The 51,617-nt window shown below is 61.9% G+C and carries 48 protein-coding genes; 18 read left to right on the top strand and 30 right to left on the bottom strand.

Features of this window, described 5'->3' with window-relative positions; all coding sequences use genetic code 11:
• Positions 1 to 275: 275 nt before the first annotated feature.
• Positions 276 to 1,220, top strand: a complete 945-nt coding sequence (locus tag Mhypo_RS07090; RefSeq protein ID WP_119340599.1) for a ribose-phosphate diphosphokinase — start codon at positions 276 to 278, stop codon at positions 1,218 to 1,220.
• Here Mhypo_RS07090 and Mhypo_RS07095 read toward each other — a convergent pair.
• Both Mhypo_RS07095 and Mhypo_RS07100 read right to left on the bottom strand, forming a co-directional pair.
• Positions 1,217 to 2,803, bottom strand: a complete 1,587-nt coding sequence (locus Mhypo_RS07095; RefSeq protein WP_119340600.1) for a S8 family peptidase — start codon at positions 2,801 to 2,803, stop codon at positions 1,217 to 1,219. The genes Mhypo_RS07090 and Mhypo_RS07095 overlap by 4 nt on opposite strands.
• Positions 2,804 to 2,873: 70 nt before the next feature.
• The gene (locus tag Mhypo_RS07100) at positions 2,874 to 5,246 is read right to left on the bottom strand and encodes a tetratricopeptide repeat protein (protein WP_119340601.1); all 2,373 of its coding nucleotides are present in this window, start codon (positions 5,244 to 5,246) and stop codon (positions 2,874 to 2,876) included.
• A gap of 115 nt (positions 5,247 to 5,361) precedes the next feature.
• Between Mhypo_RS07100 and Mhypo_RS07105 the strand changes: the two genes are divergently transcribed.
• The 5 genes from Mhypo_RS07105 (at position 5,362) to Mhypo_RS18080 (ending at position 11,835) form a co-directional block, all read left to right on the top strand.
• Positions 5,362 to 6,687: a Vgb family protein gene (locus tag Mhypo_RS07105; RefSeq protein ID WP_119340602.1), complete on the top strand. Its 1,326-nt coding sequence runs from the start codon at positions 5,362 to 5,364 to the stop codon at positions 6,685 to 6,687.
• A 112-nt stretch (positions 6,688 to 6,799) separates the two neighbouring features.
• Positions 6,800 to 8,575: an Ig-like domain-containing protein gene (locus Mhypo_RS07110; RefSeq protein ID WP_119340603.1), complete on the top strand. Its 1,776-nt coding sequence runs from the start codon at positions 6,800 to 6,802 to the stop codon at positions 8,573 to 8,575.
• Positions 8,576 to 8,722: 147 nt separating this feature from the next.
• On the top strand, positions 8,723 to 11,239 hold the full coding sequence (locus Mhypo_RS18735; RefSeq protein ID WP_119340604.1) for a S8/S53 family peptidase: 2,517 nt from the start codon (positions 8,723 to 8,725) through the stop codon (positions 11,237 to 11,239).
• Positions 11,240 to 11,366: 127 nt separating this feature from the next.
• The gene (locus Mhypo_RS07120) at positions 11,367 to 11,675 is read left to right on the top strand and encodes a hypothetical protein (protein WP_147075369.1); all 309 of its coding nucleotides are present in this window, start codon (positions 11,367 to 11,369) and stop codon (positions 11,673 to 11,675) included.
• On the top strand, positions 11,662 to 11,835 hold the full coding sequence (locus Mhypo_RS18080; protein ID WP_170148239.1) for a hypothetical protein: 174 nt from the start codon (positions 11,662 to 11,664) through the stop codon (positions 11,833 to 11,835). The genes Mhypo_RS07120 and Mhypo_RS18080 overlap by 14 nt, the downstream gene beginning before the upstream one ends.
• A 71-nt stretch (positions 11,836 to 11,906) precedes the next feature.
• Here Mhypo_RS18080 and Mhypo_RS07125 read toward each other — a convergent pair whose 3' ends face one another.
• A complete protein-coding gene (locus tag Mhypo_RS07125) occupies positions 11,907 to 13,187 on the bottom strand; it encodes a CaiB/BaiF CoA transferase family protein (RefSeq protein ID WP_119340606.1) in 1,281 nt (426 codons plus the stop codon).
• Between the two features lie 39 nt (positions 13,188 to 13,226).
• On the opposite strand from Mhypo_RS07125, the gene galE reads away from it, so the two are divergent.
• Positions 13,227 to 14,231, top strand: coding sequence for a UDP-glucose 4-epimerase GalE (gene galE / locus Mhypo_RS07130; RefSeq protein WP_119340607.1), 1,005 nt, complete (start codon positions 13,227 to 13,229; stop codon positions 14,229 to 14,231).
• A gap of 16 nt (positions 14,232 to 14,247) precedes the next feature.
• Positions 14,248 to 15,060, top strand: a complete 813-nt coding sequence (locus tag Mhypo_RS07135) for a hypothetical protein (RefSeq protein ID WP_119340608.1) — start codon at positions 14,248 to 14,250, stop codon at positions 15,058 to 15,060.
• A gap of 41 nt (positions 15,061 to 15,101) precedes the next feature.
• Here the strand turns inward: Mhypo_RS07135 and Mhypo_RS07140 are convergent, their stop codons facing one another.
• Positions 15,102 to 16,133: a pectin acetylesterase-family hydrolase gene (locus Mhypo_RS07140; protein ID WP_119340609.1), complete on the bottom strand. Its 1,032-nt coding sequence runs from the start codon at positions 16,131 to 16,133 to the stop codon at positions 15,102 to 15,104.
• 95 nt (positions 16,134 to 16,228) lie between these two features.
• Between Mhypo_RS07140 and Mhypo_RS07145 the strand changes: the two genes are divergently transcribed.
• Positions 16,229 to 16,687, top strand: a complete 459-nt coding sequence (locus Mhypo_RS07145; protein WP_119340610.1) for a hypothetical protein — start codon at positions 16,229 to 16,231, stop codon at positions 16,685 to 16,687.
• Positions 16,688 to 16,930: 243 nt separating this feature from the next.
• Here the strand turns inward: Mhypo_RS07145 and Mhypo_RS07150 are convergent, their stop codons facing one another.
• From Mhypo_RS07150 to Mhypo_RS07190, 10 genes are all read right to left on the bottom strand, one after another.
• Positions 16,931 to 18,193 carry an ABC transporter permease gene (locus Mhypo_RS07150; RefSeq protein WP_119340611.1) on the bottom strand — a complete coding sequence of 421 codons (1,263 nt, stop codon included), beginning with the start codon at positions 18,191 to 18,193 and terminating at the stop codon, positions 16,931 to 16,933.
• Complete coding sequence (locus Mhypo_RS07155; protein WP_119340612.1) at positions 18,190 to 18,885, bottom strand: ABC transporter ATP-binding protein; 696 nt, start codon at positions 18,883 to 18,885, stop codon at positions 18,190 to 18,192. The genes Mhypo_RS07150 and Mhypo_RS07155 overlap by 4 nt, the downstream gene beginning before the upstream one ends.
• Entirely contained in the window at positions 18,882 to 20,111 is a 1,230-nt protein-coding gene (locus Mhypo_RS07160) for an efflux RND transporter periplasmic adaptor subunit (RefSeq protein WP_119340613.1), read from the bottom strand. Before Mhypo_RS07160 ends, Mhypo_RS07155 begins: the two co-directional genes overlap by 4 nt.
• Positions 20,112 to 20,168: 57 nt before the next feature.
• Positions 20,169 to 20,783 carry a YIP1 family protein gene (locus Mhypo_RS07165; RefSeq protein WP_119340614.1) on the bottom strand — a complete coding sequence of 205 codons (615 nt, stop codon included), beginning with the start codon at positions 20,781 to 20,783 and terminating at the stop codon, positions 20,169 to 20,171.
• Between the two features lie 50 nt (positions 20,784 to 20,833).
• A complete protein-coding gene (locus tag Mhypo_RS18085; protein ID WP_170148238.1) occupies positions 20,834 to 21,010 on the bottom strand; it encodes a hypothetical protein in 177 nt (58 codons plus the stop codon).
• Position 21,011: 1 nt separating this feature from the next.
• Complete coding sequence (locus Mhypo_RS07170; protein ID WP_119340615.1) at positions 21,012 to 21,770, bottom strand: hypothetical protein; 759 nt, start codon at positions 21,768 to 21,770, stop codon at positions 21,012 to 21,014.
• A 17-nt stretch (positions 21,771 to 21,787) separates the two neighbouring features.
• On the bottom strand, positions 21,788 to 22,468 hold the full coding sequence (locus tag Mhypo_RS07175; RefSeq protein WP_119340616.1) for an ABC transporter ATP-binding protein: 681 nt from the start codon (positions 22,466 to 22,468) through the stop codon (positions 21,788 to 21,790).
• A complete protein-coding gene (locus Mhypo_RS07180; RefSeq protein ID WP_240637154.1) occupies positions 22,468 to 22,854 on the bottom strand; it encodes a GntR family transcriptional regulator in 387 nt (128 codons plus the stop codon). The genes Mhypo_RS07175 and Mhypo_RS07180 overlap by 1 nt, the downstream gene beginning before the upstream one ends.
• Before the next feature lie 75 nt (positions 22,855 to 22,929).
• The gene (locus Mhypo_RS07185; protein ID WP_119340618.1) at positions 22,930 to 25,269 is read right to left on the bottom strand and encodes a penicillin acylase family protein; all 2,340 of its coding nucleotides are present in this window, start codon (positions 25,267 to 25,269) and stop codon (positions 22,930 to 22,932) included.
• Between the two features lie 66 nt (positions 25,270 to 25,335).
• The gene (locus Mhypo_RS07190) at positions 25,336 to 25,734 is read right to left on the bottom strand and encodes a VOC family protein (protein ID WP_119340639.1); all 399 of its coding nucleotides are present in this window, start codon (positions 25,732 to 25,734) and stop codon (positions 25,336 to 25,338) included.
• Positions 25,735 to 25,856: 122 nt separating this feature from the next.
• On the opposite strand from Mhypo_RS07190, the gene Mhypo_RS07195 reads away from it, so the two are divergent.
• Both Mhypo_RS07195 and Mhypo_RS07200 read left to right on the top strand, forming a co-directional pair.
• On the top strand, positions 25,857 to 26,072 hold the full coding sequence (locus Mhypo_RS07195) for a CDGSH iron-sulfur domain-containing protein (RefSeq protein ID WP_119340619.1): 216 nt from the start codon (positions 25,857 to 25,859) through the stop codon (positions 26,070 to 26,072).
• Between the two features lie 105 nt (positions 26,073 to 26,177).
• Entirely contained in the window at positions 26,178 to 27,134 is a 957-nt protein-coding gene (locus Mhypo_RS07200; protein ID WP_119340640.1) for an aldo/keto reductase family protein, read from the top strand.
• A gap of 335 nt (positions 27,135 to 27,469) precedes the next feature.
• Here Mhypo_RS07200 and Mhypo_RS07205 read toward each other — a convergent pair whose 3' ends face one another.
• From Mhypo_RS07205 to Mhypo_RS07220, 4 genes are all read right to left on the bottom strand, one after another.
• Positions 27,470 to 28,567, bottom strand: coding sequence for a glycosyltransferase (locus Mhypo_RS07205; RefSeq protein WP_119340641.1), 1,098 nt, complete (start codon positions 28,565 to 28,567; stop codon positions 27,470 to 27,472).
• A 68-nt stretch (positions 28,568 to 28,635) separates the two neighbouring features.
• Positions 28,636 to 29,085: a hypothetical protein gene (locus Mhypo_RS07210; protein WP_147075395.1), complete on the bottom strand. Its 450-nt coding sequence runs from the start codon at positions 29,083 to 29,085 to the stop codon at positions 28,636 to 28,638.
• A 262-nt stretch (positions 29,086 to 29,347) separates the two neighbouring features.
• Positions 29,348 to 29,734 carry a hypothetical protein gene (locus Mhypo_RS07215; RefSeq protein WP_240637155.1) on the bottom strand — a complete coding sequence of 129 codons (387 nt, stop codon included), beginning with the start codon at positions 29,732 to 29,734 and terminating at the stop codon, positions 29,348 to 29,350.
• Positions 29,735 to 29,866: 132 nt separating this feature from the next.
• Positions 29,867 to 30,298, bottom strand: coding sequence for a hypothetical protein (locus Mhypo_RS07220; protein WP_119340622.1), 432 nt, complete (start codon positions 30,296 to 30,298; stop codon positions 29,867 to 29,869).
• Positions 30,299 to 30,450: 152 nt separating this feature from the next.
• On the opposite strand from Mhypo_RS07220, the gene Mhypo_RS07225 reads away from it, so the two are divergent.
• Positions 30,451 to 31,800: an FAD-binding oxidoreductase gene (locus Mhypo_RS07225; protein WP_186814637.1), complete on the top strand. Its 1,350-nt coding sequence runs from the start codon at positions 30,451 to 30,453 to the stop codon at positions 31,798 to 31,800.
• A 232-nt stretch (positions 31,801 to 32,032) separates the two neighbouring features.
• The gene (locus tag Mhypo_RS07230; protein ID WP_119340623.1) at positions 32,033 to 32,704 is read left to right on the top strand and encodes an HAD hydrolase-like protein; all 672 of its coding nucleotides are present in this window, start codon (positions 32,033 to 32,035) and stop codon (positions 32,702 to 32,704) included.
• On the opposite strand, the gene Mhypo_RS07235 is transcribed toward Mhypo_RS07230, so the two are convergent.
• The 11 genes from Mhypo_RS07235 to Mhypo_RS07285 form a co-directional block, all read right to left on the bottom strand.
• The gene (locus Mhypo_RS07235; RefSeq protein WP_119340624.1) at positions 32,664 to 33,683 is read right to left on the bottom strand and encodes a hypothetical protein; all 1,020 of its coding nucleotides are present in this window, start codon (positions 33,681 to 33,683) and stop codon (positions 32,664 to 32,666) included. The genes Mhypo_RS07230 and Mhypo_RS07235 overlap by 41 nt on opposite strands.
• A gap of 72 nt (positions 33,684 to 33,755) precedes the next feature.
• Complete coding sequence (locus tag Mhypo_RS07240) at positions 33,756 to 34,295, bottom strand: YceI family protein (protein WP_119340625.1); 540 nt, start codon at positions 34,293 to 34,295, stop codon at positions 33,756 to 33,758.
• Between the two features lie 27 nt (positions 34,296 to 34,322).
• On the bottom strand, positions 34,323 to 34,955 hold the full coding sequence (locus Mhypo_RS07245) for an SDR family NAD(P)-dependent oxidoreductase (RefSeq protein WP_119340626.1): 633 nt from the start codon (positions 34,953 to 34,955) through the stop codon (positions 34,323 to 34,325).
• A gap of 66 nt (positions 34,956 to 35,021) precedes the next feature.
• On the bottom strand, positions 35,022 to 37,520 hold the full coding sequence (locus Mhypo_RS07250; protein WP_119340627.1) for a putative bifunctional diguanylate cyclase/phosphodiesterase: 2,499 nt from the start codon (positions 37,518 to 37,520) through the stop codon (positions 35,022 to 35,024).
• Positions 37,521 to 38,000: 480 nt separating this feature from the next.
• On the bottom strand, positions 38,001 to 39,497 hold the full coding sequence (locus Mhypo_RS07255; RefSeq protein ID WP_119340628.1) for a cryptochrome/photolyase family protein: 1,497 nt from the start codon (positions 39,495 to 39,497) through the stop codon (positions 38,001 to 38,003).
• A gap of 42 nt (positions 39,498 to 39,539) precedes the next feature.
• Positions 39,540 to 40,829, bottom strand: coding sequence for an alpha/beta hydrolase (locus Mhypo_RS07260; RefSeq protein ID WP_119340629.1), 1,290 nt, complete (start codon positions 40,827 to 40,829; stop codon positions 39,540 to 39,542).
• A gap of 90 nt (positions 40,830 to 40,919) precedes the next feature.
• On the bottom strand, positions 40,920 to 41,573 hold the full coding sequence (locus Mhypo_RS07265; RefSeq protein ID WP_119340630.1) for a DUF4397 domain-containing protein: 654 nt from the start codon (positions 41,571 to 41,573) through the stop codon (positions 40,920 to 40,922).
• A gap of 295 nt (positions 41,574 to 41,868) precedes the next feature.
• On the bottom strand, positions 41,869 to 42,363 hold the full coding sequence (locus Mhypo_RS07270; RefSeq protein ID WP_119340631.1) for a fasciclin domain-containing protein: 495 nt from the start codon (positions 42,361 to 42,363) through the stop codon (positions 41,869 to 41,871).
• 161 nt (positions 42,364 to 42,524) lie between these two features.
• Positions 42,525 to 42,893 (bottom strand): DUF6992 family protein, encoded by a 369-nt coding sequence (locus Mhypo_RS18530; protein ID WP_240637156.1) that lies wholly within the window; start codon positions 42,891 to 42,893, stop codon positions 42,525 to 42,527.
• The gene (locus Mhypo_RS18890; RefSeq protein ID WP_119340632.1) at positions 42,890 to 43,045 is read right to left on the bottom strand and encodes a DUF2256 domain-containing protein; all 156 of its coding nucleotides are present in this window, start codon (positions 43,043 to 43,045) and stop codon (positions 42,890 to 42,892) included. Before Mhypo_RS18890 ends, Mhypo_RS18530 begins: the two co-directional genes overlap by 4 nt.
• A gap of 194 nt (positions 43,046 to 43,239) precedes the next feature.
• Positions 43,240 to 44,562, bottom strand: a complete 1,323-nt coding sequence (locus tag Mhypo_RS07285; protein WP_119340644.1) for a cryptochrome/photolyase family protein — start codon at positions 44,560 to 44,562, stop codon at positions 43,240 to 43,242.
• Between the two features lie 110 nt (positions 44,563 to 44,672).
• Between Mhypo_RS07285 and Mhypo_RS07290 the strand changes: the two genes are divergently transcribed.
• The 5 genes from Mhypo_RS07290 (at position 44,673) to Mhypo_RS07310 (ending at position 49,810) form a co-directional block, all read left to right on the top strand.
• Complete coding sequence (locus Mhypo_RS07290) at positions 44,673 to 45,680, top strand: dipeptidase (RefSeq protein ID WP_240637157.1); 1,008 nt, start codon at positions 44,673 to 44,675, stop codon at positions 45,678 to 45,680.
• A gap of 36 nt (positions 45,681 to 45,716) precedes the next feature.
• Positions 45,717 to 46,478, top strand: coding sequence for a sulfite exporter TauE/SafE family protein (locus Mhypo_RS07295; RefSeq protein ID WP_119340634.1), 762 nt, complete (start codon positions 45,717 to 45,719; stop codon positions 46,476 to 46,478).
• 152 nt (positions 46,479 to 46,630) lie between these two features.
• Positions 46,631 to 47,422 carry a rod shape-determining protein MreC gene (gene mreC, locus Mhypo_RS07300; RefSeq protein WP_119340635.1) on the top strand — a complete coding sequence of 264 codons (792 nt, stop codon included), beginning with the start codon at positions 46,631 to 46,633 and terminating at the stop codon, positions 47,420 to 47,422.
• Between the two features lie 147 nt (positions 47,423 to 47,569).
• Positions 47,570 to 48,043, top strand: coding sequence for a rod shape-determining protein MreD (mreD, locus tag Mhypo_RS07305; protein WP_119340636.1), 474 nt, complete (start codon positions 47,570 to 47,572; stop codon positions 48,041 to 48,043).
• Positions 48,044 to 48,052: 9 nt separating this feature from the next.
• Positions 48,053 to 49,810 (top strand): penicillin-binding transpeptidase domain-containing protein, encoded by a 1,758-nt coding sequence (locus tag Mhypo_RS07310; RefSeq protein WP_119340637.1) that lies wholly within the window; start codon positions 48,053 to 48,055, stop codon positions 49,808 to 49,810.
• On the opposite strand, the gene Mhypo_RS07315 is transcribed toward Mhypo_RS07310, so the two are convergent.
• A complete protein-coding gene (locus Mhypo_RS07315) occupies positions 49,764 to 51,272 on the bottom strand; it encodes a phytoene desaturase family protein (RefSeq protein WP_119340638.1) in 1,509 nt (502 codons plus the stop codon). The two genes, Mhypo_RS07310 and Mhypo_RS07315, sit on opposite strands and share 47 nt — an antisense overlap.
• Positions 51,273 to 51,617: the final 345 nt, after the last annotated feature.

The raw sequence follows: 51,617 nt of genomic DNA on the forward strand, positions 1-51,617 counted from the left end.
CCGGAGCGAGCGCTAAGGCCCTGGTCCGTTCGCGGTTCTTCTCCTACAGCCCCGTCACACCTTTCCACGCCGTCCGACACGGCGCTTTCCCTACTGCAGCCTAGTTGCCTAAATCCAGGACACACCCCGTCCTGGCTGCCCCACTGATGCTAGGAAAGATCCACAGGTATACTGAGGTATCTGGATAGTACATGGTTGGGCGTGCGGGAATTGAGGGAGGGAGTATGGGGGGCGCATCCGTAACTGAGCGGCTGGGTTCAACACCACAAGAGGAAATGCAGCACAGCAATGGCGGCCACGTCAAACTTTTTAGCGGCAACGCCAACCGCCCCCTGGCCGAGGCCGTCGCCAGGGCTCTGGGCATCCAGCTCGGGCAAGCCACCGTCGAGCGCTTCCCCGACGGCGAGGTGCGGGTGCGCCTTCTGGAGAGCATCCGCGGCGACGATGTGTACCTGATCCAGCCCACCGCCCCCCCGGTCAACGACAACCTCATGGAGCTGCTGGTGCTGGCCGACGCAGTGCGCCGTAGCAGCGCAGGGCGCATCAACGCGGTGATCCCCTATTTTGGCTATGCCCGCCAGGACAAACAAACCCAGGGCCGTGAGCCCATTACCGCCCGGCTGGTGGCCGGCTTGCTGGAACACGTGGGCATCCACCGGATCATTACCGTAGACCTGCACGCCCCCCAGATCCAGGGGTTTTTTTATCAACCCGTAGACGAACTCTCGGCGGTGCGCCTGTTTGCCGAGTACCTGGAAGAGCGGAATCTGACCGAGAATGCGGTAGTGGTCTCGCCCGACTCGGGGCGGGCCGAACAGGCCCGCCGGCTTTCCGAGCGGCTCGGCCTGCCCCTGGCCATCCTGGCCAAGCGCCGCACCGGCCCCCGCGAAACCCAGGTCAGCTATGTGATTGGGGACGTGGCCGGCAAACGCCCCCTGATTATTGATGACATTATCTCCACCGGCGGCACCATCCGGCGCGGGGTGGAGGCCCTGGTGGCCGCAGGTGCTGCTCCTGAAGTCGTGGTGATGGCCTCGCACGCAGTGCTGGTGGGCAACGCCCGCGAGAACCTGGCCCACCCGGCCATCCTCGAGGTCATCTTTACCGATACCATCGCCCTCAGCCCGGCGCTGGGCTATACCATCCTGCCCACCGCACCCCTCCTGGCCCAGGCCATCCGACGGGTGCATACCAACCAGTCGGTGAGTGTGCTCATTTAGGGGCCCCGGGTCATATCCAGCAGGCCCTGGCCCCTGGCCTCCACCGGCGCATCCCCCAACCCGCTGGACTCGGTCAAGTTGGCTAGCAGGGTGAGCTCGAGGGCCTCCGGGGTCAGGGGGGTGAACACGCTGGCCTGCCGCACGATGGCCGCCGCGCCCGCCACCAGAGGGGCCGCAAACGAAGTGCCGGTGAACTCGGCCTGGGTGTTGTTGGGGCGCAGGCTTCGTACCCGCTCGCCGGGGGCCACCAGGTCAATAAAGTCGCCGTTGTTGCTAAAGCTGCTGACTCGATAATCAGAACCAAACAGGCCCACCGCCCCCACGCTCAGCAGGCCCTTTAGCGGGGTCATGCGGCGCGCGGGGTCGCGGCTCACCGATAGCCCACGGTTCCCCCCAAAGGAGGCCGGGAAGTGGTGCAGCGTACCTTTTTTGCTGGTGCGAATAGCCCACTGGTTGCCGGCGGCCACCACCACCGGAATCCCGTTTACTCCGCGCTTCATCAGGGCATCCTTGAGCAGGATGTAGACGATCTCGCTGGGGGTGTCGCTGCCTAAGCTCAGGTTGAGGATGAGCTTCTGGTTCTTGTTCTGTTCGGCATAGGCCACCGCATAGCAGACGCCCCGGATGACCGCGGCCAGCGCACATTTGCCGTTTTTATCGCAGCTCTTGATGGGCAGGATCCCGGCAGCGGGGGCCACTCCGTAGGCAGCGTCGGCGGCCAGCACGGCCGCAGCCGTGCCGTGGCCCAGGCCATCCTGGTACTCGTCCTGGTTGGGGTTGGGGGTCTCGAGGTTGGTGAAGTCGGCCCCGGGGCGCAGGTTAAGGCTAGCCAGGCTGGCCACCCCGGTGTCCACTATGGCGATGGTGGTGCCGGCTCCGGTGAAGTTGCTGGACGGGTTGCGCCGGATGGCCTGCCGTGCATCGATGGGGCTGGTGCCCGGAGACGGGCTCTGGTCGGTGTCGTAGCCGGTGAGGGGGTCTATGCCCACAATGCCGTCCAGATCCACCACCAATCCCGCTGTGGCCGCCTCGAGACGCTCCAGCAAAGCCCCGATGGCCAGGGGTGCACCGGAGGCCTGGGCCACCTGGGCCAGCCGTCCGGCGCAGGGCCCGCTGGCCCCGCCCAGCGGCACCGAGGACTCCCCCTTGGCGCTGGGCACCAGGCGCAGACCAGCGCTGGCCATCTTCTGGCTCAGGCTGTCGTCGCTTACTTCAGGCCGAACAACCAGGAGGGCCTCGGTACCCACCCCCTCACCCAGTACCGTCAGGCTGCCGGTGGCGCGGTTTTCACCCTCGGTGACCTCGAGGGCCTGGGGGCCGCCCCAAAAGTCGCTGGGAACCCGAAAAACCACCGCGCTACCGGTCCCGAGGGCCTCGGTGCGGACCTCAGAAATGGTCTCCCCCGCCAGGCTCAGGCGCAGGCTCGAGCCGGCCCGCCAGGGCAGGTTCAATCGCACCTCCTCGCCCCAGGTAGCCCGCCGCGGGGTCGGGTAAACCGTGGCCGAGACCGGCTCCCCACCACTGCGCGAAAAGTCGCAAGCCGCCAGCGCCACCAACACAGCCCACACCACTATCCATCGCATCCTGAACCTCCAACCACAGGGTTTCCTCGAGCAAGTACGCGCTCTTAGGCATAAACTCATCGTGCACGACCTACCCTGAACGCTCCATGAACACCCTTAGCTGCTCGCGTTGTTGCTGGGCCAGATCGGAGTAACCCGCATTCTCCGAGACCGCAATGGCCTCCTGCCAGACCTCGAGGTCGCCCTCCAGTTCGGCCAGGTTGGAAAGAGCCAGGGCCAGCACATACGCCTCGCCGGCCTCCCGCGCGGCGGCCACGGCCCGCTGGTAGAAGGTTCGGGCCGCGTCGGTCTGCCCCAGGGTGTGCTGCACGGCCCCGGCGTTGTTGAGCGCCAGGGCCAGCTGCTTGAGGTTGCCCGATGCCAGGGCCACCTGCTCCGCCTGGAGAAAGCTTTGCAGGGCCTGCGCAAGGTTGCGCTTGCGCTCGTGCTCCTTGCCCAGGTTGATGAGGGCCTGGGCTTGCACCTGGGGGTTGTCTTGCGCGGCCTCCAGCACCTCGGCGAAGGCTTCGGCGGCATCCTGGCCCTGCCGGGCCCGCACGATGGCCAGGTTGCCCAAGGCACCCAGCCGGCGGCTTTCGTCCCCCAGCCCCAGCCACAGCGCCGCCGCCCGCCGGAAAGCCGCCGAGGCCTCGGCCAGCTGGCCCCGGGCCAGATAGATAAGGCCCAGGGTGTTGTGGGCCTCGGCGCGGGCTTCTATGCCGCCCGAGAGGGCTTTTTCGGCTGCCTGCTGCGCCTCGTCGGCACGGCCCGAGCGGTGAAACAGGGTGGCCTTCAAGGCCAGGTGCTCGGGCGTATCGGGCAAAAAGCGCATGACCTCGAGGGCCTCTCTGTAGAGCCCGGCCCGCTCCAGCGCCCGGGCCCGCAGCAGGCTCAGTTCGGGGTGCTGGGGCGCTTCGGCCAGTTCCTCGGCGGCCCGTCTGGGAAAGCCCCGCCGGATGAGCTCGGTGGCCCAGGCGGCATAGGCCTGCAGCAGGTGGGGCAGGTCGGCTTCTTCGATGAGGGCGCGGGCCCGCCGGAAAAACGGCAGGGCCTGCTGGGGCCTGAGCTGGCGGGCCAGCCCCAGGCTCAGGCGGGCCTCCTGGGCCGGGCGTTCGGCCACGAAGCGCAAGGCCGCCTCGCGCCCGTACACGGCTCCGTTCAGGTCAATCAGGCCCGCCGAGAGCAGTTCGTCGACTGCCTGGGCCATGGCAGTAGCACTCAGTCCCGCGGCGTTGCGGGCCAGGAGCAGGTCGGGGTTCTCCAGCAGGGCCAGGGCCATGTAGACCTGCCGGGCCTCCTCGCCCAGGGCCAGCAGGCGGGTCTCGAGGGCGGCCTCGAGCGGCTCACCCCGCAGCCAGGCCGCTACCAGGGCCGGAAGTCCTCCGGTGGCCTCGTAGGCCCCCGGAAAAGCGCTCAGCTCTCCCGGGCCCAGCGGTTTCAATTCCAGTAGCACCTCTACCCCAAAGGGGGGCTCGCCCTGGCCTGCCAGCAGCACCCGCCCGGGTGGGCGCAGGTTGCGCAGCCGAGTGAGCAGGCGCTGGCTTTCGGGGTCTATCTGCTCCCATCCGTCTACCATCAGGTTTTCGCCCAACGAAGCCAGTCGGCGCAAAAGGGTTTCTTCACCCCCTTGCACGGACTCCAGCAGGGGCTCGAGGGTGGCATAGGGCAGCCCCGAGCGGGCCGGCAGGTACAGCCAACCGGTACGAACCTCGAGCTCCCGCAACAAAGCGCTTTTGCCCAATCCAGCCCCACCCTTCACCCAGACCCAAGCACCCTCCGGGGTATTTAGCAGGCTTTGCAGTTCCTGCTCGCGCCCCACCAGGCCCGGCTGGGCCGGGTTGCGCGAAGGCGTGCTGCGCGAAAGGCTCAGGCCCAGCTCCCGCGCCTCCCGCTCGAGGGTTTCGGCCAGGGGGTGTGCCGCTGCTAACAACAGCCGGTGCAGCTTGGGCAGACCTTCGGGCTCGAGGGGCGGTGCACCCGCCACCCGGTAGGCCTGCTCGGCCTGGGCCGCAGCCTCGGCAAAGTCGGCTTGGGCGGCTGCCCGCTCGGCCAGCACCAGGTGGGCCAGGCGCACCTCCAGGGCCAGTCGCTCGCACACCTCCAAAACCCACTCCTCCAGCTCGGCCCCCAGGGCCTCCTTGAGCCCCTCGGCAAAAGGCCCCCGGTAAAGCCGCAAACCTTCCTCCCAGCGCCCGGAGCGCAGGGCATCCTGCAAGTCCAGGGCGTCGCAGTCCAGGTCTACCCAGGCCCGGCTCTCGTCGCCGTAGATGGCCCCCAGCTTGCGCAGTTTGCTCAAGGCTACCGCCAGCGAGTTCATGGGGTCGGCGGCCTCGGGCCAGAATAGCTCGGCCAGAAAGCGCCTCGGTTTGGGGCCTTCCAGGGCCAGGTAGGCCAGCAGCAACAAGGGCTTTTCCCGGCCAAAGTTGCTGCCCTCGAGCCGCAAGCCGCCCAGCGTGTACAGCATGACCTCAGTCTACCGGGGTTGCCCTGCGTTCATGGAGCGTTAAGGGGCGTTTCGTTAATCTTCGGGGGTGCTCGAGTATGGCACACTACAAGCAAGGCGCAAAGGGAGGTTACGAATGAAACAGGTATGGTTTGGTCTTTTGGGGTTGCTTTCGATGTTGCTCACAGCTTGTCCTGGTGGTGGCGGAGTTACCTGCGATCCCACCGGCACCGGCAACCTGGTGGTGAACGTGGCCGGCTTGCCTGGCGGGGTCGATGCTGCTGTTACGGTGAGTGGGCCGGGCGGCACCCAGGCCCTCACCGGCAGCCAGACTTTTACCGGAACAGCAGCAGGCCTCTACACCATTACGGCAGCCAAGGTGGCTCAGAGCGATCCGTTGATCCGCACTGCCTTCAGCGCCACCGTTAGCAGTAGCCCGGCTTGTGTCCGCAACGGCCAGAACGAGACCGTGACCGTCACCTACAGCCCCATTCCCACCAGCAACAAGCTCTGGATGGACAATGGCAACCCCCCCAGCGGGGCCTCGCCCGTGTTGGCCTTTGCCGCCTCGCTCTTGGGCAGCACCGCCACCCAGAGCCCCAGCGTGAGCGCCGGCACCATCAACATACGCGACCTGACCTTTGACAAAGACGGCAACCTCTGGGGCATCGGGGGCACCACCGCAGACCCCAACCTGGCCCGCTACCCTGCCGATGTGCTGGGCACTTCGGGCAGCAAAACCCTTGACCGCGGCATCAACATCACTGGCATTGGCTGCTTGCCCGGGCCTGCCCGGCTGGCCTTTGACGCAAACGGCAATCTCTGGGTGAGCGTGCCCTGCGCCAACAAGGTCGTGCGCATTAGCGCGGCCCAGCTTGGTGCTTCGGGTTCGGTCACGCCGGGGGTTGAAATCACCGGACTCAGTGGGCCTGAGGGCCTGGCCTTTGACAGTGCAGGCAACTTGTGGATTGCCAATGCAGGAGCAGACCGGGTAGTCAAGTTCAATGCCAGTCGCCTGAATGCCAGCACCAGCGGCGCCGACCTGACCATCCAGTCCCAGACCCCGAGCCCGGTCATCAACACCCTGGACACCAACCTCCTGGCTTTCGATGCTTCGGGGAACCTGTGGGTCATGGCTTTTGGCGGCAATGTGCTGTACCGCCTGACCAGCAGTGACCAGGGCGGCAGCGGCACCAAGACCCTCACCCCGGCCATTCAGGTCAGTGTGCCGGCATCGGCGGTGCTCGAGGGCATGGCTTTTGACGAGGGCGGCGGTCTATGGATCACCTACTCCGCTGGCAAGTTTGCCCGGCTTTCCTCCACGCAGCTCGGCACCAGCAGCACCTCGGGTAGCCCCACCACCCCCGAGCGGATCATTACCAGCAGCAGCATCGGCAGTGCGGGGGGCCTGGCCCTCTACCCTGCCCCGGCGGGCCTACCGCTTTACCACAAGCTACCCTAGCCCCTCGGTCAGTCCCTCAATCCCACCCCGGGGTGGGATTTTGCATTAAAGCGTTCATGGGTCGTTCAGGGGGGCCCACCTACCCTGGGGGCATCTAGGAGGGAGGTAAGCGATGAAACACACCTGGAAGCTGGCACTCCTCGGACTGGCCGTCGGACTTCTGGCTGCTTGCTCGCAGCCCAAGCCTCAAGAGGAAGAACCCGCGGTGGTGGTTCCCGATACCACCAAAGTACTGGACGCCGGGAGCCGGAATGCCCTGAGCGAGGTAAGCCCCGACGGTACGCTGCGCTTTGACCCGCGCAGCGGCGTGGAAAACCGGCTCAAGGCTGGCGATGTTGTGGTGAGCGAACCTGCACAGGCCATTCCCGATGGTCTTTTGCGCAAGGTGCGAGCCGTGCGGGTAGAAGGCGGCGCGGTGCTGGTGGAGACCGAACCGGCCAAAATTCAGGAGGCCATCCACCGGGGCAGCCTGAGTGTACGGCGCGAGCTCAAGCTCGAGGATCTGCGCAGCTCGGTCTCGCTACAGCAGGGGGTCTCGGTGCAGGGTTTTAGGCACACCCTGAATACCGACTTTGGCACCGGTGGCCGTATCCGCGCTACGGGCACCCTTGAGATCAACCCGGTTCTGGACTTCGACCTGGGCCTGCGTTGCGACGAGACCGTCCGGGTACCGTTGTTGGGTCGGATCTGTGCGGAATGGCCCGACCTCGAGGTGCTGGCCCGTGTGGGGGTGGAGCAAAGCGCCAACCTTCGCCTAACAGGCGAGTTGGCCTATACCTTCGAGCGGGAGTGGCCCATTGCAACCCACAACTTTGCCCCCCTGACTTTTTTCATCGGCCCGGTACCGGTGGTGCTCACACCTAAACTGACCATATTCCTCCGGGCCGACGGTGAGGTAACGGCGCGTTTTAACTTCGAAGTGCAGCAGTCGCTTACGCTCATAGCCGGCTTCGAGTACAACTCCGACCGGGGCTTCCGCGACCTTAGCGAACATCGAGCTACGCTCGAGCTGCAACCGCCCACCCTGGAAGGCCGCGTTCTTGCGCAGGCTACCGCTGGCGTGCGCTTCCAGGTTCTGCTCTATGGCGTGGTGGGGCCTTACGGCGAGCTGAGGGGTGGCCCTAAGTTCGAGGCCAGCTTGCAGGGGCTTAGTGGAGGCGTGCTGTGGCACCTCAGGGCCTGCCTTACCCTCTCGATAGGCATCACCTCGGTGGAAATCCTCGACCTGCGCTATAACAAGGATCTGCTGCAAGCCTGCTTGCCCATCAGCCAGCGTACCAACACCCCGCCCACCGTAAGCATCCAGAGCCCCACTGCGGGCAGCGAAATTTACCGAGGTGTAGCTGTTACGCTGCGGGGTCTGGTCTCCGATGTTGATGCTGCCCTGGGCCAGGGCGTAAGCTGCCGCTGGACCTCCAGCATCCCCAGCGACCCTAGCCCCACAGGTTGCGAGGCCAGCGCCACCTTCAGTACAACCGGCAGCCGTACCCTGACCCTTACCGCTACCGACACCGCCGGAGCCAGCCGCAGCGCTAGCGTGACCATCACCGTCCGCGAGCCGCCGGCCATTCTGGTCAGTATCAGCAGCCCAGCCGATGGCGCCACCCTGTATTTTGGCGAAAACACCAACCTCTCCGGCTCTGCCAGCGGCGGCACCGGCCCCTACACCTACACTTGGCGGGTGGCCTTCCCCACCAACGCAGCGGGCGAGGGCGGCACGGTCTATACCATCGGGAACGGGGCCAACCGCATCTGGCGGCCCAGCGATACCATTCCTGGCCTGAGCTGCTCGAACATGGGATATGCGAAGCTGACCCTCGAGGCCCGCGATGCCAACAGCCTGATGGGAAGCCGCTCCATCATTGTCTATCTCACCACTTTGTGCTAAAACGCAAAACCATCACAAAACCCTGCCGGGTGGGCAGGGTTTTTTTACGCGGGCCACCCAGGCGCCTTGTTCATGGGTCGTTCAACCCCTCCCCTCTACCCTTGGGGCAGCTTCGGGAGAACCTGAAGACCCGCAAGGAGGACCCTTATGAAGCACCTGTGGAAAGCAATCTTTGCCAGCTCGCTGCTCTTACTGGCGGCCTGTGGAAGCAACAAACCCGCAGGCACTCTGCAAATCCCGGTAGATACCAGCCTGGCCCCCGCACAAGCCACCCTCCCCGGCCCCGACGGCAGCCCGCGCCCGCTGGCGCGCATGGTGGGCGAGAGCGGTATTGCCATGGACTTTGTGCTGGGCGAGCTGGTGGTCAGCACCGATGACGAGTCCCGGCTCAATGCCTTCCTGGCCCGCTGGGGCGGTCGGGTAATCGGCCAGGTGGAAAAGGTGGGCGACGCCCCCAAAACCTACCAGGTGCAACTCGACCCCTCGGCGGCCCAGGTGGAGCGCATCCTGCAGCAGCTCAACCAGAACGTGCCCAACTTGAAGGGGCGTTTCAGCACCTCGAGCCCAGCCGCTGCCCAGTTGCTGGCGGTAGCGCTGGCCGAGGCCCACCAGGAAAAAATGACCGTTAGCCCCAACTTTGTACTCGCCTCCGGGGCCATCCCCAGCGGAAGCACCAGCGAAGCCCCCACCCCCAGCACCCCCGACATCCCTTATAGCCCCAACGCCTTCGAGTGGCCCTACATGAACCGGGGCAGCGCCCAGGACATTGGGGTGGGCGAGGCCTGGCGTTTGCTCGAGCGGGCCGGGCGTTTTGACAACAAGGTTCGCATCATGATTCTGGACGGTGGGTTCGCACCCAGCGGCGACTTCCCCGAGACCCGCCAGGTAGTGGGGAGCTGGAACGAACCCAACGCCCTGCAATGCTCGGGCGGCGGTTCCTGCCCCTGGCACGGCACCCACGTCACCACCTCGGCCATGGGCCGCCCCGACAATGCCTTTGGCGTGGCCGGCCCCGCCGGGCCGGTAGGGGAGCTCCTGGCGGTGCCTTTCCAGGGGGACTTTATCGGCATCATCACCACCCTCGAGCGCATCATCACCGCCACCCTTTTCGGCAATCCCAAAATTATCAACATGAGCTTTGGCTTCGAGCTCGATCTGGGCTGGGACGTCGCGGTTAGGGTGGCCTGCCTGGCGTTGTGCCCCGCGCCTAGCGAAATCATTGACGGCTTCACCACAGCGGTCGCGGCTACCGGCAAGCTCCTGTTTGCGTCTGCAGGGAATGCAGGCAAGGATGTGGACAACGGCGGCGGCATCGAAGGCTCTACCTTCATTCCCTGTGAGTCGCGCTCGGTGATTTGTGTGGGCGGCATGGCCCACGATGCCACGGCCCGTGACGCCGGCTCAAACTTTGGCAGCAAGCGCGACGACAACAGCGTGGACATTTATGGCCCTTACTGGCTCTGGGTCGGTTTCGACCCCGACAACCGGGCTAATCAGGCCCGCCTGCGGGCTGGCACCAGTTTTTCCTCTCCCTTTGTGGCGGGCGTGGCAGCATTGGTCTGGGCTGCGAACCCTTCCTTGAATGCCGGCCAGGTCTGGTCTATTTTGCGCGACACGGCCCATGTGGGCGGGGTGGGGGTACGGGGCCACGAGCGCCGGGTGAATGCCTTTGCGGCGGTTTCTCAGGCCCTCAATGTAGGCCCCAGCGGCCCCAGCATTACGCTGAGCGGCTCGGCCAACGCCAATCTCAACCGGGAATGGAGCGTTACCGCCAACGTGACCGATTTCGCAGGCAGCAACTGCCCGCCCATCTCTTGCCCGCTGACTTTTGAACCGACCCCGACACGGGTTGTGGGCAACACTGCCTTTTACCGGTTCAATACGGCAGGAAGCCGCACCATTCGGGTCAACACCCGCGACCTGCTGAACCGTGAGGGCAGTTCTACCCAGGCCGTAAACGTGGTCAACACCCCACCGGTAGTCTCGATCTCCCAACCCAGCAGCGGTGCCAGCTTCTTTGTGGGACAGACCGTGCAACTGCTGGGTTCGGCCACCGACCTGAACGAAGGCCCCGACCCTGGCCCCGGCCCGCTGACCTGCGTTTGGAGTGTCAGCCCCAGTAGCGCTGGTTTCCCACGCTCAGGCTGCAACACCACCGCAAGCTTCGCCACCACCGGCGCCCGCACCCTCACCCTGACCGCCACCGACCCCCAAGGGCTCAGCACAACCGCAAGCGTTAGCATCACCATCAACCCCGCCCCGGCCAACCTGCCACCCAACATTACGCTGGGCAACCTGTCCCCTGGCATCAATTACAACAACGATGGCTACACCTGGACCACCCCCCTGAGCGCTAGCGGCAGCGCCACCGACCCCGAGGGCAACACCCCCATCACCTACACCTGGCGGGCCACCTCCTACGCCCCAGGCGGGGGCACTTCCACGGTTTTCGCCAGCAATGTTGTGGTAAGCGGCCCCACCACCAGTAGCGGCAACCTGGCCTGGACACCCTCCAGCACCCCATCGCTATTTGCAGCCTGCTCGGTGACCAACGCCTACAACGGCCAGGTCGTGCGGCTAACCCTGACCGCTACCGACTCGCTGGGCAACTCGAGCACCCGCAGCCTGCCGGATATTAAGGTCTATCGTTGCACCCTTGATTAGCTTGATTAAGAACCTGATCCGGTCTTTCAGGAGGGCCCCCTAGGGGCCCTCTTTCTTCATAACTGATTTTACGCGGTGCTGAGTAAGGGCATAAAATAGGGCTTCCTGCGGTCACAGGAGGCCCGAGATGAATCCACCACAGCCGATGAAGAAAGCAGTCGAAGCGATGACGAAAGCAGCCGATACCCGCAGTTATTTCGGTATTGCAGAAGGCTGTAAATACGCCCACGACTGTATACATCGAGCCTTGGAGGTGGAGCTGGAGCGGTATTGCATGTGCTGCTTGACCTTGTTGAAGTTGTTGGGTGGCCTGAACAAAGGATATTTGATACTGGATGACCTGGTGATCGCTCGTTGGCAGCGTGGGCTGTTGAACCTGCCGAAGATCAAAGATAGTTCGAGCAATCAGTATGTGTGGGGTTTTGGACCAGATTGAACGCAAGGTGGGCAGTGGCAGCTTCAGCCCGCTCACAAGCATCCCCCACGAGATGCGCGGCCCTCCGGGGCAGAGCCACACCGACAGCGACCTGGCCCCCAGCACCAGCGTCATTTTCGACATCGTTCCCGTAGGGAGCACACGCGCCGGGCTCAAATAGAGGCCTCGAGCACACCAGGCCGGCACCGCTCAGGCGCACGGTGGCAAAATCTTCTTTCCTGCCGCCCTATCTCAAACCTTGACCACCCCAGCGTCTACCAGGTTCTGGACTTGCTCCGGCGTGTAGCCCAACACCTCCGTTAGTACGGCCCGCGTATGCTCTCCCAAGAGCGGCGGGTGGGCTTGAACCTGAGCAGGGGTGCGCGACAGGTGTGCCAACGGGGAGCCAACCAGGGGAATGGTGCCCAGGGTCGGGTGCGCAACCTCCAGGCGCATACCCCGGGCCTGGGCCTGGGGCTCGGCAAAGGCCTCGGCCAGGTTGTTGATGGGGGTGACCGGAACGCCGGCCTGGCTGAAGCGCTGCAGCCACTCCCGGCGAGGACGCTCGAGCAGAATGGCCTCGAGCCTGGGCAGTAGCTCGGCGCGATGGGTCACCCGGCCTGCGTTGGTCTGAAAGCGCTCATCGTCCCATAGCTCGGGATGCTCGATGGCCTCGCAGACCCGGCGGTACTGCTCGTCGTTGCCCACGGTCAGCATGAACCAGCCATCCGAGGCGGAAAAAGCGCCGTAGGGGACAATCTGGGGGTGGGCGTTGCCCAGCCGCTCGGGTAACTGCTGGGTCACCAGGTAACTCTGGGCCAGGTTAACCATGGCCGCCAGCCCCACATCAAAAAGCGCCAGATCAATATGCTGACCCAACCCGCTTCGGGCCCGCTCCTGGAGGGCCGCCAGCACCGCAATGGCCCCATTCATCCCGGTCATCAGGTCTATCCAGGCCACCGGAACCCGCATGGGCGGGCCTTCCGGTTCCCCCGTCACCGACATAATGCCGCAAAGCCCCTGCACCGCCACGTCGTAGCCGGGTTCCTGTGCGCGGGGGCCGGTCTGGCCGTAGCCGGTGATGGAGAGGTATATAAGCCCTGGGTTCAGCCGGGAGAGGCTGGCATAGTCCAGGCCATAGCGGGCCAGGTCGCCGGTTTTGTAGTTCTCCACCAGCACATCGGCCTGCCTGGCCAGCGCCTGTACAATCTGCTGGCCCTGGGGGTCTTTGAGGTTCACCACCACGCTCTTCTTGCCCCGGTTGCAGGAGAGGAAGTAGGCGCTTTCGCCCTCAGGTGCAACCTCCCATCTCGGCAAGGCAGTTTCTAAGGAGAATTTCCCTTTCTCCAGCGAACTGCTGACCCCTGACCCCCCTCCCCTGATAAAGGGGGGGCCCCAACTGCGGGTGTCGTCGCCCCTGGGGGGCTCGATTTTCCAAACCTCTGCGCCCAGGTCGGCCAGCATCTGGGTACAGTAAGGGCCCGCCAGAATACGGGAAAGGTCGAGCACTTTGAGACCGTCCAGTGCACCCATGGTCAAAATACTAAGGCTTTTGCAGGTACAATCGGGCCCATGAAGGTACTGATTACAGGCGGAGCAGGGTACATCGGCAGCACCATCGCCAACGCGCTAGAGGACACCGGCCATGTGCCAGTACTGCTGGACTCGCTGGTAACAGGCCCCCGGGCCTTTACCGAGGGCAAAATTTTCTACCAGGGCGACATCGCCGACAAAGCCTTGCTGGAGCGCATCTTTCTGGAGCACCCCGACATTCACAGCACCATCCACTGCGCTGCGCTCATTGTGGTGCCGGAGTCGGTGCAGGAGCCCTACCTCTATTACCGCGAGAACGTCTGCAAAAGCCTGGAACTGTTCAAAAACCTGGAGCAACTCGGCTACCCCCGGGTGGTGTTCAGTTCCTCAGCTTCCATCTACGACGCCGTGCCGGGGTTCAAGGTCACCGAGACCTCGCCGCTCAAACCCAGCTCACCCTACGCCCGCACCAAGTACATGATGGAAATGGTGCTGGAAGACCTGTCCAGGGCCAGCCGCCTGCGCGGCATTGCCCTGCGTTACTTCAACCCCATCGGGGCCGACCCCAAACTGCGCTCGGGCATCCACGTGCGCGAACCCAGCCACGTGCTGGGCAAGATGGTAGACGTGGCCCTGGGCAAGCTTCCCGAGTTCACCATCACCGGCGTGGATTGGCCCACCCGCGACGGCTCGGGCATTCGTGACTATATCCACGTGTGGGACCTGGCCATGGCCCACGTGAAGGCGGTAGAGCAGTTCGACGCTGTCATACAAAAAACCGGCAGCCCCTACGTGGTGATAAACCTGGGCACCGGCAACGGGGTCACGGTGAAAGAACTGGTCGCGGCCTTTGAGCGCGTGTACGGAAAGCCAATTCCCAAGCGCGAAGCCCCGCCCCGCCCCGGGGATGTGGCCGGGGCCTATGCCAACGCCGACCGGGCTTTGGAGCTTCTGGGCTGGAGGGCCGAGCACTCGATTGATGAGGGCATCGCCAGCGCCCTGGCCTGGGGCCAGAAGCGAAAGGCAATTCTGGGGTACGCCTGAAGCTTACAATCAGCCTGTGCAGGCCCTCCCCCACCCCCACATCCCCCTGCAAGCCTCGGAGGGTTCGGTGCTGCGGGCCAGGGCCATGCAGGCCTACCTGCTGGACTTGCGGGCGGTGCTAACACGCTACGCCGAGGTGCCCCCGGTGCACCTGATGGTGCTGGATGAGAGCGACTGGAAAGCCCGGGTCAAGCATCCCTATGGCTTTCCCTTCCAGCGCACCAGCCTGCGGGAGGGGCTGTATTTATTTTTGCCTGCCCGCTACCCCGAACGCCTGTTGTGGCGGCTGCGCGAGACGCTGGTGCCGGCCATCAAGAGGGCCGGCAAGCCCCCCGGCCAGCCCAGCGACTTTCTGGACCTCAACCTGGGGCACGAATACGCACATGCGGTGGCCGTGGCCTGGAAGCTGCGCACCCGGGTTCGCTGGGTAGACGAGTTTCTGGCCAACTACCTTTATCTGCTGGCGCTCCAGCAGGCCCTACCGGAACTCTACCCCCAGGCCAAGCAGTGGGGCCTGCTGCTGGCCCACCTCACGCCCAGCCAGCCCAGCCTGGGTAGCTACGAGACCAGGCCCAAAAGCCTTTCCGACCAGCTGTGGTTCCAGGGGCAGTTCACCCTCGAGGCCACACGACTGGTGGAGGAAAAGAAGGACATGCTCCTAAAAGGCCTGCTACAAGCGGCTCCTCTTAAGAAATCTACGGTACACAAGCTGTTGGTCGGCCTCGAGCCGCACCTGCGCAACTGGTTTGCCAGCTTTTCCCCCCAGCGAAAGCCCTCTTCTGCGACAACCCCGCAGGGGCTTCGCTGGGAAGAACTGGAAGGATCGTGACCGAAAGCCCCAATACTCGCCCGGGGCCCTGCGATTCGGACTTACCTGGGCGGGGCCACATCCCCGGGCTTTCCGTCCGAGACCAGCTTGCGCACCCAGTCGGCAAAGCTCACATCGCCTACCTTGGTGCTGTAGAACTCGGGCCGCCCGATGATGCAGTGCTGGCTGCCGGGGGCCAGGTAGCTATAGAAGTTGGGGGCCGACTGCTTGATGGCCGCGAGGTTCGAAAGGGCACCCTGCACCCACTGCTGGGCAATTTCCGGCGTGGGGCGCGGCTGGCCCAGGATCAGGCTATAGAAGAAAATCTGAACCTCGTCCAGCAGGGTGCTGTACTGGGCAAAACTGCGGCTGGGGTAGGCCCTGGCAAAGACCTGGTACAGGTCGTTGGAGCCAAGCCGGCTGGGCTCGAGGCCCCCTATCCAGCTCGGTAGGGCCCCCTGGATGCCCCAGGCTGCCGAGGCAATCGGGAAAAAGGACGCGGGGGCCACCCCCAGCGCTGCATCCCCCAACTGCACCACATTGGCGTTGGGATAGCGGCGCATGAAATAGGGCGCCCACATAATGGAGCCATACCCCCCCGCACTACAGCCCGTAACCATCACGTTCTGGGGGTTGGGAATGTTGTTAAAAACCCACAGCACAGCCTGCCGGGCATTGACCGCGCCTTTGTGCTGAATGCTCAGGTCGCCATAGCGAGCGGTGTTGTTACCCCAGTGCAGATCGGCGGTGCAGTAGGGCACAAACACATGGGTCCAGTCGCGGAAGGGGTTTTCGGGGTTGTTGCGGTTGAAAACCCCCTGCCCTGCTTGCAAATCCTGGATTTGCAGGCGGGTGGTATAGAGGCGCGACTGGGGGTTGCAGGTTGCAGCATCCCAGCAAGCCCCGCCTCCCTGAAAATTGACGATCACTTTATCGGCGGCCCCAGGCGCCACATAAAAACGCCAGGGCGAGCCATCCGAGCAGACCGCCGCAGCCCCAGGGCGAATCTCCTGCCAGCCTGCAGGGGCCTGAACCGAACCCTGCGCCAGAGCAAACCCAAACAACAAAGCTAACACTACCGACCAGCGCTGCATCTTGCCTCCTTTGGAATGCCAGCCTAACACAAAATGAGCATCAAAATTAAGGCCATGCCAGAAAGGTTCTGATATACTGCCAGCGGAGGTTACGTATGCGTAAACTGATTGTTCTCGTGCTGGTCGCAATCTTGAGCGGGGCCTTCGCCCAGGGGCGGTTGTTTGGCGAGATTGCCAGCGGCAACATGAGCTTGGTGCCTGGGTTTAGCCTGAACGTTCAGGCCCGCATGGGTGCCGAGAATGTGATTGGTCCGCTGGCGCTGCGGGGCGGCTTTGGGCTTACTACCGGTGGCGGAACCGTGTTTGCCATCGGGGCCGATGTGATTTACTTCCTGCGCTCGAGCGGCAGTCTCGACTTCTACTTTGGGGGCGGTCTGGGCCTGGTGGCCGGCGGCAGCACGCTGTTCAGCATCAACGGCAATGCCGGGCTGGAAATTCCCGTGACCCGCGATTTCAATTTCTTCGTGGAGCTACAACCCGCGCTTCGCTTTTCTGGCGGCGCAAGCGATTTTGTCCTGGGAATCGAATTTGGGCCCAGGCTCTACTTCCGCTAAGCACGCTTTACTGCTTTGACCAGGGGTACCCACATCCCTGGTTTTTTTATACCAGATTCGGTTGATTCCTTACCGAGTGGTAAGGAATCAACAGGGCCGAAGTTATCCGCCTAGCGGAGGGCGATACCGCCCCTTGGAAGCGAGACGTTTTTTTGCCGAACGTAGGGAGGGGTGTGCTCTAGGATTCAAAAAGACAACCTATGGGGTTTTTTGGTTTTGTAAACAGTCTTTTTGAATCCGGTATTATTCGTACCGGAGGGCCTCAATCGGATCGAGTGCAGCAGCCCGCGCAGCAGGCCATACCCCAAAAAACAAGCCCACCAGGGCGCTCACCGCCAGAGCCAGAAAAACCGTGGTAGGGCTCAGAATGTACACCTTGAAGAAAGGCACCGTGGCGGTTATAAGCAAGAGCAGCCCTGCGGCCAGAACTACCCCCAGCAGACCCCCCACGAGCGTCAGTACCACTGCCTCAATCAAGAACTGCTGGCGTATCTGTCCCGAGGTGGCCCCCAGGGCTTTTCGCAGGCCAATTTCACGGGTGCGCTCGGTCACCGAAACCAGCATGATGTTCATGATGCCAATACCCCCTACCAGGAGCGATAAGCCTGCAATGGCTCCCAGCAGCGCTTGCAAGATGAGGGTAACCGAACGCAGGGTGCCCTGGAAGCTTTCGGTGGACTGCACCTGGTACTTGCCCTTGCCGTAGCGGCTCTCAAAGATGCGCTGCACCTGCCGCGTGACCTGCTGGGCGTCGGCTCCTTTCTTGAGGGGCAGAATAACAAACGCATACTCGCCCCGCCGTGCAGTGGGGGAGGTATTCCAGATGAGCTGGATGGGGGTATAGACGGTTGCGCTCGAGCCAAACCCCCCAAAAATACCACTGGGAGGCTCCAGAACCCCCACCACCGTAAGGTCGATGCGGGCCCCGCCGGGGTAGTACAGGCGGGCCACCTGACCCACCGCTTCGCGGCCTGGAAAAAGATCTTTGGCAGCCCGGTCGGAGAGTACCGCCACCGCCAGGCCGCCCCGGGCCTCGAGGTCGGTAAAATAGCGCCCTCTGGCGATTTTGTTGGTGGGATCGAGTTTTGGCAAATCTCCCGGGGTACCTTGCAGTTGCATGGAGCGTCGCTCTCCGGGCTTGCTTTCGTACTGAATGCTGGTAAAGAGTTGGGGAATCACCGTGACGGGCAGCGCCTGCAGGGCCTGTAGGTCTTCCTCGCGGATGGGAGCAGAGCTAAAGTCCTGACCCTCGTTGAAGTTGGGCTGCACGAAGATCGAGCGACCAGCCACCGCTTCCAGATCCTGGGTAATGCCTGCGGTGGCCATCTGGCCCAGCGAGATCATGGCCGTGACCGCAAACACCCCAATCACAATGCCCAGCAAGGCCAGAAAGCTGCGGAGCTTGTTGCCCCACAGCGACTCAAAGGCCATGCGGAAGTTCTCCAGAGGGTTCATGCCCATTGGGGCTGTGTTCGCCGCAGACGTAGCCCGTTGAGCCGGGTTCATGCCATCCCCCCATCGGCCACCTTGCCATCACGCAGGCGCACGATGCGCTTGGCCCGGGCCCCCACATCGGGTTCATGGGTGACCATCACGATAGTCTTGCCCTGGCGGTGCAGGGCGTCGAACAGCTCCATAATTTCATCTGAGGATTTGGAGTCGAGGTTGCCGGTCGGTTCATCGGCCAGGAGTAAGTCGGGTTCCTGCACCAATGCCCGGGCAATGGCCACCCGCTGTTTTTGCCCACCTGAAAGCTCGGAGGGCAGGTGGTCGAGGCGGTCGCCCAAACCCACCGACTCCAGGGCCTTCCTGGCTCGTTTGAGCCGTTCGGCAGCAGGCAGCCCCCGGTAGACCAGGGGCAGGGCCACATTATGCAAGGCAGTGAGGCGCGGCAAGAGGAAAAACGCCTGAAACACAAAACCCACCCGCTGGTTGCGGATGCGTGCAAGTTGCGCTTCGCCCAGACCCCGCACCGGCTCGCCCCCCAAGCTGTACTGGCCCTCGGTGGGCGAATCGAGCAAGCCGATGATGTGCATCAGGGTGGACTTACCGGAGCCCGAAGGACCCATCAGGGCCACATATTCACCCGGGTAAATGACCAGGTCTACACCCGAGAGCGCATGCACCTCCACCGTGCGGGTGCTCGAGCCCGAGCGATAGACCTTGGTCACCCCGCGCATCTCTACCACCGGGGTCATGGACGAGCCTCCGGGCCACTCAAGCGGTAGCTGACCCTGGCCCCCTCCTTGAGGGCTTCGGGGGGTAGCGAGACCAGGATGCTTTGGTCGGGAATACCTTCTACGGCGGCCTGGGTGAGGTTACGGGCGATTACCGTAACCGCTTGCTTACGCACCGTGCGGGTGGCCGAATCCACCACCCACAGGTAGGTTTGGCCCCCTTCTTCCACCAGGGTTTCCAGGGGCACCTTGAGCGCACTGGGCAAGCGCAGGGTGGTGATGCGGGCGGTGGCGGTCAGGCCAGGCCGGGCCAGCGACTCGGCCTTCTCGTCGAGAAAACGAATAAACACCGGCAGCACCGCACTCCCTCCGGTTCCGGCCACCTCGGCCTGCACCCCCAGGCGATCCACCTTGCCCACCAGGGGCTGGCCGGGCGCGGCGTCGAGTTCGAGGCGCACCGGTTGGCCTGGTCGCACCCAGGGGACATCGGCCTCGGACAGGCGGGCCTGTACCCGCAGACTTCCGGCTTCCACCAGGCGAATCGAGGGCGCACCCAGGGCAGCGCCAGCGCTCTGGGCGGTGGTCTCGACCCCCACCAGGTAGCCCACGCTCGAGAGGGTGCCACGCACCGGCGCCCGCAAGCTGGACTGGGCGATAGTGCGCTCCAGCGTAGCCAGTTCGGTCTGACGGGTTTGAAGCTGGGCCTGGAGGTCGCGCTGGGTACTGGTGCGGGCCTGGCCCAGGCTGGCGAGCTGGGCCTCGAGGTCGGCCACCTGGCGCTCCAGGCGTTCCACCTCGCTACGGGCCACCCCGCCCACCCGCAGGAGTTCGACAGAGACGCGCAGATTACGCCTGACCTCGAGCAGCTGGTTTTGCAGGCGGGTGCGGTTGCTCTGGTAGTCGGCCTCGGCGGCCTGGGCGCGGGACTGCAAGGCCCGGAGCGCCTCTCGTATCGAGCGCAGTTGGGCCTGTTCGCCCGTGGTCTCGAGCACTGCCAGCACCTGCCCCGCCTCCACGGTTTGCCCCTCCTTGACCCGCACCTCGGCTACCCGCCCCGGCCGAGAAAAGGTGAGGGTGTAAACCCGCGCCTCCACCACGCCGGTCGCCCGCACTTCCCGTACAAACTCGCCCCGTTCGGCTTGCGCCACCGTGACCGCCAGGCCCTGCTCGGCCCTGGGGCGCAGCAGCCCAAAAAGGGTCAGGCCCAGCGAGAGGGCCACCAGCCCGATCCAAATCCAGCGTTTCATGCGCATTGCCTCCAGTAAGTTGATACGGGCCACCCCCCAATGAAACCGGACAGAGCCCTAACGCGAACCCAGAATGCCCCAAAGCGTAAAGGCCAGCGAAACCACCGCCACGCCCAAAGTGGCCAGCAGGGCCCGGCTGGGCGCCAGCACCCTGAGGCCCGACCAGATAATCCAGAGCGACCAGAGGGAGCCCACTATCCCCAGCCCTTGCAGCACGCGGGTTCCGCTGGCCGCCCCGACGACCTGCTGGTACTCGCGCTGCCAGGCCCGCAGAGCCTCGGGGTCGGTGGCCGGCGGCAGGGGGGGCAGATCGCCGGTGATGGGAAACAAGGCCCCTAGGGGAACCAGCACCAGCCCCACCAGCAAAGCCGGTACCGAGGCCCAACCATAGACCTCCCAGGCCCGGCTTTCCGGCCCGGCCAGCAGGCGAATAATCAGCCCCCCTATCCCCCACAGCAGCATGCCAAATATCACCCCACCCAAAAGCGCAAACACCAGTTGCACGGGTAATCCCCCCGGCAGAAAACTGGGCAAGAGTCGAACCAGCAACACCTGCCCCAGCGAGGCCGCCACTGTACTGGCCACGACGATAAAAAATGGAGCCACCAGGTTGGGTTTGCGCTCAGAGAGCGCTCGGAAAAAGTTAGTGGGCTGTAGCAGCACCTCGAGCATTTCCCTTCACTCCCCCTTAGTGTGCCCTAGCGAAGCCCAAAACAACAGGGCTACTCGAGCAAACCCTTAGCCAACCCAAGGACTGCTAAGGCGACAAAGCCCATTCCCAGCCAGCGAGCTGTTGGGCTATAGGTTGCGGTCCACAAGCGGTAGCCTGCGTAGACCAACCAGGCAAACACCACCCCAAACACAATAATCTCCACGGTTCCGAATTGCGCACCAGGCATTTCAGGCCTCCACTTCCTGCCACAAACGGCTGGCGACGAAAAAGAACAGCGCGGTCAGCACCGACAAAATCACAAAGGCCTCGCTCGGCAGGCCCGGAAAGTTTTCCCATTCCATCCGCACCGCCGGGTTCTGCTCAACACCGGGCGCTGGGAGTTTCCAGGCAGGCAACCACCTGTAAAACTGGCTACCCCAAAGCCGAGCGCTCCATTCCAATACCTGCCCCAGACCAATCACACCGATGATCAAGGCGATCAGGGTGGCCTTACCGGGGATGTAAGCCGCCACCCAGAGGCCCAGGAAAAGTGCTGGAACCACCAGGGCCAGACCGCCCAGCAGATAGAGCCAGATCCCAGCCCCCAGGCCAATGGGCAGGCTGACCCCGACCTGGCCCAGCCAGAAAGTCTGCACCAGCCACAAGCCGCCGTTGAAGAGGGTTAGAACCCCCACGCCCATCAGGGTTCGGGCAGCCAGGTATAGCCAACCAGGTTGAGGTGAGCCCAGGAGCAACGACCAGCGCCCGGCGCGGTATTCCCGCCCGAAGTCCATAATCAGAGCAGCCAGGTAGGCTATGCTTCCCCCCACCGCAACAAACGCGGTGACTGCAAACACCATTGCCGCCGACTCGAGCTTGTAGCCGTTCCACTCGAAAGTTTGTCGGGCCATAAAGAACCATCCCGCCACAACCAGTAAAAGCCCCAGCCCGAATACGCCGAACTTGCGAAGCTCGAGCCAGAGCAGCGTCCTGAATGCGTTCATCATTATCTACCCCTCCACTCTCAGGCCAGTACCTCGATAAAAGCATCCTTCACGCTCTGCCCCTTGGCCCGCAGATCCTCGGCCTTAGCGTCGAGGGCCAGCCGACCTTCTTTCAAAAGCAGTACCCGTTCAAAAATCCCCTCGGCCTCGCTTACTTCGTGGGTAGAGAGCACCAGGCAGGCCTCCTCGCGCCACTCCCGCACCAGGCTCTTGAGGATGCGGTCACGCGAAATTACGTCAATCCCCGAAAGGGGTTCGTCCAGCAAAAATAAGCGGGCCTCGCGCGAGAGTACCATGGCCAAGCGCAGCCGCGCCCGCTGCCCCCGCGACATCGAGCGATAGCCCTGCTGGGGCACTTCTAAAAAAGCCAGCAGTTCGCGGTAGCGGCCTGGGTTGAAGTCCGGGTACAGGCCCGCCATCAAGCGCTCGGCATCGCGGGGGGTCATCCAGGCATACAGGTTGTCGGCATCGGACAAATAGGCAATCTGGCCCCGGCTCTCGCGGGGGCTTTGGCCCAGCACCTCCACCGAGCCTGTGGTGGGGAAAAGCATCCCGGCCAGCAGTTTGAGGGTGGTGGTCTTGCCCGAGCCGTTCAGGCCCAAAAGCCCCACCGCCTGCCCTGGGTAGAGCTCGAGGCTAAGTTCGTGCACCCCCTCGGTTTTGCTGTAGCGCTTGGTCACGCCATTAAGCTTTGCCAGCATCACGGGGCCTCCTTTGCACCGTTGGGGGCCAGGCTTCTAAGAGCTTTTTGGGCATCTTCCAGGCCCAGACCCAGGCTTTGTACTTCGGACCAGAAGCGCAGGGCGGCTTCCTGCAGGATGCGCAGCCGGATGCCCTCCACATTGACATCCTCGCGCACAAACGTTCCCAAGCCCCGCCGGGTCTCGGTCACCCGGGCCATTTCAAGCTGGCTGTAGGCGTGGATCACTGTGTTGGGGTTCACCTTCAAAGAGGCCGCCAGCTCCCGCGCCGAAGGCAGTTTATCCCCGGGTTTCATCTGACCGCTGGCCAGCATCCGCTCCACCCCCCGCACAATCTGGGCATAAATCGGCCCGGCTTCTACGTCTAAGCTCCACAATCGAGCCACCTCCTTAGTGCACTAGCTATATAATACAGTAATTCATTACAGGCAGATTGTCAAACGCATCCATTTTTGCAGGGGCTAGCGCTGGGGCTCGAGGGTCTGGCGTGTTCTGAAGCCGGTCTCTCCCATCCGCATGGGCAGGTACTGCCCTGAGGCCCACTTTTGCAAGAGGTTATCGTAGGCCGGCGAGAGCAACCCCCCCGACTGGCCCATCGGGATGATAAAAAGGGAGCGCTCGAGGTCGGCAAAGTCCAGGATGTGGCGGTAGCTGCTCCCCACGGTCATGCGGAAGTTGGCGGGGTCGTAGGAAGCGCGGTTCAAGGTGTAGCGGTCGCCGCCGTGGGGCACGGCCCGGTCGGACAAGCGGTTGAGCGGCGATACATTGGTCAGAATGGCATGGGGAAAGGTGGCCCGGTGAACCTCGCCCCAGCGCGGGGGGTTGTTGCCAAAGCGATCCAGGGCCTTATCCAGGGCAAGGGCGGCGTAATCCAGGCAGGTCTGGGTATCGGCGGTCTGACAGGCAGGGTCACCCTGGCGCATGGCAGCCAGCAAATACCTGGGTTGTTCCCAGAAATCCTGCCCCACCTCTTTGCTGGGCAGCCGGGAAAGCTCGGTGTACCAGGTCTGAAAGACGGTGGGCTCTACTTGCTCGGCCCGCATCACCCCATCCCAGGCCAGCAAGCGGGCCTTCCACTGTCGGGCATTTTCCGAGAGCGGGTTGAGCACTTCCAAAACAGGCTTGAACTCGCGGAACAACAAACTGGTAATATCCTGCTGCATCGAAACCATGTCATCAATGGAGAGTTTGTCTTTGGCCAGAATAAGCTCCCGGATGCGCTGGGCACGGTAGGGCTCCTCCCACTCGAGCGAGATGGTGTGGGGGTAGCCTGGCGCGGTTACCTTGTTGTTCGCGGTTACGATAAAACCTTCTTTGGGATTATAGACCTGGGGCCACTGGTCTTGCGGCAGGTAGCCCTGCCAGTCCCAGTTGCCATCACCCGGTACGGGCATGAGGCCCGAATGACCGGGCTTGCGGATGGGAAAGCGGGCCGGGGCCATATAGCCGATGTTGCCGTCTACATCAGCATAGACAAAGTTCTGACTCGGGGCGTTGTACAAAGCCAGCGCAGCTTTGAACTGTTCCCAGTTTTGTGCCCGGGCGATACCCAAAAAGGCTTCCATGGTGCGGTCGGTGTCATCCAGGCTGGTCCAGCGCAGCGACAACGGCCTTGCACCCGGGTTATTCACCACATCGTTGATGACCGGCCCATAGCGGCTTTCCCGCACCTGCAGGGTCACGTCGGGTTCACCCTTGACTTTGATTACCTCGGTGCGGATACGCCAGGGCTCCACCTGTCCCTTGTAACGGTAGCCCCCCGCTACCTCTTCCATAATGTAAAGATCCTGCACATCGGCGCCCACGGTGGTAACACCCCAGCCGATACGCTCGTTGCGGCCAATCACCACTGCCGGAAGGCCCGGAAAACTGGTGCCGATGGCCTTGTAGGTGGGGGCTTCCATATGCACCAGATACCACACCGAGGGCGCTCCCAACCCCAGGTGCGGGTCGTTGGCCAGCAAGGGTTTGCCACTCACGGTACGCGAAGGGCCAATCACCCAGTTGTTGGAGGCCCGGGCCATCTGCTCGCCCGGCAGGTGCAGGGCCTGGGGCAGCCGGGCGGCCAGGGTGAGCAAAGAGCGGGCCGACTCACCATCGGGCCTGGTCGGTGGGGGTAGTTGCAGGTCCTCGGCCTGTAGCGCCGTAGGGGCATCGGTTGGATAGGGCGGTTTGAGGCGGCTCATACGCTCGGGGGCCATGCCCTTGGCGGCCCATTGCAGGCGCTGGAGCTCGCTCCGCCAGTTACCCGAAAGGTCGTAGGACATCATCTTGGCCCAGACCAGCACGTCGGCGGGTTTCCAGGGTTCGGGCCGGAAGCCCAGCAGGCGGAACTCGAGCGGCAGAGGCGGGTTGGTGGAAAGGTAGGCATTGATGCCGGCCACATAGGCATCCACGGCCGATAGGGCGTAGGGGGACAACCCCACGTAGGCCTGTTCGGCCGCACGGTAGAAGCCCCAGGTACGTAAAAAGCGGTCTTGCGTTAGGGTCGCTTTTCCTACCACCTCTGAAAGACGCCCGGCCCCCACCCGGCGCTGGAACTCCATCTGCCACAGCCGATCCTGGGCATGGGCCACCCCCAGCGCAAAAAAAGCATCGGCATCGGTCTGGGCTTTGATGTGCAGTACCCCCTCAGCAGTGCGGTTCATCTCGACGGGCGCAGAAAGCCCTTTGAGGGCCAGCCTCCCCGCATGCTGCGGAAGGGTAGCCCCCCGCAGCCAGAACCAACCGCCCATGCCCAAGAGCAGCACCAGACCTATCAGTACCAGCAGCAAACGTCCCAGAAAACGTAACCAAAGCATGGTTCCTCCCCGCTTTGGACCTAGTATAAAACCAGACCTCTGAAGCGGGCCTAGAGGAAACCTTGATCAGATTGGCTCGCTCTCTCCACGCCAAAAGGCTCGCCCACCCAGCTTACGCCGATCTAAAAAAAGCTCCACCGTGTTGCCGTCGGGGTCTTGCAGACTGAGCACCAGGGCAATGCCCCGATCCTCGAGCCGGTAAGGTACGCCCTCGAGGCGCACAAAGTCTCGGGCGGCTGCGAAGTCTTGCTCGGATGCTACGGCAAAACCCAGCGTTAGCGTTCCGGATGGCTCGCCCTCGGTCAGGGCCAGCTCGTAGTGGGCCGGGTTCTCCGACGAAACCAGCAGCGAAGTATTCGCAAAGCGTTCGGAAAGCTGCAAATCCAAAAAGCGGGTGTAAAAGGTGACGGCGGCCTCGAGGTGCCGCACCCTCAGGTGAACGTAGGCCAGACGGGTGGTGTACATCCAGGGTATTTTGGAACGCCCCGCCCCCCAGGTCAAACGGGCCCCTCGCTCGGCCAAACCCCAAGGTGGGTTTGGCCTCCAGACCCATTTTGCCAATCTGGAAGCCCCGATAGAATTGGGTTATGAAGATTGAGTTCCGCGAAAATGGCTCCATCGGCATCGAAACGGGCGGTAAGTACGTATTCCGCCAGGGCGACCAGGAAGTGGTCATCGAGAAGGCCAGGGTTTCCCTCTGTCGCTGCGGGCACTCTGGCAACAAACCCTTCTGCGACGGCTCCCACAAGGCCGCCGGGTTTGTAGCGCCAGCCGCCGTAATCGAGCTAAACACCGACGCCTAGCACAGCCAAAGTAGTGCTGCAGGAAAGGCGGTAGGCGCAAGGAGAGCAAAAACACATTGGGCCTGCCCTCAGGCCATAAGATGGCAGGCGGAGGTTGGCATGCCCATGCGCTATCGCAAACTTGGTCAGTGGGGCTTGAAGGTTTCGGAAATTTCGCTGGGGGCCTGGGTCACCTACGGCGATGCCGTCAACGACCTCGAGCGCATCAAACAAATCACCCGCATCGCTTACGAGGGCGGCATCAACTTCTTCGACAACGCCGATGTATACGCCAAGGGCCTGGCCGAGGAGCTGATGAGCAAAGCTCTCCTGGAACAGTTCCCCCGCCACGAGCTGGTGCTCTCCAGCAAGGTCTACTGGCCCACCAGCGAGGATGCCAACGGGCGGGGCCTATCGCGCAAGCACGTTCGGGAAAGCCTTGAGCGCAGCCTGAAGCGCATGGGCACCGACTACCTCGATCTCTACTTCTGCCACCGCTACGACCCCGAAGTGCCCATGGAAGAAATCGTGACCACCATGAGCAATCTGGTAGAGCGGGGCCTGGTGCTCTACTGGGGCACTTCCGAATGGCCGGCGGCCCGCATTGTCGAAGCGGTGCAGTTTGCCAGGGCCAACGGCCTGCATCCGCCTGCAGTGGAGCAACCGCAATACTCCATGCTCTACCGCGAACGGGTCGAGCAGGAAATCCTGCCCGAGACCGAGCGCTTTGGGCTGGGCATGGTGGTCTGGAGCCCCCTGGCCATGGGTATGCTGACCGGGCGCTACGACAAGGGCGTACCCAAAGACAGCCGTTTCGAGCGCTATCCGCAGTTTGGTAACCGCTTCCTGACTGACGAAAACGTAAAAAAGGTCAAGGCCCTCAAAAAAGTAGCCGCCGACCTGGGCCTGACCCGTACCCAGCTGGCCCTGGCCTGGGTCTTACGGCAAAAAGGCCTGAGCAGTGCCATTACCGGGGCCACCAAGCCCGAGCAACTCAAAGAAAGCCTGGGAGCGGCGGGGGTAGACCTGCCCCAGGAGGCCCTGGAGCGCATCGAGCAGATTCTCGGCAGGGCTCGAGGGTAATCCAAACACCCTTTTCGAGAGCATTGGCATCAGAACCTGGCTTGCAACATTCGCCTCACAGTTTTCCAGGTTTCGGCCTTCGGCTCTGGGCCTCCAGCCTCATACCAGATTCGGTTAGTTCGTCACCAAAGGGTGACGAACTAACCCGACCGAAGTTATCCGCGTAGCGGAGGACGATACCGCCCCTTGGAAGTTATCCGCGTAGCGGAGGGCGATACCGCCCCTTGGAAAGGAGACGCTTTCTTCGCCGACCGTTCGGGAGGGGTGTGCTCTAGGATTCAAAAGACAACCTATGGGGTTTATTGGTTTTGTAAACTGTCTTTTTGAATCCGGTATCACAACGCCAGGATGTACCTGGCCAGGCGAACAATATCGTTTTGCAGGTTGAGGGTTTTGCGTTCGGGGGGGCGGCTCTTTAGCTCCCGAATCTTTTCGGCAATCTTGCGGGGCTGGCGGATGTAGTAGCCCAGCTTCTCGTGCCGAATGAGCTCTACGTTGCCGTGCTCCTGCGGCCATACGTAATCACAAACAATCAAGTCTTTGTGTTGCGAAAGCACCTCGGCAATGGTGGCAGGGCCGGCTTTGGAGACTACCACGTTGGACACGTTGATCAGTTCGTACATCTGCTTGGTGAAGCCAAACAGGATCAGGTTGGCAATCTGGTTCTTTTGCTTGAAGGTCTCGAGCTGCCGGTAGAGCTTTTGGTTGTAGCCACACACCACCACCACATTGATGCCCTCGATTTTGACCAGCTCCCGCACCAGCCTGTGGCTAATTTTGAGACCCGCTCCACCCCCCGTTAGCAGCACCGTGTAGGGGTGAACCAGGCCCCACTCCTGGCGCAAGCGGGCCACCTCCTCGGGGGCCAGGGGTTGGTCGTATTTAGGGTCAATCAGGGTCTGGAAGTAGTGAAGGTTTTCCGGGGGAACCCGGTAGCGCCTGGCTATGCTGTAGGCCTCGGGGCTGGCCACCACATACTGATCTTTGGTGTCGATGAACCAGTACAGGTGGGGGCTGAAAATATCGCTCACTACCGTAAGGGTCTTGGGTTTGTGCTTTCGTACATAAGGCAAGCGGCGAAAACCGTGGTTCACCGGATAGCAGTAAATTATCTTATCTGGACGAAACTCCTCCAGGTACTCGTTGATGGCCGGGGCCAGGCGCATGCCCAGCACCCGCGCGAAGGACTGGATGGCTGGGCGGGTCTGGTAGAAGGCTTGAAACACGGTAAACAACCAGCGCTGCTTATTAACAGCAAAGTTGTAGCCGTCCTGGATGGCCTGGGCAATCCAGCGCGGCCCCACATCGAAAAAGTTGAATAGCCGAACCTCGGACTCGGGCTCGAGTTCGGTCAGCAGCTTGTGCAGGTTCTGGGCCAGGGCAAAGTGCCCACCCCCCGCCTTGGTATAGACCAGAAGAATGCGTTGTGGCATAAGGAGCATGGCCACAGGGCCAGGCCCCTATAGATTAGAACATTTTTGGATTGGTATGGTCTGGCACGTCAGCGAATCATGCCGAGTCGGTCGAGCCAGCGGACTTTATCGTGCGTGCTGGGCTGGGAGAGGTCTTTGGCTCCAACCAGGGTTTCGTGCATTTGATCGTAGTCGTCCAGCAGATACCAGGCCTGGGCAATGGCGGCTAGGCTGTACCATTCGTGGTGCACATCGGACTGCCAGCGGAAGCGGGTCAGGGCCGTGGTCAGGCGCTGCACGGCCTCGTCGGGTTGATGGCGATCCAGAGCACTGACCCCCAGAATCAGCTGGGACATGGCAAAAGCCCTTTCGCTGCCCAGGTTACGGGCTTGCTGTTCAATTTCAAGCCCGAGTTTCCGAACGGTGTGCTGGTACTCGAGGTCATCCTCATGGTTAACCAACAGTTGCCAGGTTTGAGCAATAAGCGCCTCTACCTTTTCGACCATCACACCACTTTCAACCGTAAACGAAGGGCTCACTTCAAACTCCTTTTTACTGCAAGAAACGCTATGTAAACGTTTCCACAGCAACCTATCAAGTATAGCAACCAGAAGCACCAAAGTACAGGTACCTGCACTTAATATCCGGCGATGCTGGTATGTCTTGTCTGGGCTTGATTATCGTGCCATCGAAAGAAACCCAAGCTCGAGGAATTGAGAGCTCGATTAGTCAAAAATACACAGCTATTGCACAACTATAGTCGAGTTGTGAAAGCGATCCAGCGAAACTGGTGGTCTTGCCTCACCCCAGCGGCTGGTGGCACAGCCACACCCCGCTCCGTGCCCGCCAACCCTCTGGTAATTCAATGGCCTTATGGGGCGGCGGAACTGTGATAACTTTATGCCCGACAATACTAAACTCAATCGTGGTGAACAGCTTGTCGAGCGCCTGACCCAACGGGCGGGTCTCCAGGGGGCTGAAGCGAAGATGGGGTAACCTGGCCTCCAGGCTTTTGCAACCGGCATAGGGCAACAGCTCGGCCGGGTCGCGCCAACGCCGGGGAGGGCCAATAAGCAGTTCGGCCAGCACCAGCGACAATCCTGGGTAGCGCCGCGAAAACTCCTCCGGGTCGAACTCGAGCGAAAGCTCCAGATTCACCTCTACGTCTTGCCACACTTCCCGTTTCACAGCACTTGCCATACTTCAGCTTGCAACAAAGCCGACGCATGGTCAAGAGCAAATAACCCGTGTCAGACGATAAAAACAGCGACACAAGTTTTGACACTCCGGTAGCAAAAGTGTCAAAACTTGGAAAAAATCTCAGTTGGTAGCAAACCAGCGCAGCCAGCGGGCTTTGCCGGCGAATTCGGCCTGACGCTTGAAGGTGTTTGCCTGGGAGTGGGTCTCGAGGGCCTGCACAGCATCGCCAAGATAGCCCCAGGCCAGGGCAATGGCTTTCAGGCAAGACCACTGTCCCTGCTCGTCATCCAAAAAGCGATACACTGCCAGCGCCCTCGACAAAAGTACGATGGCTTCGTGGTTATCTCCCCCGTAGAGGCTGCATACACCCCAGATAAAAAGGCTCTGAGCCCAGGCCCGGTTATTGCCGGAGCGCCGTGCCAGATGCTCTGCCCTGCGTGCCAACACTGCCGCCTCCAGAGGTTGCTGCTCAAGTTTGAACCAGGCAACTGCGAGCAGTTGTTGCAGATTCTCGCGTTCGGTAGGTTGGTAGGCGTCGGTCAAGGTACTCATTGCCAAGGGTCAGGGTAGCAGCTTATTCGGGGTTGTTCGGCGCATTCGTCACCAATGGGATTTACGTAACGCTCAGGGTCCTTTTACGGGCTAAATATCACCAACCCAGGGGGCGGCAAGACACGCTGCCAACCTTCCATTCAGGTTAGGCTATGGTCATGCTGGACAGCCTGAAAAACCTCTTACCTCAAAAGGTCAGTACCGCCCCCACCGACCTCGAGACCCACGGCAAAGATGAAAGCTACCCTGTGCGCCACCCGCCCCTGGCGGTGGTCTTTGCCGAGAGCCTAACCGACATACAGACCACCCTGGCCTGGGCCCGGGAGCACCATCTGCCAGTAATTCCCTTCGGGGCGGGCACCAGCATAGAAGGACACGTTATTCCGCAGGGACGGGCCATCTCGTTGGATGTTTCCAGGATGAACCGCGTGCTGGAAGTTCGACCCCAGGACTTCATGGCGGTGGTGGAGCCGGGTCTAACCCGTAAGGCCCTGAATGAAGCCCTCAAGGGCACCGGATTATTCTTTCCAGTAGACCCCGGTGCGGATGCCAGCCTGGGCGGAATGGCGGCCACCAACGCCTCGGGCACTACCACCGTGCGCTACGGGGGCATGCGGCACAATGTGCTGGCCTTGCAGGTGGTGCTGGCCAATGGCCAGGTACTGGAACTGGGCCGGGGGGTTCGCAAAACCAGCGCCGGCTACAACCTCAAGGATTTGTTTATCGGCTCCGAAGGCACCCTGGGCATCATCACGCGGCTCTTCCTAAAGCTGCACCCCATTCCCGAGCACATTCACACCCTGCGGGTCTTTTTTGACGACCTTTCCGACACGGCCCAGGCCGCTTACGCCGTGATGGCCAGTGGTATGCCGGTGGCCAGGCTGGAGCTGGTGGACGAGGTAGGTATCCGGGCCATCAATCACTACCTGGGGCGCAGCTACCCAGAAAAACCGGCTTTGTTTGTGGAGTTTCACTCCTCGACTAAAGAAGCCCTGGAAGCCGAGTCGAGCATGGCGCTGGGGCTGATGCAGGAGACCGGCGCCATCAGCATAGATACTGCCCGCACCCAGGAGGAGCGCACCGCCCAGTGGGAGGCCCGTCATCAGGCCTACTGGGCCCTGGTCAACCTGTTTCCCGGCAAGGAGTACCTCTCCACCGATACAGCCGTGCCTATCTCCAGGATGCCTGACCTGGTGGAATATTCCAGTCGCCTGCTGCGCGAAATGGGCCTGACCGGCAACATCCTGGGGCACGTGGGCGACGGCAATTTCCACACCCTGGTGGTCTGCGAACCGGGCGACCCTCGAGCCGAGGTCTTCTCTGAGCGACTGGTAGAGCACACCCTAGCCCTGGGTGGCACCTGCACCGGCGAACACGGGGTGGGGCTGCGCAAGAAAAAATACCTCTCCAAAGAACATGGCCCAGCCCTGGACTGGATGCGGCAGATCAAGCAGCTTTTCGACCCCCAAAACCTGCTTAACCCAGGTAAGATTTTTGATTGATTAACTCCGCTGCCCAGGAATCTGCACACCCCTATACTGCCCAATCAGACGCACTCGGTGCGGGCCGACTCTACCCCTTTCGTAGGGAGGGTTTGGGAGGATCTGATCTCAAGCAAAACCCTAAACCAACCTGCAGTTTAATATTGCAAGCCTGCAAACCCACCCTGCCCTCCCCTACGTGGTTGGGAGGGACGGCGCAATCTGGGTATGAAGACAGCCATACAATAGCGGGGTGTCCGTTACCACCCTGCTCTTCGACCTCGATGGCACCCTCCTGGAAACCGCCCCCGGTATTGTGGGTTGCTACCGCCATACCTTTCTTCACCTGGGGGTGGAGATTCCCGAGACCTTGGATTTACACGAGTTCATCGGCCCGCCCATGAAAGATAACTTCCGCAGGCTTCTAGACGAGGCCCAGACAGAAGCCGCGGTGGAAATCTATCGGCAGTGCTACGAGCAGAAGGGCCAATGGCAAGCCAGTGTCTACGCAGGAATCGACCAGGCCGTCCAAACCCTCTCCACCACCTACCGCTTGATGGTCGCGACCTCCAAACGCAGCGCCTTTGCCCAGCAGATGATGGGGCATTTTGGGCTGGCCCCCTACTTCAGCGCCATCTACGGTGTAGAGGCTGAGAACCTGTCGGAATCAAAGGCCGCGCTCATCGGGCGCATTCTGCAAGAGCATGGCCTGACCCCTGCCGAGGTGGTGATGATTGGCGACCGCGCCTTTGACATCCTGGGGGCAAAAGCCCACCAGATGCGCTCCGTGGGGGTTCTATGGGGCTATGGAAGCCCGGGAGAACTCCAGACCCACGGCGCAGACCTGCTTTGCGAACACCCCCTTCACCTGCCGCAGTGTGTAGCTAGTTTAGGAGGCCCAACCCCGGCGCACAGTGGTTTTTAGGTAGCTTGAACTGGTTCAGGAAGCCGTCCGAGCGCTGCGACATCCAGATGCCGATATCGTTGTGGCGCGAGACGAGCTGTCGGATAGGCCCCCCTGCCTTGCCAAAGGCATCGGTAAAAAACACTTCGGGTCCGTTCGCGTTGTACCAGTAGACCGGCCCGTGGTAGGACTCGCGGTTACAGCCGCGCAAGCCGGTAAAGCCCCTGAACACCTGCTCGGTGTAGTGCAACTCGCTCAGGTTGGCGGGGTTCATGGTGGTGATGGGGTCGAAGACGGCAGTGGAAGCAATCACCTCCGCTTTATCGGCCAGGCGCAGCTTAAAAGCCCAGATTTCGTAGAGTGAGCCGGGGTTTTGGCTGTGGCAGCCGGTTCCGGGGAGGGTCATCACACTGCGGCCTATGTCGTTGCTGAGGTCGGCGTCGTTCAGGGTAGGGTCACGATCGCAGATGGAGCCCACCAGGCCGGTGTCGGCCATGCCCTGCACGCTCACCCGGTGCCCGCTAGGGGCTACCAGGTCGAACATCAGGGAGTGCTGGCGCACGCTGTAGCGCCGCACCCCACCGGTGCCCATGTGGGCCACGATGCGGGTGCTGGTCAGGGCTAGGCGGTCTTCGTCGTTGCGGGTGCCACGGTTGGACACGAACACCTTGAAGCCCTCGTGGGCCTCGGGCATGCCCGCCAGCTTGCCCACGTAGCCAAAGGGCGGCAGCTCGGGGTTGGCCAGGCTGGTGCGGGGGTCATCGCCGTGTTCGTGCGTGAAGTAGCACTTGTATTCGGGGTCTACCTGGGGATGCCAGGTGGGATAGAACTCGCCATCGGGGCCCTTGGTCACATAGCTGTTGTGTACCCAGTCGGGGCAGGCTTGCCCTGCTACGGGCGTGGGTTGACCGGGGGGTGCTACGGGAGGCGTGGCCTCGGGGGAATTACAGGCCAGCAGCAACAACGCCAGAACCCAGAGCTGTGGAGTTTGTTTCTGCATAGAAACCTCCAGGTTCGAGGTTATCAAGCCTCCCCAAGGCGAAGTTCAAGGGGGCCTTTAGCTTTGTTTTACTTAACGCTGAACCGCCCGGGCCTCGAGGCGCACTTCCAGTGGGTCATTAACCCTTAGAAACAACAGGCTGGGTGGGTTCAACTTCCACTCCGAAAAGCTGGTGTTGAACCCCCCGGCAAACCGATAGGTATTACCCTCGCGGGTCAGTTTGCCGCTAATCCGCACAGGCCGCCGGGTACCGCTGATTTCCAGGGTGCCGCTGAGCACAGCATCCTCGCCGGTTTGCACCAGCCGCTCAACGTCGAGACAGCTCTGGGGGAACCGGTTGACATCAAACACGCCCCGCGCATCGGCATCGCGCAGGGCATTGCCGGAGTCGAAGCGGCCCAGCTCCACGCATACCTGGCCCGAGGCCTCGCCCGTCTGGCTATTCCATCGCACCGTGCCCCGCACGCTGGTGTTAGTGCCCTCCCAGCGGCCCAGGTTATAACTGGCCGCATAGGTCACGCGCCCTTCAATGACATACTGATTGGTCTGGGCCTCTGTCAAGCCGGAGCACAAGCCAAACAGCAAGAAGAAGAGCAGTTTACTGTAACTCATGGTTTTTCTCCTGTTCTTGAGGAGCATCTAGCGAATTTCAAGTACTTCCGTCAGGGGCTCGGCCAGAACCCCTTCCAGGATACGCGCCGCCGCCTGATCTGGATGCAGAGCCGTTTTAGGAGCGCCACCCAGGGGCGCCCACAGGCCGGTTGCAACTGCAGGCAAGCGCACCAGGCAGAAACGTACCCCCTCGCGACGAAACTCTTTGCGAGCCACGCTCACCAGGCCCTCGGCCCCCAGCTTGGTCGCCACATACGCCGAGAGCCCAGGAACTGCAATCAGCTCGGGGTATACGCCCAGCACGGCCACCCGGGCCTGGGGGTTGAACCGGGCATATTTGAGCAATAGGGCCAGGCCGCCCATGTTGGCAGCGGTGAGGCGCTCGAGGTCGGCCATGCTTTGTTCGCGCAGACCTGCCCTCTGCACTGCCCCCGCCGCATATAGCAGCAGGTCGAGCGGCCCCACCTCTTCGGCCAGAGCCTGAACCTCGAGTTCGTTGCCGAGTTCGGCGGGAACCGCCAGTGCACTCAGGTCGCGGGCCAGGCCAGCCAGAATCTGCCCATTGCGTCCGGAAAGCCACAAACGGCTTACCCGGCCCGCCAGTTGATGCGCTAAAGACTGCCCAACGCCACCCGTGGCTCCTATCAACAGGGTATTCACCCTTCGAGCCTACGCTTGTTGTGCTATTTACACCGTGGGACAGAAGCAAATCCAGATCCACTACCTTCAAAACACTTTGGAAAATACTTTTTCTAAAGCCTGATCGACGGACATCGGCAGACCGATGTAATAGCCCTGGGCATAGTGGCAGCCGTGGCGGGCCAGCCATTCTAGCTGCGCCCGGTTTTCTACGCCCTCCGCTAGGGTCTTGAGGCCAAACGCATTGGCCAGTTGCAGCATAGCCCGCAAAATCTCCTCGGAGGTATGGCTTTGGCCAATTTCGGCCACGAAGCTTTTATCGATTTTGACCAAGTCTATCGGCACCTGCTTGAGGTGGGCTAGCGAGGAGTAACCCATGCCGAAGTCGTCGAGGGACACCCGCACACCCAGTCCGCGTAGGGCCACCAACCCACCCAACCACTTCTGTCGCTCAGGCAGCAACGCCGACTCGGTAATCTCGATCCACAGCATGCTTGGTTGCAAAGCTTCTTCTACCAGCGAACGCACTACCTCCCGCACCCAGTTGGGGTGGGCCAGCGTCACTGCTGAAAAATTAATGGCCAGTTCGGCTCCCAACTGCTTCTGATTCTGCACAGCCTGTTTGAGTACGGCCAGGTCGAGCTCGCCAATCAGACCAGCCTCTTCAGCCAGGGGCACAAACTCGCTGGGGCGCAAAAGCCCCCGGGTCGGGTGCTCCCAGCGCACCAGGGCCTCCCATTTGCTTATGAAGCGATCCTGGATGCTCAGAATGGGTTGGTACTGGATCAGGAAACGGCCCTCCTGAATGGTCTTGCGCAGTTGCTGGAGGGTCTCCAGGCGCTCGAGGGAGTTCAAATCCTGCGCAGGATCGTAGACGGCAATGCCGGTTCGGGCATGCTTGGCCTGGTACATAGCCACATCGGCAGCCCGGGCCAGTTCGTCAAGGGTCTGGCCGTGTTCAGGGTACAAAGCCACCCCCAGGCTGGCCTGCACATGGATAGCGTGTTCACCCAGCACAAAGGGGTAGTCAAACACCTCGGTAATGCGGCGTGCTGCAGCCTGGGCCGAAGCGCGGTCAGCCGAAGGCAAGAGCACAGCAAACTCGTCCCCACCCATGCGGGCCAGCAGGTCGCCTTGTCGCAGCACTTCCTTGATGCGCAGGGCTAGCTGGCGCAAAAGCTCGTCGCCAGCCTGGTGACCCAGGGTGTCGTTAACCACCTTGAAGTTATCGAGGTCGAGGTAGATCAGGGCCGGGCTTTCGCGCTTGCGGCGGTCGGACACAAACAAGGCCTCGGCCACCGCCCATAGCTTGCGGCGGTTGGGCAGGTCGGTGAGGGGGTCGTGGTAGGCCAGGTACTCGATGCGGGCCTGCTGGCGCTTGCGTTCGCCCACATCGCGGATAGAAACCATGACCTGCTTGTGGCCAGCAATCTGCACCAGCACACCCTGGGCCTCGACCTCGAGTTCCCGACCATCTCGGGTGAGCAGACGAATCTCCTCGAGGGCATCGCGCTCCCCGACCAGAATGCGCTGTATTCGCTCAGCCACCCGCGGCAACGAGCTGGGGTGCACAAACTGGGTCAAGGGCTGCCCCACCACTTCGTCCAGGCGCTGGTATCCAAGGCCTCTCAGTCCGACAGGGTTTAGATAAAGCAACCTGGAGCCATCAAAAAGCGCCACCACATCGGGGAGGGTCTCCATGAGGGTTCGGTATGTGGCCTCCTGTTCGCGCAAGGCATCGTAGACCTGGGCCCGGTCAATGGCCAGGCTTAGCTGACTGGCCACCCCCTCTAGAAAACGCACATCGCGCGGCTCGAGGTCGATGGTGCTGCTACTCGCCACCAGCACCCCACTCACCCGGCCCTTCACCAGAAGCGGCACCGCGACTAGACTCCGCTGGCCCAACAAACCGGCCCTGCTGCGTTCCTCGGTGCTGTGCAGGACAAGCATTTCACCCAGGTGAGCCACCCGGCGAACAATCTCGTGGGTGGCGTCAAAGTTGTCGGGCAGGGTTTGTTTGCCACCCCACCAGACCAGATTTAGCTGCTCCCCCTCGGGTCGGTACGCAGCCACACTGTCGAAGCGGGGATGCTCTTGCAAGGCATCCACCACCCCCCGCATCAGGGCCAGCGGCTCGAGATCGCGGGATAGCCCATCGCGCACCCTGGAGAAGAGGGCGAGCTCGAGGTTACGCTCCTCAGCCTGGGCCTGGCTTTTCCGCATGGCCTCTTCGGCACTCCAGCGGCGGTCATACTGAAACCGAAACAGCCCCACCACCAGCCCCGTCAGCAGACCCACCGCGCTCATCAGGTACACTGCATCGCGCAGTTCCTTATCCCAGGAAACCCCAGCCACGCCCAGCAAGGCCGCAAGGAAAGGAAACAGGAGCAGACCCACCCCCACCGCACCCCCAGGCCCCAATCCCCAGCTCAGCAAGGCCACAGCAGGCAAAATAAGCAGCAACACCCCGTGGTTCAAGCTGCGGTATAGCTCGGGAAAAGCCATTGCATAGGCCAAGACAAACATGAAGCCCAGCATGAGCTCGAGCTTGCGCGACCGCAGCGATGTCATCATGGGTTTAAGCAACGGGTCCTCCAGAACATAAAGCGCAGCATCTTCAAAAAATGCTCGAGCGGCGTTCGCCCCATCCCTGGCCTGGCCACTGTACCTGGCGATTCTACTTTCAATAGAGCCGCCTCGAAACGTTATTTACACTACAGGCGCGAGTTACGCCCCAGGTTGCCATCTCGTCACAGGCATAAAGCATGATCAGCATGGGTATTTTCAAAGCTTGCTTCTTGATATTCAATCCTCAGGTAACGCCTGCTTTATCCATTCTTGAGCAAGCTATCATACCAAATCCACATGAAGCCCTTGCCTTCTAACCCGGGCGGGGGGTGGCGACACCCCGACGGTGCTATTCACAAACAGTGACAGGAAGGCAGTTGACTGCACCTGGGGCGTCGTCCAGTTTACGGCTTTGTAAGTGCTCGCACCAGAATCGCGTAAGCGGCCGCCTGGGATGAGGGGACCCAAGAATAACCATTCAGGTATGGTTGGTATCAATCATAGTTCACCCTGGGCAATGCACTGCCGCAGTTCTTTGGCCTGCTGTCGGATGGCAGCCTGCTCTTTGGGGTTGCGCCTATCCCAGGTCTTGTACAGCACCCCCAGGCGGGGGTTGCCCTCCAGCAAGGCGCGGTGCCGGGCCATGAAGTCCCAGTACAGGCTGTTGAAGGGGCAGGCTTGCTCACCCAGGGTTTCTACTACCTTGAAGGCGCAGTGCTGGCAGTGGTTGCCCATACGGGCGATGTACTTCCCGCTGGCCGCATAGGGCTTGGAGGAAAGGATGGGCGAGGCAAATAACCCCATGCCCAGCACATTGGGCGCCATTACCCAGTCGGCGGAGTCCACAAAGGCCGCCACAAACCAGGCATTGAGGGCCTGCGGTTCGATGCCGTAAAGCAGGGCAAAGTTGGCCAGCAACATCAGCCGCTCGATGTGATGAGCATAACCCCGCTGCCTGGCACGCTCAATGACCGTGGACATGCAGCGCATCCGGGTGGGGGCTCCCCAAAAAAGTGGGGGCAGGGGCCTCGAGGCCTGAAGCTGATTGGCCTCTAAAAGCCCCGGCATCTCGCGGCGATACACATGGTAGATGTACTCACGCCAGCCGATGATTTGTCGCACAAAGCCTTCAATGCTGGCCAGGGGAATGCTGCCCTTTTCGTACTCCGATAGGGCCCGCTCCACCACCTCGGCGGGGTGCAGCAGGCCCAGGTTGAGGGCTGGAGAAAGCAGCGAGTGGTGCAGGCTCCAGCTTTGCTCCACCAGGGCGTCCTGGTAAGGGCCAAAGGCCACCAGACGGTGCTGAACGAAATCTTCCAGGGCTTCCAGGCCCTGCTGCCGCGTCACCGGCCACTCAAAACCCTCGAGCGAACCAAAATGCCCCCTGAACTTTTCCCGTACGGTCTCGACAACCGCCAGGGTGATGGCATCGGGGGCAAAACGGCGCGGGGCCGGGGGCTGGTAGCCTGGGGGCGGCGCCTTGCGGTTCTCGGCATCGTAGTTCCAGGCCCCGCCTACCGGCTGGCCGCCCTGCATCAGATAGCCGGTGCGCTGGCGCATGAAGCGGTAGAAATATTCCAGCCTGTAGGTCTTGCGGTTCCCAGCCCAGCGGTCAAATTCCTCCGGCTGCAACAGCCACAGCCGGTTGGGCAGCAAGCGATAAATGCCACCCAGGCCTTCCACGATGGCCCCCACCCGCTCGGCGAAGCCATAGTCGGCCGGTTGCATCTGAGCCAGGGTTGCGCCGGGGTGCGCCTGGAAAAACTGGCCCAGGGCTTCGGCCAGGGTCTCGGCTTGCAGGTAGATGACCTCCCTTCCGCTTGCCCGCAGTTCCTGGGCAAAGTGGCGCATGGCGCTGAAGAAGAGCACCAACTTCTGCGGGTGCATGGGCGGGGTACGCCCCAGCTCGTAGGCCTCTACCAGCAGCACTCGCCGGGGCGATAGCTGCTGCATGGCAGCATGGTTGAGCTGGTCGCCGAGAATCCAGAGGGTCATACCAATCTTGAGGGTCTGGAGTCAAAGGTGGAAGAGTTTCACTCAGCGCACCCCTTGCAGGTAAGCCGCAATAGGGCCCACCGCAGCGCCGTTGCGGCTGGTCAGGATGTCCAGGTGCGTGAGGCCCGGCAGGATTCGGATATCTACTCGAGTATTGGGGAAAACCTCCCCTACACTTTGAAAATTGCTGGTTTGTGGGAGCAACCCCCGCCCCGCGCCCAGGGCCAGCACCGGATACGCCACCGAGCGCGGCCTCAGTTCGGGCATGGCCACATCGTAAGCCGAGATGTCGAGGGAGAGGCGGTAGGGGAAAAACCACTCCGAGAAGCCGGTGGTGGGGTTGGCATATGATGAAATAAATTCCATCGGATCGGTGGCCTCGCCGCTATCGCGCCACTCCACCCGACTCCCCCTTGGGCCCCGAATGGTGTAGACCACACTCCCCACAAAAAAGCTGAACAGGCTAATCCCCTCGCGCCCGGTGGACTGCCCCACCGAGACCGAAAAAATAGGCGACAGGGCATAGCGGTCGTCCACGCGGGAAAGGGCTGCCGCCAGCCGACTCGCCCGGAAAGGAACCCAGCCCGGCGGGGCGTCGGCCTGGGGGTCCTGCGCAGTCATGAAGGCCTGGGCTTCAGCCTGGGCAAAGCCCACCGGGTTGAGCCCGAAAGCGGTGATGTAGGGTGGGGCTTTGCCTTCTAAGAGTTCGTTAAGCCCGGCCAGTCGCCCAAAGCCTCCTTCGGTACCGCTAAAGTATTGCTCACGGGTGAGGGGAATCAGGCGGGGCGCGCCGTCCAGCAAAATAAGGCCGCTGATTTTATCGCCCCTATAAAGGGCAAACAGCGAGGCCATACTGGCCCCCAGGGAGTGCCCCGCTAGCACCACGGGGCCGCTCCTGCGGGCCTGGTCTATCACCTGCTCGAGGTCGTCCAGGTGTACCTTCAGGCCCCAGTCTTTGAGGAAAGGAAAATCGGGCAGGGGGTAGTTCTGGTAGTAGGCCCAGGGGTCGGGCGAGGTGAAGCCCCGACGATCCTCGAGGCCGTTGGCGCGCCGATCCCAGGCCCAGACCGCCCAGCCGGGGGCCGCCAGCACCAGCCGCCGGGCCAGGGCGTCGAAGTTGGTGGCCCCCCCCAGGAACCCCGGCACCAAAACGATGGTGCCGCGCGGCGTTCCCTGGGCTGGGTAGACCAGCACATAACTTCGGTCCAGGGCCGCCCCTGCTGCCGTGGGAGCGCCTGGAATAGCCCGATACTCGGGCTGACCCATCCAGCGATCGGTTTGGGCCAGCCCTATGCTCAACAGGCCCAGAGCCAGAACCATCCACTTCTGCATTTCTTTATCCTGAGGCCACAAAGCGCTTAAGACTTGACCAGGGCCCACAAAAAAGGTGGGCCGAAGCCCACCCTCTAGCCCGCTTTGCCCTTATGGACTGCCAAAACTATCCTCGATCACGATCACCTCGAGGGTCTCGCCGGCCAGCAAACCCACCGCAAACACGCTATATACCTTGCCGCCTTCAAAAGCCACCCCCTCGAGCGGCAGCGCTACCGTGGTGGTGCCGGTGGGACGTACCTCGAGGTTGTAGGCCGCAGCCGGCACAATGCCGTAGCCCGAGATCTGGTTGAAGGCCAGGTTGCGGAACAGCACCGGCCCGCCCTTGAGGGCCACGTCCACCGCCGGAGCATCCGGCGAGGCATGGACGACGCGAACCTTGGCCACCCCTTCGGCAGGGGCAATGCGGTCTTCGACCAGTCGGGCCTTAAGGGTCGAGGCCGTGCCCAGCGCCATGACCGTGTAGTACTTGCCTGCTTGTACGCGAATGGCTACGTCGGCAACCTTGGCCGGGTTCTGCCCCGTGGTCTGAACGGTCAGAGTCAGGCTGCCAGCGGGCACTTCGGCATAGTAGGTTACGTCTTTGAAGGCCTGGGCCTCGAAAACCTTGTTGCCCCCCGAAACAATGTCCACCGCCGGCGCATCGGGCACCAGGTGGGCAAACCGCACATAGGCCGTACCTTCCTGGGCCAACGCAACGCCCAATACCACCAATAGACCTGCGACCCACCTCATCCACCGCATAGAACACTCCTTTCTACCGCCAGGGTTATAAACTTGCCATGTTATCGTATCGTGAGTTGCTTCCTTCTACAACAGCTTTGGATTACAGAGCAAACGGACCAGACCAGGTATAGAGCGCTCTTCACATAGAATGAGCCTCCCGACAATCAAGAATCCTCTATCCGAGACAGAACCGTTGCCGCCCGGATGGGCGGCAACATCTGTGAAGGGCGCGATAAGCGGCCCATCCACCCCATCCTGCAAAACAACAAACGCCCCTGAGCGTTGTCCAGGGGCGTTTACACAAAGCGAGCTGCTACTTGGGCAACAAAACCGTGTCAATAACGTGGATGATGCCGTTGCTGGCCTGGATATCCACCGCCGTGACCGTGGAATTGCCGTTCAAAACCACCTTGCCGTCTTTGACCTCGATGGTCACGTTCTGACCCTCTACGGTTTTAGCTTCCTTCAGCGTGACTACTTGGCTCGAGGGCACCCGTCCGGCCACCACATGGTAGGTAAGCACCTTGGTCAGGGCTGCTTTGTCGGCCAGCAGCTTGTCCAGGTCGGCCTTGGGAATCTTGGCAAAGGCTTCGTTGGTCGGTGCAAAAACCGTGAAGGGGCCAGGGCCCGACAGGGTCTGGGCCAGTCCAGCCGCCTGCACCGCCGCCAGCAAGGTGCTGAAGTTGGGGTTGCTGGCCACAATCTGCGCGATGGTCTGGTTCTGGGTGGCGCTCTGGGCGTTGGTGAGGGTTAGGCCTAAAGCGGCCAGGGCCAGGCTACCTGCTACCAGTAGGGCTTTGATCTTCATATGCTACCTCCTTGTACTACTTTTTTATTGGGTTGGAGGACAAGTATTCACCCCGGCCTATGCCGATATTCATCGGCCATTGGCTGTAAAATCATTGCCCTCTCAACCTCTAGGTATAGGGTATACGTATAACATTAGTAGAATATTTGTCTAAGATACGTTCAGATTTGTAGGGCATGAAACACATCGAAGCCCAACAGGAATAATCCCTGCAGAATAATAGCCAGTCCAAACCCCTTGTATATCGGTTCTTGGCGCTTCCTCAAGATCAGGCCCAGCGTCACATACAGGGTATCCAGACCTGCATTAATCCACAGGAGTTGGCGCAGGCTGGCGGGGTTGGGTTCGGCCCCCAGCCAGCCGCCGTAGGCAATCGCTGCATTCACCAGCGCCCAGACCCCGGTCATGAACCAGAAGGGCCTCCAAAAGCCATGCCGGGTGCGCCACAAACCGAATATAGCGCCTCCCAAGCACACCAGCGCCCATAGCATCAGCTGCTGGGCGATGCGTTCACCTGGCAATTCACTCAAGGCTTCCTCCCCCGGGCCTGGGCCCGACAGCGTTCGGAACAGTACTTCACATCCTGCCAGTTCTGAGCCCATTTCTTGCGCCATTGAAAAGGCCTATTACACACCGGACAAACCTTGACGGGCAGGTGGGTTTTAAGACCTTTGTATCCCATATAACCTTCTGTAAGGGAGTCGGTGGCAGCCCGGCGCGCTTGCAGGACGTTTCTTGGCCTAAGCGCCAAAAGCTTCTGGTAGTCTGGCAACCAAGAATACTGTGTGCACTTCTGTGCCTCCCAGGGAGCTGCGCATCGCTATTATGGGCAATCAACGCGCTTCAAAACGTATCACTAAACAAGTTACCGGCAGACTAGCTCGAGATACCTGCCCCCGCTTTCTTAGCAATTTTCTCGGCAGCAGCCAAGTAGCGTTTGCGGGCCAGCTCTAAATCCAGCACAGGAGTCTTGTAAGGATAAGGCCGCCCGTCCGACTCGGGCACCCAGCGCCTGAGCCATGCCCCGCCGGGGTCGTGGGTCTCGGCCTGGGTGATCAGGTTAAAGACCCGAAAGTAGGGTGCCGCATCCACCCCCAGCCCCCCCGCCCAGTGCCAGCCCTGGAGGTTGGAGGCGTTGTCTCCATCGAGCAGCAGGTCGCGAAAAGCCCGTTCACACTGTTGCCAGGGCAAGAGGGCCAACTTGACCGCAAACTGGGCTACCACCATGCGGCCCCGGTTGGACAAAAAGCCCGTGGCCCGCAACTCACGCATACAGGCATCCACCACCGGGATGCCGGTGTAGCCCTGTAGCCAGGCTGCAAAAAGGTCGCGGTCATCGTTCCAGGGGAGGTCGTCCCAACGGGGGTCAAAAGCCGAGTTAAGCATCTGGGGGCGGTGGTAGAGCAAATCGCCGCTGAAGTCACGCCAACACAGCTCGTTCACCCACTTGCGGGCCCCCTCACCCCCCACTTCCAAAGCGCGCCGAGCAGCCAGCCGAGGTGACAACACCCCCAGGGTGAAATAGTAGGAGAGCCTCGAGACCCCTTCCCCAGCCAGCCCATCGCGGGTCTGGTGGTAGTGAGGCAGTTTGTCCCGCAAAAAGACCTCGAGCGCACCCAACGCGGCCTCCTCCCCTGCGGGCGGGAGCGGTATGTCCGGGGCTTCTTCGGGGGTGGTACCCAAATCGTATTCGGGCGGAAGGGTAGTGCCGGGAAAGCGGGGCGGAGCCTCGAGTAGAACCGGCGCCTGGGCCGCCCACCAGCGTTTGGAGAAGGGTGTGAAGACGGTATAGGGGCCACCGTCGGGCTTCAAAATGCTGCCGGGTTCGTGGATATACTGGCCCTCGAGCCAACGAACACGACCCGGCAAGGCCTCCTGCACCTTCCGATCGCGAAACCGGGCGTAGGGGGTTGAGTTGCGAACCGCAAAAACACCCTTCACCCCCAGTTCGCCCACCACTCGAGGCAACACCTCCCAGGGAAGGCCGGTGCGAACCAGCAGGCTACCCCCCCGCCGCATATAGCCCTCACGCAGTGCGGCTACATTCTGGTAAAACCAGGCCCGCCGTCGTGGGGTGGTGTTTTGCAGAATGTTGGGGTCGAACACCACCAGACCTACCGCAGGGCCTGCTTTCAGGGCTTCGCTAAGGGCGGGGTTGTCGTGCAAACGAAGATCGGCGCGGTGCCAGACCAGGTTCATAAGCCTGTTTTTAAAGGCAAAAGCTATGAACTGCACCGGCCTGCCCTACAAACCGCCACGCAAAGCCCGCACAACCCCAGGCCTGGGAATATGTCATCGAGTTGAATAGTATGTGGGCCATGATCGTAGACGCCCATCTCGACCTGGCCCACAACGTAGTAGACCTGGGGCGCAACCTCACCCTGCCGCTGGCGGAGTTGCGCCAACAGGACGCCCATCCCGATGTGCCAGTCGTGACCCTGCCAGCCTTACGGGAAGGCCAGGTCGGCATCTGTTTCGCCACCCTCTGGGTGGATCCGCGCAAGTACATCGACCCAGAGAGTGCTCACCAGCACGCCCTGCGGCAACTCGAGGTGTATCTGCGCTGGGAAGAACAGGGGTGGGTTCGCATTCTGCGCGATCAGGCCAGCCTGCAAAGGCATCTGGCGTTGTGGCCGGAGGACCACGTGACCGCCCTGGTCATCCTGATCGAGGGCGCCGAGTGCATCCGCGAACCAGGCGAGGTGGGGTTCTGGAAGGCCCAGGGGGTGCGGCTCATCGGTCCTGCCTGGAACCGCACCCGCTACTCGGGCGGCACCCGTGAACCCGGCGGCCTGAGCGAGCTGGGATTCGAACTGATGCACGCCATGGATGAGAACCGCCTGGCCCTGGACTTCTCCCACATGGACGAACAGGCCTTCTGGCAGGCCCTGGAGGTATTTGAGGGGTCAGTTTGCGCTAGTCACAGCAACCCTCGGGCCTTGCTGGGGGGCGAAGATCCCCCTTTTGCCAACCGCCACCTGAGCAATGCCATGATCCGGGCCATCGGGCAGCGGGGCGGGGTAATTGGCACGGTCTTGTTTGGGTTTTTCCTGGATCACACCTGGCAACGCGGCACCGAGCGGGTGAAGCTGGAAGTCGTCGGACAGCACATGGCCCACACCGCTGCCTTGATTGGCTGGGACAAGGTGGGCATCGGCTCCGACTTCGATGGCGGTTTTGGTCTGCACGAAAACCCCGAGGGCCTCAACCAGCCGGCCGACCTGCACAAAGTCGGTGAACTGGTTCCCGCACCTTTCCGACAAGGGGTGCTGGGCCAGAACTGGCTGCGTTGGTTGCAAGGCGTCTTGCCATTTTGAATCTAAAATCTGACAAGCCGTGGTATAACGGGGGCTGTGAATCTTTCTAGCCTGTGGATCGGACTGGTAGCGGGGGCCTTTGGGGGGTTGGTAGGTCTGGGAGGGGGCATTGTAGCGGTTCCGTTGATGGCCACCTTTCTTAAGCTAACCCAGCACCGAGCCGTGGCCACCAGCCTAGTTATGGTGGTATTTACCGGCCTGGCCGGGGCCCTCACCTATGCCACCCAGGGCACGGTAGACTGGCTGGCAGCCTTGCTGATTTTCCCCAGCGCAATGGTCACGGCCAACTGGGGCGCGCGCTACGCCAACCAGTTGCCGGAATGGAGGCTTAAGCGGGTGTTTGGCTGGTACCTGGTGGTGGTAGCCCTGAGCCTGCTGCTTAAGCCCTACATTCCGCATGTCGAGGAGCCCCTGCAAGGCTGGCTGCGGATTATTCCTCTCATCTTTACGGGGGCGGCTGCAGGCTTTGCCTCAGGCCTGCTGGGGGTGGGGGGCGGCACCATCACGGTGCCCATCATGGTTTTGCTGGTGGGCCTCGAGCAGCATACTGCCCAGGGCACATCTCTACTGGCCATGATTCCCTCGGCACTGGTAGGTTCTTACACGCATTACCGTCACGGCAACCTGGCCCAGGAGTATGTGCCGGGGCTGGTGGTGGGCATTTTGCTTGGGGCTTTTGCAGGGGGTCTGGTGGCTAACCAGCTACCTGAATTCTGGCTACGGTTAGTATTTGCAGTGGTGCTGATCTGGACGGCCACACGCTACATCGGCGCCAAACCTAAGCCGGTAGTTGAATAATCTCGACTCACGTGCTGGTGCTCTGCGTACTGCGGCCCGCTGTGAGACAACAGTTACCATATACGCTAGACTCTTGTTTGGGAGTTGGTTTTTTTGGCTTATTTTGGGCAGTCCACCGTCACTTTCTGCATTCTTCGATCAGGCGCTAGATTATGAGCGATACCGCGATTCGCAGGGCTTTGCTGGTCGGCTTATTGTTGCTGGGGGTCTTGTTGGCAACCCTCACCCGGCAATCGGCCCCCACCTTGCCAGGTGAGTTTGCCGCCCGCACTGCCCCTTTGTTTGGCTACTCCTTTCGCCTGGGTCAAAATGTCAAGGCCAGCCTGGCCGCTATTTTTGACCGCCGTGACCTGCGGGCCGAACAACGTAAGATGCAAGCCGAGTTGCAACAACTCCGGCAAGAAAACCAGCGCCTGACGCTGGAAAACCGCAAGCTTCAGGCCGCTCTGCGGGTACAGACTGTGCAGGGCTTAGGCGTGGTAGCGGTTGCGCCGGTGATTGACGATGATCCCTCGGGGCTTTATCGCAGGCTCTATCTGGGCGCCGGTTCGGCCCAGGGTCTGCGGGTCGGCATGCCTGTCACGACCGCCAGCGGGCTGGTAGGGGTCATCACCGAGGTCACGCCAAACAATGCCGTGGTTCGCACGGTGCTCGACCCCGAATCGCGGGTGGGGGTACGGCTCGCAGGCGCCCCAGGGCGTGGTATTGCTTATGGTGCCCCCCCAAGCATGCTGCGGGTTGAGATTGCTCCCGAAGCCAGCGTCAAACCTGGCGACAAGGTGGTGTCGGGCGCATTGCAAGGACTTTACCCTGCCGGTATTACCGTGGGCATCGTCGAACAGGTGCTGCCCATTTCGCCCGGTGCCCTAAAGAAGGTCTTGATGGTACGGCCCGCCGTGCAGCTCTCGTTGTTGGAAGAAGTGCAGGTGCTCAAGCCGCTATGAAAACAAAACTTCACGGAACTTGGCGCAGCAGAGGTTATAGCGACTGCTTTGGGCTGTCGGGAAAGACCCAAAAGGAACGCAAATGCGATTGGTGAATCCACTTTTCATCGTCATCCATGTATCGAATGGATAACCCCTTCCCCAACTATGCGAATCATTCTAATTGCAGTTTCGGCTTTTCTCCTCCAGGGCTTTGTTTCTGGATTGCTGGGCGATAGCTTTACACCCCCCGATTTGATTTATCTGGCCACCCTGTTGCTGGTGGCTTCAATATCTCCTTATGCGGGCTTGCCTCTGGCCTTTGCCCTAGGGTTGCTGCAAGACCTGCTTTCGGCAGGGTATCCGGGGCTGCATGCGGTGGGACTGCTATTTGCCGCCTATGCTTACTACCGTCTTTCGCGGCTGGTACATTGGGACGAGTTGGCCGGCCAGGTCGTCATTCTGGGGGGCAGCTTCGTAGCCAAGTGGTTGGGTATCCTGCTGGTAGCCTTCTGGTTGCGGCTCTCCAACTTCAATCCTCTCACGCTGTGGTCGGTTATTCTACCGGAGATGCTGCTGACCCTTCTGATCGCGCCTTTCGTTATCCGGCTCTCTCAGCTTTTTGCAGTTCGCAGCAAATAGGAGTACCGCGTGAACAGCCGTGTCTGGATTCTGCTGGGGCTTTTTTTCCTCATACTGATGCTGTTTGTGGGGCGGCTGTGGCAGTTACAGGTGGTGCAGTACGAGCAGTATGCCACCCGCAGCCAGGGCAACTACCTTCGTACCGAAACCTCGCTAGCCCCCAGGGGGCGCATTCTGGATCGCAACGGGCAGGTAATCGCCACCAACCGACTGGCGGTGGATTTGATTTATTTGGGTGGGGAAGTACATTTCAAGGAGCGCATTCTGGCACTAGCAGGACTCAAGGAACTACCCAAGGTGGAGCGGGAGCCGGTGGAGCTGATGGTCAATATTCCAGAGGTACTGATTCCCACCCTGGCCGAGCTGACCGCCGGGGAACCCAATCTGAAGCTTCTGGAGCGTATCGAGCGGGTTTACCCCAACCCCATCGCGGGGCCGGTGATTGGATATACTGCGCTGCCCAGCCAGGAACAGCTCCAGGAGGGCTACGACCCCGAGGAGCTGGTGGGAGCGGCGGGCCTCGAGGCGGCCCTGGAAGCCCAGCTCAAGGGCATCAAGGGCGTGGTGCTGGCCGAGGTGAATGCCCGGGGCCAGCGGGTGCGCTACGAGGAACTCAAAGAACCCCAGGCCGGCACCGATGTGTACCTGACCCTCGACCTGAACCTGCAACGGGCTGCCGAGCAGGCGCTACGGGAGGGGGTAGAGGACATCAACCGCATCCGCCTTCGCTATGGGCTTCCGCTGGCCCGACAGGCCAAGGGGGCCATCGTAGCCCTCGACCCGCGCAATGGCGAGGTGCTGGCCATGGCCACTGCCCCCGCCTTCGACCCCAACCTGTTTGGCCGCAGACCGCGCCCCAACGACAAAATCCGCGAGCTGTTTGCCGACAAAGACCGGCCTACCCTGAACCGGGCAGTGAATGCCTATCCACCGGGCTCTACCTATAAACTGGCGACCTCGAGCCTGGCCCTGGAAAGCGGCTACGTCACCAGCAACACCGCTTTCCGCTGTAGCCCCTACATCGTCTTTGGCGGCATCCGCCGCAACTGGGCCCGGGTGGACATGGGCATGATGACCGTCAAGGAAGCCATCGCACAAAGCTGCAACACCTGGTACTACCAGGTGGCCATGCTCGACCCCATCGGCATGGTGGACAAACTCCACAAGCGGGCGCTGGAACTGGGGGTAGGCCGCTCGACCGGGCTGGAAATCGGCGAGCAAACCGGCATTGTGCCCACCCTGCAATGGAAGCGCCAGAACATTCCTAAAGACCCCCGCTGGTGGCCGGGCGAGACCCTTTCGATTGCCATCGGGCAGGGATATAACAAGGCCACCCCTGTTCAGATTGCCCGTATGCTCGCTACCATTGCCCAGAGCGGTCAGCAACCTGAGCTACACCTGGTTCGCCGGATTGGTAATCAAGAGGTAAGGCGGCCCACTACTTTTGTGCCGGGGCGCTACTGGAAAGAACTACAGGAAGGACTGCGCAAAACCGTCACCTGGGGTACCGCACGGCATGTGCTGGGCAATTTTCCCGTAGCCACCGCAGGCAAGACCGGTACCGCCCAGAACGAAACCCTGACCCCCGGCCTCGAGCACGCCTGGTATATGGGCTACGGTCCGGTAGACCCGGCCGACCCCCGCCCACCCCTGGTAGTGGTGGCCTTCTTCGAAAACGGAGGCGAGGGCAGTGGGGTAGCCCTGCCCGCTGTGCGCAAGGTCATGGCTGCCTATTGGAAAGTGGGGCAGGATTTCGCGGCCCAGTAGGCTGGGTTACCCCCAGTCGGGTCAGAACCAGCGCCGCCACCCGCTCGCCCCCCAGCGCCACCGCCGGCACTGACTGCCCGGGAAAGATGGTCTCCCCCACCCGCCACAGGTTGGAATAGGGCGTTCTGGGGCTGGGTGTGCGGAAGGGGTGTACCTGTGGATACCCCCCCACCCAGCCATCCTGTCGGCGGGTGTAATAGTGGTAGGTACGGGGGGTTCCACCCAAAATTAGCACCGCCGACTCCCGGAAGCCGGGGATCAGCCGCTCTACCTGTCGCAAAACCCGTTCCTGCCAAACTTGTTTCTGGGCCTGATAGGCTTCTTTGGATAAGCCCCGCCACTCGAACAGCCGGGTGTGCACCGAGGCCGACAACACCCGCGAACCCGCCGGGCCGCGCAAGGGATCACCGGCATCCGCCAGACTCACAAAGGTCCAATCGCCTTCCCCCGCCCACTGCCGGTAGGGGGCGCCCGGTGGAACCACGTCCTCGGGCACCACAGCGTGCAGCATGAAGGCCCCCCAGCCATCGGCCGGTGGGTTCTGCTGGGGGCCGTCGGGGATGAGGGCCGCCAGGTCGCCGGGGGTCAGGTTGGCGACGAAGAAGTCGGCCTCGAGCACCTCTCGCTCCCCGCGTCGCTTCCCACCCAGGGCAACTTCCACGGCCACAACCCGCCCCTTCTGAACCTCCAGTTTTTCCACCCGGTGGCGGTAAAGCACCCGACCCCCGTGCTGGCGTACGGCTTCGGCCAGGGTCTCGGGCACAGCGCCCATCCCCCCCATAGGCATGGCTGGGCCCCGGTGGGGCAGATCCAGGGCCGCCGCTCCAAACAGAGCATAGGTGCCCTGGGCATCGGTTTGAGAGGCAATCAGAAGCTGGGCATCCAGAAAGCGCCTGAACGACGGATGGGAGGGCGCATGGGCCCCCGTGCGGCGCAGCAGATCGGCCAGAATTCCCGGTAAATCGGCCAGGTGCTCCAGTGCCCAGGGCAGCCCCTGCTGCACCATGCGCCGCGACTCGAGCAAGTCGGCCGGTGGAAAGGGCAAGCCCTGGGCCAGTTTCCACAGGGCATGAGCCCGCCTTTCTTGCCAGGCCCAGAACCGCAGCACGGTTTTGCCAAACGCTTCGCGCTGAGCTTCCAACTCGTGGGCCCGACCCACCGGACGGGTCACGACCCGGCCATCCGGCAACCAGACCTCCATTAACGGTTCGCCCGGGGCCAGCTTGCGCACAGGAAAACGAACGCCCAACTGGCGCTCGAGCCGGGTAAAAACCCCCGCCTCATCAAAACCGGCCAACAAGGTTGCGCCTGCATCGAAGCGAAAACCCTGGTGCAAGAAGGTGCCCGCCGAGCCACCGGGGTAAGTGTGGTGCTCGAGCACGGTGACCTCGAGGCCCGCCTGCGCCAGTAAAGCTGCGGTGGTGAGACCCCCCACCCCCGCGCCGATCACCACTACTTTCATCAATCGTTATTCTGCGATTCCTGGCAAACAAAGACTTGCGGAATGGTTACATTCTCGAGTTGCCAAAAGCAACTCCCTCCAGCAGGTCATTTCGCATGATGAATGTTCCCCATTACCGCGGAAGGTGCAGCGAGAACCGCTCGACCCACCAAAAATAAAGCGCTTATGATACCAGATTTGGTTGATTCGTTACCGTTCGGTAACGAATCAACCCGACCGAAGTTATCCGCGTAGCGGAGGGCGATACCGCCCCTTGGAAGTTATCCGCGTAGCGGAGGGCGATACCGCCCCTTGGAAGTTATCCGCGTAGCGGAGGGCGATACCGCCCCTTGGAAGGGAGACGCT

Origin of the sequence: Meiothermus hypogaeus, assembly GCF_003574035.1 — a bacterium.
GTDB lineage: Bacteria > Deinococcota > Deinococci > Deinococcales > Thermaceae > Meiothermus > Meiothermus hypogaeus.

Coding starts and splice junctions, on each gene's coding strand:
- Mhypo_RS07090 (WP_119340599.1), top strand. CDS start 276: ATGCAGCACAGCAATGGCGGCCACGTCAAACTTTTTAGCGGCAACGCC.
- Mhypo_RS07095 (WP_119340600.1), bottom strand. CDS start 2,803: ATGCGATGGATAGTGGTGTGGGCTGTGTTGGTGGCGCTGGCGGCTTGC.
- Mhypo_RS07100 (WP_119340601.1), bottom strand. CDS start 5,246: ATGCTGTACACGCTGGGCGGCTTGCGGCTCGAGGGCAGCAACTTTGGC.
- Mhypo_RS07105 (WP_119340602.1), top strand. CDS start 5,362: ATGAAACAGGTATGGTTTGGTCTTTTGGGGTTGCTTTCGATGTTGCTC.
- Mhypo_RS07110 (WP_119340603.1), top strand. CDS start 6,800: ATGAAACACACCTGGAAGCTGGCACTCCTCGGACTGGCCGTCGGACTT.
- Mhypo_RS18735 (WP_119340604.1), top strand. CDS start 8,723: ATGAAGCACCTGTGGAAAGCAATCTTTGCCAGCTCGCTGCTCTTACTG.
- Mhypo_RS07120 (WP_147075369.1), top strand. CDS start 11,367: ATGAATCCACCACAGCCGATGAAGAAAGCAGTCGAAGCGATGACGAAA.
- Mhypo_RS07125 (WP_119340606.1), bottom strand. CDS start 13,187: ATGGGTGCACTGGACGGTCTCAAAGTGCTCGACCTTTCCCGTATTCTG.
- galE (WP_119340607.1), top strand. CDS start 13,227: ATGAAGGTACTGATTACAGGCGGAGCAGGGTACATCGGCAGCACCATC.
- Mhypo_RS07140 (WP_119340609.1), bottom strand. CDS start 16,133: ATGCAGCGCTGGTCGGTAGTGTTAGCTTTGTTGTTTGGGTTTGCTCTG.
- Mhypo_RS07145 (WP_119340610.1), top strand. CDS start 16,229: ATGCGTAAACTGATTGTTCTCGTGCTGGTCGCAATCTTGAGCGGGGCC.
- Mhypo_RS07150 (WP_119340611.1), bottom strand. CDS start 18,193: ATGAACCCGGCTCAACGGGCTACGTCTGCGGCGAACACAGCCCCAATG.
- Mhypo_RS07155 (WP_119340612.1), bottom strand. CDS start 18,885: ATGACCCCGGTGGTAGAGATGCGCGGGGTGACCAAGGTCTATCGCTCG.
- Mhypo_RS07160 (WP_119340613.1), bottom strand. CDS start 20,111: ATGAAACGCTGGATTTGGATCGGGCTGGTGGCCCTCTCGCTGGGCCTG.
- Mhypo_RS07165 (WP_119340614.1), bottom strand. CDS start 20,783: ATGCTCGAGGTGCTGCTACAGCCCACTAACTTTTTCCGAGCGCTCTCT.
- Mhypo_RS18085 (WP_170148238.1), bottom strand. CDS start 21,010: ATGCCTGGTGCGCAATTCGGAACCGTGGAGATTATTGTGTTTGGGGTG.
- Mhypo_RS07170 (WP_119340615.1), bottom strand. CDS start 21,770: ATGATGAACGCATTCAGGACGCTGCTCTGGCTCGAGCTTCGCAAGTTC.
- Mhypo_RS07175 (WP_119340616.1), bottom strand. CDS start 22,468: ATGCTGGCAAAGCTTAATGGCGTGACCAAGCGCTACAGCAAAACCGAG.
- Mhypo_RS07185 (WP_119340618.1), bottom strand. CDS start 25,269: ATGCTTTGGTTACGTTTTCTGGGACGTTTGCTGCTGGTACTGATAGGT.
- Mhypo_RS07190 (WP_119340639.1), bottom strand. CDS start 25,734: ATGTACACCACCCGTCTGGCCTACGTTCACCTGAGGGTGCGGCACCTC.
- Mhypo_RS07195 (WP_119340619.1), top strand. CDS start 25,857: ATGAAGATTGAGTTCCGCGAAAATGGCTCCATCGGCATCGAAACGGGC.
- Mhypo_RS07200 (WP_119340640.1), top strand. CDS start 26,178: ATGCGCTATCGCAAACTTGGTCAGTGGGGCTTGAAGGTTTCGGAAATT.
- Mhypo_RS07205 (WP_119340641.1), bottom strand. CDS start 28,567: ATGCCACAACGCATTCTTCTGGTCTATACCAAGGCGGGGGGTGGGCAC.
- Mhypo_RS07220 (WP_119340622.1), bottom strand. CDS start 30,298: ATGAGTACCTTGACCGACGCCTACCAACCTACCGAACGCGAGAATCTG.
- Mhypo_RS07225 (WP_186814637.1), top strand. CDS start 30,451: ATGGTCATGCTGGACAGCCTGAAAAACCTCTTACCTCAAAAGGTCAGT.
- Mhypo_RS07235 (WP_119340624.1), bottom strand. CDS start 33,683: ATGCAGAAACAAACTCCACAGCTCTGGGTTCTGGCGTTGTTGCTGCTG.
- Mhypo_RS07240 (WP_119340625.1), bottom strand. CDS start 34,295: ATGAGTTACAGTAAACTGCTCTTCTTCTTGCTGTTTGGCTTGTGCTCC.
- Mhypo_RS07255 (WP_119340628.1), bottom strand. CDS start 39,497: ATGACCCTCTGGATTCTCGGCGACCAGCTCAACCATGCTGCCATGCAG.
- Mhypo_RS07260 (WP_119340629.1), bottom strand. CDS start 40,829: ATGCAGAAGTGGATGGTTCTGGCTCTGGGCCTGTTGAGCATAGGGCTG.
- Mhypo_RS07265 (WP_119340630.1), bottom strand. CDS start 41,573: ATGCGGTGGATGAGGTGGGTCGCAGGTCTATTGGTGGTATTGGGCGTT.
- Mhypo_RS07270 (WP_119340631.1), bottom strand. CDS start 42,363: ATGAAGATCAAAGCCCTACTGGTAGCAGGTAGCCTGGCCCTGGCCGCT.
- Mhypo_RS18890 (WP_119340632.1), bottom strand. CDS start 43,045: ATGGGATACAAAGGTCTTAAAACCCACCTGCCCGTCAAGGTTTGTCCG.
- Mhypo_RS07285 (WP_119340644.1), bottom strand. CDS start 44,562: ATGAACCTGGTCTGGCACCGCGCCGATCTTCGTTTGCACGACAACCCC.
- Mhypo_RS07290 (WP_240637157.1), top strand. CDS start 44,673: ATGTGGGCCATGATCGTAGACGCCCATCTCGACCTGGCCCACAACGTA.
- mreC (WP_119340635.1), top strand. CDS start 46,631: ATGAGCGATACCGCGATTCGCAGGGCTTTGCTGGTCGGCTTATTGTTG.
- mreD (WP_119340636.1), top strand. CDS start 47,570: ATGCGAATCATTCTAATTGCAGTTTCGGCTTTTCTCCTCCAGGGCTTT.
- Mhypo_RS07315 (WP_119340638.1), bottom strand. CDS start 51,272: ATGAAAGTAGTGGTGATCGGCGCGGGGGTGGGGGGTCTCACCACCGCA.